Here is a 57,671-nt window from a genome sequence, read left to right as displayed (position 1 = left end):
TTCCTTTTGGACAAGATGGAGATTTTTCTCAAAAAGCTTTAATAGACCGTATCAACTCAGACCTTGGAAACGAGTTTGGAAATCTTTTAAATAGAATTATCGGTATGAGTGGAAAATATAGTCAATCTGCTGTCACTTCTAAAGATGTAAAAGCTTTACATGTAAAAGAATTAAGTGATGTAGAAGAGATTTTAGATGGCGTTGAGAAAAAACTTAATGAGCTTCAAACAAATAGATATTTAGAAGATTTATGGAAAGTTTTAACAATTGCAAATGGAGCAATAACAGCACATGAACCTTGGGTTAAAATCAAAAATGGCGATACAGATGGTGCATTAGCAGTCGTAGGTCTTGTAGCAAATATATTAGCACGTGTTACAGTTTTAGTAAGTCCTGTTATGCCCAAAACATCTTCAAAAATTGCAGCTGCCCTTGGATTTGAGATAAATACTGAAAGTTATACAAAACTAATTCAAAACAGAGAACTGTTAAATGACTTTGTTATAGAAAAAATTCCACCACTTTTTCCTAGAATCGAAGAAGAAGCGATTGAGACTCCAGAACCTTCAACTAAGCCAGAAGTAAAAAAGAAAAAAGAAACAAAGACAAAAGAGGAATCAATCATAACAATTGATCAGTTTTTTGAAACATCTTTAAAAATTGGAACAATTTTAGAAGCAGAAGAAGTTCCTAAAAGTGATAGACTTTTAAAATTAAAAGTTGATGTAGGTGAAGAAAACCCTCGTCAAGTAATAGCAGGAATTAAAGAGTACTATGCACCAGCAGATTTAATCAATACACAAGTGTGTATAGTAGCAAATCTAAAACCTGCAAAAATCATGGGTATGTTAAGCCAAGGTATGCTTTTAGCAGCAAAAGATAAAGATGGTTTAGCACTTATGAGACCAGAAACTCCTAAAAAAAGTGGCTCATCTGTTGGATGAAAATTGAAAGCCTAGTAAGAATAACTGGTGGGGTTTTACTTAATACTCCATCAGTTAACTCCATTGATAATATCAAAATAAACTCAAAAAAAATAGAAAGAGGCGATCTTTTTATTGATGTCAATAACTCAAATGAAGATATTTATGAAGCTATAGATAATGGAGCATACTGTATTTTAACAGCAACTATTCCAAAAATTGAAGATGAAGAGATAGCTTGGGTAAGTGTACAAGACTTAACGACAACGTTAATAAAGCTTTCTCGTTTTTATGCGACCAATAAAAATTTTAAGTTTGTTACTCTTTCTTTTTTACAATATGAATTAGCAAAATGTCTTCAAATAGATAAAAATGCAAAGGTTCTCTCACAAGAGCCTCAACATGCACTTTTAGAAATTTTAAAAGCAAAAGAGAATGAACTATTTTTTGTTGTAGATAACGCATTTATAAATAAAGTAGATCCAACCATACTTATACCTGAAGAGACAAGTGAAGCACAACATGTTTTTGAACATAGTATATTTTACTCATCTTTTGTATTGCATGAGAAGTTCATAAACAATATAAAACTCTCTTCATTATTTATTCCTCATTTATGTGCTCTAGTAAAGTATTTAGAAAAATTGAATATAAATTTTACAATAGATAATTTTAACCATTTTGGGCATTTTTATCCTCAATTTGTTAATAATAAACTGGAAAAAAAAGATTTTGGATCTACTAGAAAAGCACTCATCTTTGAAAAAAACTTTAAACTTTTTAAAAAAGAAATAGAGTATTTAGAAGAAAAAGTTGATAATAATGCCCTTATTATATTTGTGCCAAAAGAAAAAGTCAATAACCTTACATGTAAAGCTGTAAAAATGGTATATAATAACTTTAGTGATATACAAAATTTACAAAATATTGATTTTAGATATGTATTGATATATGGTAAAATTGACAATTTTGAAGAGTTTTTAGAATCTCATAGCAATAAACAAATGACACTCTTTTAGGAACAATATGATAACTTTAGATAATCAATCTGATATAAAAATAGATACAACTTTTTTAGAAAAAATAAGCGATTCTCTTACACAAAAAGAGATAGAATTAATTCTAATAGATTCTGATACAATGCAAGAGATTAACCATGATCAAAGAGGATTTGATAAAACAACTGATGTACTTAGTTTCCCTTTAGAAGATGTTCCATATTTTCCATTAGGTTCAATCCTCATCAATAGTGAATTAGCTCAAATAAAAGCAGACGAATTTAATCACTCTGTTCAAGATGAAATCACACTGTTATTTATTCATGGATTATTACATCTTTTGGGATTTGATCATGAGGTAGATAATGGTGAAATGAGAGAAAAAGAGGAAACAGTGATTAAAGAGTTTTCACTGCCAAAAAGTTTAATTGTAAGGACAGTTTAGTGGAATATATAATATTTTTAATTTCGATGATTTCTCTTATTGGAGGTGCTAATTATGTGATAGTAGAATCAGAAAGAATTGCACTTCATTTTAATATTTCTTCATTTGTAATTGGAGCAACGCTCATAGCAGTTGGAACAAGTTTACCTGAAATGGCTGCAAGTATGGCTGCAAGTAGTATGAATAAGCCTGAAATGGCCGTTGCAAATGTTTTAGGAAGTGTTACTTTTAATATTGCTCTTGTTTTGGGAGTAATTTTTCTTTTTGTAAAAGAAATTAAACCAAAAAGAGATTTGTTTAAAAGTGATAGTGCTTGGTCTTTATTTCCCCTTATGATCTTTTTTATTATGGCCTACGATGGAGTTATTGGAAAATTTGAAGGTTTTACATTTTTAATTCTTATGGCTGCCTATCTTCTATTTTTAAGCAAAGATGCAAAAATGATTGAAGATGAAGTTGATACTGATTTAGTAAAAGAAAAATTTGCCTGGGGAAAAACTACTCTTTTTCTTCTTCTTGGATTTGTTCTTGTTATAGCAGGTGCAAACTACACTATAGAAAGTGCTTCAATAATAGCAAGAAGTTTAGGTGTAACCGAATGGGTAATATCTTTAATTCTCATTGCTTTGGGAACTAGTTTACCAGAACTTGTCGTAAGTATTGTAGCTGCAAAGAAAGGAAATGCTGATATGATTATTGGTAACATTATAGGCAGTAATGTTGCTAACTTTACTATTGTTTTGGGAAGTGCTGCTATTGTCAATCCACTCACTGTAGATTTTTCAAAATATGGTTTTGATATTTTATGTATGTCATCTGCTTCATTTATGCTTATTTTTATCACGGCAAATAAACTATACAATAAATCAGCAGGTATTGCTTTGTTACTTCTTATAAGTCTTATGCTACATAATAGTTTAAAGGTACTGTTTTAATTATTTATTGATGTAACCCATTTTTAAAAGTTTATCATAAACTTTAGAGATTATTTCCCCACTTGCAGCTCCACCATGACCGCCATGTTCAATCATAGCTGTTATAACATACTCAGGATCTTTATAAGGTCCATAGGTTGTAAACCAAGCATGAGAACGGTGATAATACTCAAGTTCATTCTCCTTCATACGTTTTTTTTCACTTTGAGGAATACCAACAACTTGTGCTGTTCCTGTTTTTCCTGCTATGTCAACTTTAGATTTTATATATCTATGCCCTGTACCTCTAGGATGTGAGATAACTTCTCTCATTGCTTTTCTTATAAGAGGTAAATTTCTTTTTTCTATATAAGTCAATACATCTTCTTTACCATAATCAACTTTTAAACCATCAACACTTTTTATAAAATGAGGTGTTATTGAATAACCTGTTGCTAAAAGTGCTGTATACTTTGCAACTTGAAGTGGTGTTGTTAAAAAATATCCCTGCCCAATAGAAGTAATTAATGTTTCACCTTGATACCATGGTTTTTGATACTTTTGCATTTTCCACATTCTACCAGGGACTGAACCAATAAATTCAAAAGGTAAATCTACACCTGTTTTCCTAGCAAAGCCTAAGTTTTTTAACACAGGAGCAATTCTATCAATACCTATTTTTAAACTACCTTTATAAAAGTAATCATCACAACTTTCTCTAATAGCCATTTTAAGACTTGTTTTACCATGTCCTTGAGTTTTCCAACACCTAAACTTTCTCCCACCTAATTCAAAAGAACCACTACAATAATAACTTGTATATGGAGTTACTAATCCTGATTCTAGTAAAGCTAAACCAACTCCCATTTTTACAACCGAGCCTGGAGGGTACAAACCATTAATTAATTTGTTAGTAAAAGGATGATTAAAATCATTTGCTAATTCTTGCCACTCTTTTTGACTTATTCCACTAACAAATTGATTTAAATTGTACTCTGGGAAACTCCCAGCTGCTAGTATTTGTCCGTTGCGAGCATTCATTACAATAATTGCTCCACTTTTTTTCTCAAACAATTTTGCAATATACTGTTGTAATTCCAAATCTAAACTCAATTTTATATTACTACTTGAAGGAAGTGTTTTATCAATCTCTTCTAATTCTTCATTAAAAGCTGTAACTTTAGTACGTTTTTGTCCTTTTTCACCTTCTAATAATGAATTATAGTATTTTTCAATCCCTGTTCTTCCAATAAAACCAGTAAGCTTTGCAACTCTATTTTCTTGCTCATCTTTTATATTTGCTTTTGCAACATACCCAATGACATGTGAAGCTAATTCATTATAAGGGTAATAACGTTTTGAAGCAATATTAATTTTTAAATTATCTCTTAATGAAAGCTTAGAAAACTTATTGATAACATCATCGTACGAAATAAAATCTATAACTTTAACATATTCATGAGAGTATGGGGAATCTCTTTTTAAATAAATTTTTTTTATTTTTTTACTATCTAAGTCTTTTAGATTATTCACCAAAAAATTTATTTCTTTATCAAGAGTTTCTCTTTTTCTGCGTGAGCTTAATTGCGGTTTTATCCCTATACTAAAGCCTAGTTTATTGACAGAGAGTGGTTTACCGTTAGTATCTAAGATTGACCCTCTTGAAGGTGCTAAATCTTCTACTTTAATAGCATTTTGTTTGGCTATTTCTTCATAGTAAGTATTTGACTTAATACTTATATAATATATTCTTACAAGTAAAACTAACCAAAAAGCAGTAAAACCTATCAGTAAGAGTTTAATTCTCATACTTTCCCTTTAAGCAAAATTATTGCAAATATAATATCTATAAGAATATAATAAAAATAATCTTTTGAAAAAACAACTCTATCTTGATTTAGAATATAAGCTATAAAAGAATTTAACAAAAAATGTCCTATATAAGCCACTGTCACATACACTGCTAATATACAATTATTACATGAAAAGAAATTTCTAATTTTTTCTACAAAAAGATTATAAAATATTATAAATAAAAGAAGTGAGGAAAAAAGATAAAAACCTTTATTTAAATCATATATACTTAAATATATAAAAGAAAGATATATATAAAACCTACTTTTTTCATCTTCAAAACTTACTACAATATAAGCAAAAAAAACACCAATAAAAAGGGGCAAAAAAGTGTACAATGAAGTCATTATTTGGTAAAATACCAAAGATAATGAAAAGAGAAATATTCTCAAATTGTTTTTATCAGTGCTACTTCGTCGCATACCGGAAAGTGCTTACATTTTACGCAATCAGCCCATATTTTATGTGCTGGCAATGACTCTTTTGGAATTTCAGTAAAACCGATTGATTCAAAAAAACTTTTTTGATAGGTTAAAGTAAATATTTCTTTTACATTCATACTTTTACCCTCTTGTACTAAGGTATTAACCATACCCTTTCCTATACCCATACCTCTACAATCTTGAGATACTATAAGACTTCTAATTTCTCCTAAATTATATGCATGAAAATGAAGTGCACCAAATCCTACAATTTTATTTTCATTTTTAGCTAGTATGTATGAACGAATATTTGTTGCCATTTCATCTGAACTTCTAAATAAAATAACACCTTTTTTAACTTCATCAACAACAAGATTTTGCATCTCTTGTATGTCAGAAAGTTTTGCTTTAGTGTACTGAATCAAGTTTCATTCCAAATAATGCACTAAAAATTTCGTCAGTTACTTTTTGAATACCTTTACCATTCGAACTTGACACAGTAAGACAGTTTGGATATATCTTTTTAAGGGCACTCACATCTTTTTGTTTTAATTTATCTGCTTTTGTAAAAATTATTAGTATTTCTTGATCAGCTCTACAAATTTCGTGTAAATACTCTGATACTTCTCTATCAATATCTAAATTAGGATGACGAGAATCAACAAGATGCACAAAAAGTTTGATAGACTCTCTCTCTTTAATAAACTTTGTTAAAGTTTTTTGCCACTCATGCTTCATAGATTTTGAAACTCGAGCGTATCCAAAACCAGGTAAATCTACAAGTCTTGCTAAAAATTCTTCTTCCTCATTGGAAAATTTTATATCAAAAAAATTAATTAATCTCGTTTTACCAGGTGTTGATGAACTTTTTGCTAAACCTTTTCTTTTTGTCAATGCATTTATAATGGAACTCTTACCTACATTACTACGGCCTATAAAAGCCACTTCACATACATCTTCTTCTAAGGTTTGATCTATCTTCTCAGCAGATTTTACAAAACTTGCATCTTTTATAGTTATCATTTTTTATTCTTTTCTTGTACTTTAAAGATAAATTTCACTGGTTTTTTTCCATCACTATCAACTTCATAACGTCCTGTTTTTTGATCTACAAAAATTTTATTACCATAAACTTTTTTATTTGTTATTTTCTCATATAAATAAGCATTTTTTATAAATGTATATTGATCTTTTATTGGATCATAAATCATTTTTTCTGCTGAACCAAAATAGACCTTATCGTTCATAATCATATCTAACTTAACATTGCCAGTTGCTGTATATTTTAAAGGTTGTCTTTTTTTGTCAAAATTTATTACTACTTTATTAGCTACTAACTTATCACTTTGTTTTGTCACTATTACATGACCATTAAACTCTGTTACTTGTTTATTTTCATCAGCAAAGAATTTATCTGCTACTACTTCTACAGTCCCAGCATTTAAAACTGCTACCATACTTAAAAATGTTATTAATAATTTCACTTATCTGCTACCTCTATATTTGATTTTATATTATGCGCTTCTATTTTGCCATCTTTGGTCTGATATATTAATGAAGTTCCATGAGTTATTGTACTATTATCTTCTAAAATAAACTTCGCATTTGTCTTGAAAATTTTTGTCTTTAGATTATATTGTGCAACTTCTGAACTAAATTTTACATTATCACTATTTTGGTAACGGACATTACCAAACAATTCAAGATCATCTTTAACTAACTTACCACTATTTGCTCTTAAATTATCATAAAAATTTTCTTTTGACTTTCTTATTGTATCTATTTTATAAAATTCATCATGATCGTTATATCTTAAAACTTTTTTTGCATTTACTATATGAGAAATTCCATTTTGAGATATAGAATAATTCACAACATCTATCATCTCAATATTTGCTTCTTTTTTGTTATTTAGATTGTCATTTACTTGATAAGGTTTTTGATATAATAAAAATGTCATAATTGCTATAAAAGCAAACACAAAATAGTATAATAATTTTACTGCCAAAGCTTTAAAAACCTCTCTTCTAATTCTTCCTTTTTAATTATTAAGTCTATCATTTCTCTCACAGCACCTTTACCACCACAAGTATTTAATACTGTTGTAACATTCTTTTTTATTAAATCTACTCCATCATTTGGAGAAAATGACCATCCAACACTTTTTAGCATATTATAATCATTCAAATCATCCCCAATAGCCGCTACATTTTCCCAAGTAAGATTCTCTTTTTTTAAAATTTCTTCTAACATAGCTTTTTTATCTTTAATACCTTGATGAAGATGTGTAATATGTAACTCTTTTGCACGTCTCTCTACTACTTTCGAGTTTCTTCCTGTGATAATAGCACTTTTAAACCCAAGTCTCGACCAAGAGGCGATTGCTAAACCATCTTTGACATTAAATGCTTTGTACTCATCGTTAGTACCACCATAAATGATACTTCCATCAGTTAAACATCCATCGACATCAAATATTAAAAGTTTTATCATAAAATACCTTTAGTACTAGGAATACCTACTCTATCATTTTTAACAATTGAACGGCGAAGAGCTACAGCAAAAGATTTAAAAGCAGCCTCTAATATATGATGTTTATTTTTTCCTCTTTTGCACTCTACATGTAAAGTAAGTCCTGCACTAGTAACTACTGCTCTAAAAAATTCTTCAGCAAGCTCAACATCAAATTCTCCAACTTTTCCATTCAAACTTACATCATATACCAAGTAAGCACGATTGCTTAAGTCCAAACAACTTTCTACTGCCGCTTCATCCATAACTACAACAGCATTAGAATACCTCTCTACATTTTGTATAGGATAAATTGCTTTTTTTAAAGCTTGCCCTAAAACAATACCCACATCTTCAACACTATGGTGAAAATCTATATGAGTATCACCTTTACATGTAATATCTAAATCAATTAAAGAGTGTTTAGAAAATGCCTCTAGCATATGATCAAAAAAACCAATACCTGTTGATATATTTGAAATACCTGTTCCATATAAATTTAACTCTACACTAATATCAGTCTCTTTTGTTGTTCTTGTTATCATTTTATTTCTCCATTCTAAAGCATATTTACTTTCTTAAAATATATGCCCCACTAAAGTCACCTTTTGCAATAAAGTCTCTAGCTTCGCTTTCACTTTTAAACCCTTTTAAATAAACTCTATATAGAGCTATTCCATTTTTAAGACCTTTTGTAACATCAGAAGTATATAGATTATTTACTTTTTTATACCTACTTGCATATCTATATGCTCCATTTTTATTTCTAAAAGCACCAATTTGAACATAATAATTTTCTAAAACTACACTTTTAGTAGCATTTTGTCCACCTACTACACCATCAAAACCTACAACTTCAATGCGAACAGGAGCTGTACCCTTTTTGACCATATCTATTCTATGGGCTGCTTCATTTGATAAATCAATAATTCTACTTTTTACAAATGGTCCTCTATCATTGATTCGAACAATAATCTGTTTTGAATTATCTAAATTTGTAACTCTTAGCATTGTATTCATAGGTAAAGTTTTATGAGCAGCTGTCATATCATACATGTTATAATATTCACCATTCGAAGTCTTTTTATTGTGAAAATTTGGTCCATACCAACTTGCTATTCCACTAAAAGAATCATTGACACTTACTTTTGTAGGATAATACGTTTTTCCCATAACTGTATAAGGTCGCATCGTCGCTCTATGCATGTTTGCAGAGTTTTTTATCTTCGTTGTTGTACTTTTGGGTTTGTACTTATAACTTCCTGATGAACTAGGAACATATTGACGACTTGAACATCCTAAAAAAATAAAAACAACTAATAGAAAAATACCTTTTTTAATAAACATACGGAATAACAAGTCTTTCTCCAACTTTTATTGTAGAACTTTTTTTATTATTCACTTTCATAATTGTTCCAATTGCTACATCAAACTTTCTAGAAATTCTTTTCATTGTATCACCATTTCTTATTGTATAGTTTCGTGTTTTAGGCTTAAGTACAGGGATAATTAATTTTTTATTTAAACTTAACATATTTGATTTGAGTCTATTAAAATCTTTTATAACTTTATAGGAAACCCCATATTTTTTACCAATGTAGTAAAGAGAATCACCTTTTTTAATTTGATGTACATAAAATCTTCCAGTATCTTTTTTTGGATCATAATTTTGTTCAAAAAGAGTCTGTTTTCCATAAGGAAGGTATATATGATATTTACCTTTTCTAGGAGGAACAAAACCATATCTTAAATGCGGGTTATAAGATTTTAATTCTTTATAAGACATACCAATACTATCTGCAACATTATCTAATGTTGTTCCACCTTTAACATTCACTTTAGCAAAAGTATGTGTTGTACCTCTATTCATAAGATACCCTGCATTGTGTCCAACGATAAAATCTGTACTTGTAGAAAGGTGCTCCATCATCATAATTTTTCTAATATAAATTCTACTCTCTCGAGGAATATACTTTTTATCTTTTTCAAGTAAAACTGCTAAATCATCAGTTCCTGCTCTACGTATAGCTTTAGATACTCTACCTTCACCACAATTATATGCAATAGCAGCTAAATACCATTTACCAAACCTTTCATGTAAATATTTTAAATATTTAATTGCTGCTTCAGTTGATTTTATAGGATCACGTCTTTCATCGACATATAAATTAATATCTAAACCAAATTTTCTACCAGTATAAGGCATAAATTGCCAAATTCCTACAGCTCTCGCTCTAGAATATGCATTTGGAACAAAGTTAGATTCAGCCATAGCAAGATAAAGAAAGGCATCAGGAACTCCTGCCTCTTTTAGCATATTTTGTAAAACTGGTATAAATCTATTACCATTTTCTAATACTTTTAAAAAATGTTTTGTTCTATATTTATCTGCATCTTCTTTCATAGTTATAAACAGTAAATCTGTAAGAAAAGTAGGATCAATATCAAGACTTTTTAAAACTTTTGCTTGTTCACGATAATTCGTTTCTGTACTTAAAAAAGCATTCGCACTTTGAATCAACAATAATACCAAAAATAAAAATCTAAACATCCAACTCCCTTAAGCACTTTTTATGCAACATAATAAGCAATTATAGTACCTCAATTTCACTTTGCAAATGCTTTAAAAAGTCTTTTAGCATTACTAGTTGTTAAATTTTCTATAGTATCTACATCTTTTTTTAAAATCTCAGCCATTTTTTCTACGACAAATGTTGTATATGAAGGCTCATTTCTTTTTCCTCTATGAGGGTGTGGAGTAAGATAAGGAGCATCTGTTTCAATAAGAAGTTTCTCTTGAGGAATTTTTTCCAATACTTCTACTAAATTCTTCGCATTTTTAAAAGTCAACACACCTCCAATACCAAAATAAAAACCTTCTTGGGCTAAAGATAGAAGATGCTCACTTGCATTATAACAATGAAGAACACCTCCTATCTCTTTAGCATTATTCTCTAGTAAAATAGTCTTACTATCATCATTTGCATCACGAATATGAACAATTAAGGGTTTATTTACTTTTTTTGCTAATTCAATATGCTTTTTAAAAACCTCTTTTTGTGCTTTTTTTTCAACTTCTTTTTCACTTACCTCATCAGGAAGCCTAAAATAATCAAGCCCACATTCACCAACAGCAATACATTTTTCATCTTTTAAAAAATTTATTAAAATTGTTTCATCATATTGTTCATGATGGTAAGGATGGACACCTGCAGCAAAATATATATTTTCATTTTCATGTGATATTTTTTGAGCTTTTTTCAAATCATTTATATCTGCACCAGGAATCAATATACCTTCAATACCATTTTTTTTGGCATTTTTTAAAACTTCATCTAAATCATCAAAATATTTTTCATCATCTAAATGGGCATGAGTATCTATTATCACTTTTTTTATCCTTATTCCGAAATTTCTACTCTGTTTTTTCCATTTTGTTTAGCATTGTATAAGGCCATATCCGCTTGACTCATTAACTCTTTAAAATCATCTTCACCATTAAATGTAACGCCTATTGAAACAGTATATTTTAAATCAATATTTTCAAAACTAATTAAATTATTTGCTATTTTTAATCGTAATCTAACAAAAAATTCAACTGCTTTATTTTTATCAATATTTTTTAATAAAACACAAAATTCTTCACCACCAAGCCTTGCAATAATATCTGAACCTTTTATATTGTCTTGAACCAATTCAACTAATTCTTTTATAGCTATATCACCAGTATCATGTCCATATTTTTCATTAATATTTTTAAAATCATCGATATCTAAAATACCTACAGCAAACCTTTCACCATTTTGCCTACAATTATCCATATAAGAATTCATCTCTTTAAAAAAACTTCTTCTATTTCTTGCACCTGTTAGTAAGTCAGTATTTGCCATATCGCTGATTGTCTCTATATACTCTAAAGATTCTACTGCATTGTTTACTCTACAAATTAATTCTTCTTTGATAAAAGGTTTATTTATAATATCATTTGCCCCTATTTTTAAAAACTTTGAAGATAACATTTGATCACTATTTTCTGTCATTCCTATAATACACATTTGCATTTTAGGATAATCTTCTCGCAAAGTTTTAATTAATTCAAAACCATCAATAACTGGCATATTATAATCAGTCAAAACTAATTTTATATCGGGATTATCTTTTATATATACCAAGGCTTCTTCACCATGTGCAGCGCAAAACACTTTATACATCTGTGCTTCTAATATTTGCTTCATTTCACTTCTCATAGGTATTGAATCATCAACAATCATTACTTTATTATTTCTATTTTTTGAAAGTCTTTCTATAAGATGAAATATATAGTTTACATCATCCATATTCCCTTTATACACATAATCAATAACATTTTTACTTAGTATATTTTTTCTTGTTTCTTTATCTACATTTGCAGTTAAAACAATAGAAGGAATATTTTTAGAAAGTACATAATCTACAACTTCTCCATTAGGAGCATCTGGTAAATTTAAATCTAACAGAGTAATAAAATATTTATTTTTACTTATAAAAAGTTGTGCTTCTTTTAAGCTGTGCGCTACATCTACCTCAAAATCAATATTTTGAGAAATCTTTTTTGCTATTAGCTTTGATAATGCTTTATTGTCTTCAACAACAAGTATTTTTTCCATTTTTAAGATACTCCATAAATTGTCATTCAAATTTTTATGTAAATATATATTTTATCATAAAGACTCTGTTGAAGTAAAACTATGTTAGGTAAGTGGAAAAGTTATATAAAAAATTGCTCCTTCATTCTCTTTGCTTTCACATCTTATTTTTCCATGTAATTCATCAGTTATAATTTTATAGATAATGTTTAAACCAAGACCACTGCCACCATTACCTTTTTTAGTTGTGAAAAAGGGATTAAATATCTTATCTAAATTTGAAGCTGGGATTCCAACACCATCATCCTTATATGTTATATTCACATTATTATCAACTTTTTTTACAGTAATTATAACTTCTCCTTTTTGTGTATTTATAAAACCATGTACTATAGAGTTTATAACAAGATTGGTTATTATATGAGATAAAGCCCCTGGATATGTATTGATTGTCAATGAATTATCACACTCTATTTTAAAATCAATATTACTTTTTTTAGTTTTATTTCTCAAACTAAGTAAAACTTCTTCAAAATACTCTTTTACATTAATCTCTCTTTTATCTTGACTAGTTTGATCTATAGCAACTGTTTTAAAGCTTTTGATAATTTCTGCAGCACGTTTTAAATTTAACGTAATAGTATCTGCCAATTCATTAGAAACTTTTACATAACCTTCAAACTCATCTTGGCTTAATGAATCACTTTCATAAAGTTGTTTTAAATTTTTTGTAATACTACTAAAATGAGTAATACCTGTTAAACTCAATCCTACAGGAGTATTTATTTCATGTGTTACTCCAGCCACTAACTCTCCTAATGCAGCCATTTTTTCATTTTCTAACATTGATACTTCTGTTACATGTAACTTACTAAGTGTTTTTTCTAAAGTTTTATTGGTATGTTTTAGTTCTTGAGTTCTTTGAGCTACTTTAGCTTCTAAATTTTGATTTAAATCTTTAATTTTATTTACTAATTCATTTGTATGTTTAGCTAACACTTCAAACTCTACAAACTCCATGTTTTTCACATCTAAACTTACATTATTTTCTGCTGTTTTCGCAAAGAAAATTTCAAATTCATGAAAACTTTCATCTATATTTTTGCTAAATTTTTTGGCTCCAAAATAGATAATCAAGCCTATAATTGCAAATACAAAAAACAAAAAAGTAGCCACATACATAAAATCTTGATTTAATTTTTCTTCTTTTAATTTTAGTTCACTTTCTAAAGGTTCTATAAATAAACCACTCCCAACAAACCAATCCCAATTACCTACTCCTTTAGTATATGTTATTTTTTCACCAGGTTTTCCTGTTTCAGGACGATAAGGCCCTATATATCTTACATAACCGCCATCTTTATTAGATTTCGCTACTTTTATTAACTCTTGAACAAAAAGAAATCCATTTTTATCTCTTAAATTAAAACTGTCTTTGCCTTCAATAGTTTTATCAGGATGAGAAATACCAACCCCTGAATAAGTCGCTACAAAGATAAACCCATCAGTTCCAAATCTTATTTTTCCTATAATATCTAATAAATCACTTTTAAGCTCTTCTTCTATATCTTCTATATAATCTCCTGCTCCTATATACCAATTATAAGGCTTAAAATATTTTACATATGCAATCTTTTTTGATTTGATACCATCTGGAACATTTTTTCTAAACCATTTATACTGAAGAAAACCTTCATTTTGTTTTAAAAGTAAGTTTACAATTTTTGCCTGAACTTCTCTTACATTTTTTATTGGACCTGTAGATAAATTAGTGTTTTCTAAGCTTTTCATTTTTCCATGCATTATGGATAATCCATCCATATTTGATATATAATAATAGCCTCGACCATTTAAAAATCGAATTTTTCTTAAAGCACTTGTTATTAGCTCTTTTAAATCTTTTTCCGGCATAGTTTTATGATACTTTTCATATGTATTTTCCATGAAAGTATAAGCATTTTGTATATTATCTTTTAGATTTTGTTTAACTCTCTTTAAACGAATCTCTCTACTTGTATTTATATACTGAATAGATATATCAACGTGATCTTTTACAATTCTTTTTTGTTCTTCTATGTAGTTTTCTCTAAGTTCATTTATATCTGCTTGAGTATTAAATTTTAGGCTAGAAAACCAGCCAAAACATATAAGTAATAAAAGGGAAAATATTACAAAAAGAACTTTTGAAAATATCATTTGAGTAATAGTTTTTTTCAAAACACTCCCTCCTTATTATTACAATGGATTAATTATATCATATTCAAATAACATTTAAGAGTTTTTGTGCAAATACTGTTGCTTCACTACTTACCTCTTCACCACTCACCATACGAGCTAACTCTACTATTCTTTGTTCTTTATTTAACAAGCTAACTTGACTCTGATTTTGATCTTTTGTAACCAAAAAATGACAATCTGCTTGAGACGAAAGCTGTGGTTGATGTGAGATGGCAAATATTTGGTATTTTTGCGAAAGTTGCTTTAAAACTTTTGCAACACTCATTGACTCTTTCCCACTAAGATTTGCATCTATCTCATCCAAAATGAGAACACCACCAGAATCAAGTAAATACTCACTTGTAGTGGCAATAAAGGCTAAACGAAGTCTATTATACTCACCCGAACTAATTTTTTTAATATTAACTCGTCCTAATTCTACATGTAAAAAGTCTTTTCCCCACTCATTTAATTCAATTTCACTTTTTAAAAGATTTACTTCTGGCATATATAACATATCTAAATACGAGTTTATTTTAGTATTTAAAATAGATATTGATTTATCTCTTCTTTGAGAAATAGTCTCTGCTTTTTGTACTAAAATATCTAATTGTTCTTTACAAGATTGTATAAGTTTTTCTTTTTCAAAACTTATATTGGCATATTCTTCTAACTCTTGTTTCTTTTTATCTCTATATTCTAATATTTCTTCAATAGAGCCATATCTAGACTTTAAAGATGAAATTTTTTCGATTCGCTCCAATAAAGATTCGACATCTTGATCTTCTAAATCGCTTAATCTCTCTCTTTCATCTTCTATAATTGCTCTAAGCTCGTTCATGCTCTCATCAAAAAAAGTACTATCTTTTTCTATTAAATTTAAAAACTCACTCACACTACTTTCACTATCAAAGATACTATTTGCACTATTAAGACTCTCTTCAATTTTCTCTTTTTTTGATAGTGAGCGTTTAAAACTCATCAACTCTTCATCTTCACCAATTTTAGGAGAAACTTCATCTATTTTTGCAATTTCAAAAGAGGCAAACTCTTTTAACTCTTCAATCTTTCTCTCTTTTTCTTCAATAATTTCAAGTTTTTCCTTTACTTTTTTATACTCTAAAAAAAGCTCTTTAAACTCTTCTACTTCTTTTACATGTAAAGGAGTTTTCTTTCCAATAAGTGCATCTAAAAGTGTAATTAATCTCTCATTTTCAAACTCTTCACTATCTCTCACTGAAAGATAATTAATAAAACCTTTTGATATCTCAGACATTATTTTTTTTGAAACACTTCCTGCATTTACAAAATATCTTGTGCTTTTTGTTTTAACATACTTAAAAATATTTATTTCATCATTTTCAAGACCAAATGTCTCTAAATCAATATTGTCTGTTATGGTTGCTTCAACTACACTTGCATTAGCTTCACCATGCCCAAACAAAGATAAAATTGCTTGCATAAAAACTGACTTTCCAGCACCACTAGGTCCAGTAAAAGCCATAAGCCCATTTTCAAATTTTAAATCACACTCTTTAAATGAAAGTTGATTTTTAATATACAACCTTTCTATCATTCTTGTCCCCAATGTAATTTTTCTTTTAACACTTCAAAATAATTTCTATCAACTCTATGGATAAGCTTTGCTCCATTATCTGCTATTTTAATAGTTACTGAGTCAAAATCTCCCATATTATAAGTATCTTGTCCATCTACAATTATCACCGTATCTTTTGTGCTACTTTTAAATTCAACCTCAAAATTTACAGGTAAAACTAATGGACGTTGCGTAAAAGAGTGAGGGCAAACAGGAGTAAGAATAAGAGCTTTTGTTAAAGGATATACAACTGGACCGCCCGCTGAAACATTGTAAGCTGTTGAACCAGTTGGTGTAGAAACTATTAAACCATCTCCATAGTAAGTATTAATAAGAACTTTATCTATATAAGCTTCTACCTTAGCCATCCCAGAGAGCTTTGTACGAGAAAAAACAATATCATTAAAAGCTACAAGTTTTTTCTCTTCCCCTTTTACATGTAAAGATACTTCAAGCATCATTCTTGTATCAATTCTATAATCTTTATTAAAAATCTTATCTATAAAAATTGCTATCTCATCGGATTTAATATCAGTCAAAAATCCAAGTTGTCCAGCATAAACACCTAAAATTGGTTTTCCATAATGAAAGCTTCTTCTACTAAGTGAAATCAATGTTCCATCACCACCTAAGGCTATAAGAAAATCACTTTGTTCACACATCTCTTCAAAACTAACTCCATCACAATTAAGTAACTTTGCACTTTTTGCTTCAACTACCAATTTTACATCATACTTTAGTAGTGCATTTTTTATAACTTTATAATGGTGTGTTAATCCTGTATCATTTGGTTTAGTCACTAAACCAACACATTTAATCTGTTTTAGTCGTTCATTTGTATCTGTTATTTTCATGGTAATAGATTTTATCGTTTATTTAATTATTTAATCCTGATATGCTCAAACTCATAGTAATTTTTTAGTTTAATCCTAAAACTTTACAGTATAAACAAAATACAAGTAAGATTTTGCTATAGTAATAGCTTTTAAAAAACAAGTTAGGGATATACCTTTGAGAAGTCATTATTGTACAGATTTAAGTGAAAAAAATATTGGTGAAGAAGTTGAAGTTTGTGGTTGGAGTAATAACAACCGTGATCACGGTGGAATAATTTTCATCGACCTTCGTGATAAAAGTGGATTAGTGCAACTTGTATGTGATCCAAGTGATAGCAAAAGTGCACATGAAACAGCAAATCTTGTAAGAGATGAGTTTGTTTTAAGAGCAAAAGGAAAAGTAAGAGCAAGAGGTGAAGGATTAGAAAATCCAAACCTAAAAACTGGTAAAATCGAAATAGTTGTAGATGAGCTAATCATAGAAAATGCTAGTGAACCTGTTCCTTTTGTTATTGGTGATAACAATGTGGGAGAAGAAACAAGACTAAAATATAGATATTTAGATTTAAGAAATGCAAAGTCATATGAAACTTTTAAATTAAGAAGTAAAGCAACAATTGCTGCAAGAAATGTACTTGATGCTCAAGGATTTTTAGAAGTAGAAACTCCAATTTTAACAAAATCTACTCCTGAAGGAGCAAGAGATTATCTAGTACCTAGTCGTGTTCACAATGGTGAGTTTTTTGCACTCCCTCAATCTCCACAACTTTTTAAACAACTTTTAATGTGTTCAGGATTTGATAGATATTTTCAAATTGCAAAATGTTTTAGAGATGAAGATTTAAGAGCAGATCGTCAACCAGAATTTACTCAAATAGATTTAGAGATGAGTTTTTGTGACCAAGAAGACGTTATAAAAGTAACTGAAGATTTACTAGTAAATGTATTTAAAGCTGCTGGACATGAAATCCAAACTCCATTTAATAGAATTCGTTATAAAGATGCTATGGAAAAATATGGTTCAGACAAACCAGATCTTCGTTATGACCTTAGCATGGTAGATATGATTGATATCTTTGCTAATTGTGAAAATGAGATATTCTCAAACATTGCAAAAGATAAAAAGAAAAATAGAATCAAAGCTCTAAAAGTTCCAAATGGAGACAATATCTTTTCAAAACGCCAAATGAAAGGTTTTGAGGATTATGTAAGAAAGTTTGGTGCAAGTGGACTTGGATATTTTCAAATGAAAGAAGATGGACTAAAAGGTCCTCTTACAAAATTCTTTAAAGAAGAAGATTTAGAAGAGATGATAAAAGTAAGCAATCTTCAAGTTGGAGATGCTATATTCTTTGGTGCTGGTGAAAAATCTTTAGTACTTGATTATATGGGAAGATTTAGAATTTATCTTGCTGAACTTATGGATATTATCCCTGCTGATACTTTTGAATTTGTCTGGGTTGTAGATTTTGATATGTTTGAAATCGTAGATGGAAGAGTTAAAGCTCTACATCATCCATTTACTCAACCAAAAGATATAAATGCACCACTTGATGAGATGGAATCTATCGCTTACGATATTGTTCTTAATGGTATGGAACTTGGTGGTGGTAGTATGAGAATTCATAAAAAAGAGATGCAAGAAAAAGTATTTGAACTTCTTGGAATCAGTGAAGAAGAAGCAAATGAAAAATTTGAATTTTTACTAGATGCTCTAAAATTTGGTGCACCTCCTCATGGTGGACTTGCAATGGGATTAGATCGTCTTATCATGCTTCTTACAAATAGTGATAGCATCCGTGATGTTATTGCTTTTCCTAAAACACAACGTGCACAGTGTCTTCTTACACAAGCTCCAAGTGGTGTAGATAATGAACAACTTAAAGACTTAGGTATAAGATTAAGAGAGAAACCAAAAGCATAATGAAATCTCTTTTTTTAATTATAGGAGCTCCTGGTAGTGGAAAAACTACTGATGCTGAAATTATTGCAAAAAACAACGAAAATATAGCTCACTATTCAACTGGTGAGCTATTACGTGCTGAAGTTGCTAGTGGTAGTGAACTAGGACTTATCATAGGTAAACGTATGAGTGCTGGAGAATTAGTTCCTGTTGAGGTTGCACTTAATACTATCGTTAATGCTATTAATAAAAGTCAAAATGATATTATATTGATAGACGGTTATCCTCGTTCTAGTGAACAAATGCTCGGTCTTGATACTATCCTACAAAAAGAAAAAAACATAATTTTAAAATCTGTTATAGAAGTAGAAGTTAGTGAAGAGACTGCTATGAATAGAGTTCTTGGAAGAAACCGTGGAGCTGACGATAATATAGAAATTTTTAAAAACCGTATGGATGTATATAATAAACCTTTAAAAGGTATACAAAAATTTTATATTTCAAAAAAAATATTGCATAAAATTAGTGGTGAAAATGAAATTGAAGCTGTTGTCAAAGAAATGCAAAAACATATAGAACTGACTTAAGGGATTTCCCACGATTTCAAGAATAGAGCAAAGGAAAATTACTAATATTATTGTTCGTATAGCTACAATGCTTCTCGATTATGGAGCAGAAAGCCATTTGATTGAACAAATTTCAACTCGTTTTGGTAAAGCATTAGGGTGTTCTTCGACAGAGATATCACTCATCCCCTCTGCTATCGTTTTAACAACACTAATAAATGGACGTTCTGTTACAACAACTAGACGAGCACACAATCAACCTATAAATATGTCTATAATCCATCAAATCGTATCTATCTGCATTCTTGCAGAAAAAAATCCTGGAAATTTAAATATGGTTGAAACAAGACTTAATGCAATTCATGCTAATTATTATCCTAAATGGTTACTTATTCTTATGATTGGACTTGCGTGTGCTTCTTTTAGCCATCTTCATGGGGCTGATTGGCCTGGATTTATTGTTACATTTTTTGCTTCAGCAACTGGTATGGCTGTTCGTATTTTTCTCTCACGCCGTAATTACTCTTTACTTATAGTATTTGCATTTACTGCTTTTGTATGTACACTTATTGCCAGTGTAGCTTCATACCATGAATTTAGTGCAACTGCAAGTGTTGTTCTCTCTTCTAGTGTATTACTTTTAGTTCCTGGGTTTCCTTATATAAATGCCATTTTAGATGCCTTTAAAGGATATATGAGTATGGGTTGGGGTCGTTGGACAGAAGCAACTTTATTAACATTCATGACAACTATTGGAATAATACTCGCAATGAGTATTCTTGATATAAAAGGATGGTAATGATACAGTGGTCAAATATTTTATTTGATGCTCTTTGGGCTGCTCTTCCTGCAGCTGGATTTGCCATGATTTTTAATGTTCCTCGTTCTGCCTTACCTTTTTGCGCCATTGGGGGTACATTAACTTATGGGATAAGAGAATTATTACTCAATTTTTACTCTATTGAACTTTCAACATTTATTGCATCTACTACTATTGGTATTATAGGCGTATTTTGGTCGCGTAAATATATTATGCCTCGTCCAGTATATACAGTTGCATCGATTATTCCTATGATTCCTGGAACATATGCCTACGAAATGATGATTAGTTTAATTGCTATGAATAATAATGGTGTTACGGATATGCTCTTACAAAATTTTATTCAAAATGGCTTACATGCTATAAGTATTCTTTTTGCTATTGCCTTTGGTCTAGTTCTTCCTTCTTTATATTACACAAAACGACAACAACCCATTTTATAATCAGCTTTACATGTAAACTTTTTTAATATTCATTTTTTACAAAATAACTATCAATACCGTCTGCAATTCCATTTGCCATTAATGTCTGATAGTGAGAATTAAAAATCCTTTTTCTCTCATATTTATTTGATATGTATCCTGTTTCTACAAGGATAGACGGCATCTGAGCACCTACTAAAACCCAAAAAGGAGCTTCTCTTACTCCACCATCTCTTACTCCACTGTATTTCTTTTTGATTCTATTTAACATACCTTGTTGCACATCTAATGCTAATTTATTTGCTGCTATTATTTTTTCCCTATTAAAAACATTTAAAAAAGTTTGTTTTGAGAAATAATCCATCTCTTGCATATCTGACTTATTTTCTAATGCTGCTACATTTTTACTTCTTTTACTTCTTGCTGGTGAAAGAAAAAATGTTTCGATTCCATGAAGCGATTTTTTTCTTGAAGCATTTGCATGAATCGATAAAAAGATATCTGCACCTTTTTTATTTGCATATCTTGTTCTATTTCGTAAACGTATAAATTTATCATTAGTTCTTGTATAATAAACTCTGTAACCTCTTTTTTGAAGTATTCTTCCTGTTTTTAAAGCAATCTGTAAAACTACTCTTTTTTCATACTGTGTTTTACTCCCAACCGCTCCAGCATCTTTACCTCCATGCCCAGCATCTATAACAATAATCTTACGAGAAGATAGAGGTTTAATATATTTTGTATAATCTTTTTTCTCTGTCGTAACCTTTGTTTTAGGGCTATTTTTTGAATTATATAAAATATCTATTTTACGTCCATGCACTTTTATTGTTGATTTAAGAATAGAATTTCTTTGAAAAACTATCCTTAAAGTTTTATTATTATATTGAGCTATTCTTAAGCTTTTTAATGCTTTTGGAGTTTTCATACTAGGAACAAAAGAGAGTATAGCCTTTATATCAAAAACTTCTCTGTAAGTATTTTTTGCTTTTAATTGAAAGGATTTAATATCCTTACTTGTTAACTTTTGATCAAAACTCAGTTCTAACATATCCCCTTTATTAGAAATCCCTTTTAATCTTGCTAAATGAGTCTTATGCTTATTTATCTTTTTAGGAGGAGCTATTGTTTTTTTAGGAACTACTTTCCTTTTACTTTTAAAAGTTTTTTTCTTTCCACTTATTTTTTGTAAAGTCGCAAGTTCTTTTGCATACCCACTTGAATCAAATTTCAGAATATTAGATGTTTTAACAAGCCTTTGAAGTGTTTGTTCTTTTAGTGTATTATCGTTTTTTATAATAGATTGTATGTAAATACTCTTAATAGCATGATGAACTCTTAAGAGTTCATCATCATCAGCAGTTTTAATCTTTTTATCATATGAGATTAACTCATTGATATAGTTACTAGCACTAAATACTGCACTATAAGATATGAATAATAAAAATAGTAATTTAACTATTTTCGCCATTTATCAACTTATTAATAAGCTCTTTTACGCTTATTATTTCATTTAATTTATAACCATTTGCACCAGTAAAAAACAGACCTGATTCTTTTTTACCTAAAAATGCATCTGAAAGACGATCAGCTATACAATAACCTACTGCTTTTGCTTCAACACCACGATGACAAGGAGCAACACAGTTACTAATGCATTTTACAGCAGGTCCTTCTCTTTTTTCGACAAGTTCTATTAAATTTGTTCTAATCCCACGAGCAGGATAACCTACTGGTGATTTTAAAAGTTTTATTGTATCTTCAGTAGAAGCTAAAATAACCTCTTTAAAACTATCATGTGCATCACACTCATGAGTCCCAATAAATCTAGTACCCATTTGTACACCATCAGCTCCTAATTCTATCATTTTGACTATATCATCATGATCCCAAATACCACCAGCTGCGATAAGAGGAAAATCACCCCAATTTTTCATCTCTTCCTTAATTGGTTTGATTAAATTTTCTAACTGATACTCATCTTGGAAACATTGCTCATAAGTAAAACCTTGATGTCCACCACTTTTTGGTCCTTCAACAACAATTGCATCTGGAAGTCTGTTATATCTTTTTGTCCATCTTTTACAAATAATCTTTAAAGCTTTTGCAGATGAAACGATAGGAACTAAAGCAACATCTGGATAATTTTCAGTAAACTCTGGCATATTTGTTGGAAGTCCAGCACCTGTTATGATAATATCAATACCAGCAGCACAAGCATCTCTTGCAATTCTTTCATAATCATTACTAGCATAAAGTATATTAACAGCTAAAGGATTATCTCCAGAAATTTTTCTTGCATTATCAATAACTGCTTTTAAACCTTTAGCTGAATAAAAGTTTTCAGAATTAAGTGGTCTTGTATTGATATCTTTTGCACTATATCTATTATCTTCATAATACCCAGTACCAACTGAGCTTATAACTCCAAGTCCACCCTCAAGACTCACATTTCCAGCTAAACCATCCCAACTAATTCCTAGGCCCATTCCGCCTTGTACGATTGGATGTTTTATTGTATATTTACCTATTTTCAATGGTTTAAATGACATTATATAACCTTTAATTTAGCAAATTTTCTCTTTCCAACCTGAAGTATATATTCACCTTGTTCTAATTGTAGCTGTTCATCGCTTACTTTTTCTTGATTAATTTTAACTGCACCTTGTTTTATATCTCTACGAGATTGTGAAGTTGATGGAGAAATTTTACAATCTACTAATGCTTTTGCTATCCAAATAGGGCCATCACAACTAAACTCTTTAATATCAGTTGGAAGCTCATTTTTTTTATGTACATTATTAAACTCTTCTTTTGCCGCATTAGCTAAATCAACATTATGATATCTAGTAACTAACTCCAATGCCAAATTTTCTTTTGCAACTTTTGGATGTACTTTACCAGTAGCCACATCATCTTTACATGTAGCAATAGCTTCAAGGCTAAGAGCACTTAAAAGTTCGTAATATCTCCACATTAAATCATCACTAATACTTAGTACTTTTCCAAACATATCACTAGGTTCATCAGTAACCCCAATATAGTTACCTAAAGATTTACTCATCTTGTTAACGCCATCAAGTCCTTCAAGTAAAGGCATCATCACGACAGCTTGTTCTTTACCTACATTATATGTACGTTGGAGTTGTCTTCCCATAAGCAAATTAAATTTTTGGTCCGTTCCACCCATCTCTATATCACATTTCATGGCTACACTATCATAACCTTGAAGAAGTGGATATAAAAATTCACTTATAGAAATAGGAGCTTGAGACTTATATCTTTTTTCAAAATCTTCACGCTCTAACATTCTTGCTACATTAAATGTTGTAGTAAGCTCTATTATTCCACTAGCACCAAGTTCTTCAAGCCAAAGTGAGTTAAACATAACTTCTGTTTTTGTAGGGTCTAGTACTTTAAATACTTGTTCTTTATAACTCTCTGCATTTTTTAATACAGTCTCTTTGTCTAATTTTTTTCTTGTTTCATTTTTACCTGTTGGATCACCGATCATACCAGTAAAATCACCTATAAGAAACTGAACTATAGCACCACATTTTTGTAAAACTGCCATTTTTTGAAGAAGTACAGTATGTCCAAAATGTAAATCAGGTGCCGTTGGATCAAATCCAGCTTTAACATAATAATTTTTACCATTTTCAAAATAATCTTTTAGTAACTTTTCTATACGTTCCACATCTATGATTTCAGCAACACCGCGCTTTATCTCATTCATTGCTTCTTGAATCATTATTCTCACTTTCTATATTAATTATTTATAAACATCATTTGTAGATACAAACTCTATAACTTTGTATCTCGCTTTTAATTTTTCTCTTGCCATATCCACATTTTTATCAGGAAGTTCAAGTATCATTTCAAAATAATCTGCATGTCCTTCTTCCGATTTGCCTAATTCTATCGTAACTAAATTGATTTGCATTTTAACTAAATATTGTAAAAATGCAGCTAAAGAACCTTTTTTGTTTTCTATACTAACTATCAACCTATAACGTTCAGGGGCTTCTCTTGTCCACTTGACAAAAACCATTTGTTCTTTTTCACTCATCAAATTTGAAGCACGTTCACAAAATTTATGATGAACCTGCACATCATGCCCACGTTTAAAACCTATAATTTCATCTCCACGTTTTGGATGGCAACAATAATCAAAAAGTACATGTGAAACATTTTGATTTGAATAAATAACTATATTGTCAAATTTTTGTTTTTTTATATTGTATCTATCAATCTTCAATAATGGGAAAAGAAGTTTATCACTCCTTGGATATTTTTTAAGGGCATTTACTACATTTTTAAAATATACAGAATCAGTTGCAATTTTAAAAATTTTATTTGTTAAATTCTCTTTTTCTAACCATCTCTTTAGTTTTCGCTCTCGTACATTAAAAACTGCTACTAAAATATCTACTGCAACTCTGTTATTTATCTCTTTAATCTTTTGTCGACAATTAACAGCAATAGAATTTCTTGCTTTTCCTGTTTTTACACTATTAACCCAACTACATCTAAAATGAGGTTCATGTGAAGTGATAATTCTTATAATATCCCCATTTTTGAGCTCTGTTAAAAATGGTGTTTTTTGCTTATTTACATAAGCTTCTTTTGCATGTGTTCCTACTTCTGTATGAACTTCAAAAGCAAAATCAAGTACAGTAGCTCCACGGGGCAGTGTAAAGATATCCCCTTTAGGTGAAAAAACTGCTATATCTTCACTATACAAATTATCTTTGGCTATTTCATAAAACTCTTCAATATTATCAGTACTATCGTCTTGACTTTTAAAATCATTTAACCACTCTAACTTAGGATTAAGACCACCAGATTTATATTTCCAATGAGCTGCAACTCCAAATTCTGCAGTTTTATGCATATCTTTTGTTCTTATTTGTGATTCAATAATAGATTTATTGTCAAAAACTGTTGTATGAATAGTTTGATAACCATTTTCTTTTGGAATTGCAACATAGTCTTTAAATCTTGAAATAAGGGGATTAAAGTTTTGGTGAATAACCCCTAAAGCTCTGTAACAATCTATAGGTTCATTTACTATAACTCTAATAGCAAGCATATCAAGAACTTCTTCTATAGAAATACCTTTTCTCTGTATCTTTAAATATATAGAGTAATAGTGTTTTACACGTCTTTCTATTGTAAAATCACCTTCACTAAAGCCACTTTTCAGCATCAATGCTTTTGTTTCTGTAGTAAAATGATTAAGTCTTAATTGAAGTTGTTGTCTATGTTCATCGATAAAATCATCAATTTTTTTATATTCACCTGGAAGAACATAACGAAAACTTAAATCTTCTAAAAGATTTTTAATTGATGAAATACCAAGTCTATGAGCAATAGGACCATAAACTACTATTGTTTCTTCACTAATTCTTTTTTGTTTTACACTACTTAGTGAATCAAGGGTAAGCATATTGTGAAGTCTATCGCAAAGTTTTATCACTAAAACTCTTACATCACTAATAGAGGCTAAAAGCATCTTTCTAAATGTTAAAGCTGAAGATATTATTTTCTCATCAGAAGTAGAAGGAACCAACTCAAGATCACGGATTTCCATGATTTTTGTTAATCCCTCAACTAAATGGGCCACTTCTTTATTAAACTCTTGTGAAACTTCTTCTTTAGAACAACATGTATCTTCTATAACATCATGTAAAAGGCCAGCTGTAATCATGTCTTCATCGCCACCTAAGTAGGCAACAAATACAGCTACAAGTATAGGGTGGATTGCATACTCTTCACCACTTTTACGAAACTGTCCTTCGTGTTTTTCTTGTGTAAATAAGAGTGCTTTTTCTAATGAATTACTTTTAGGAATAAATTCATATAAAAGCTCTATTGCATCATTTATATTTTTACAAGACTGTACACGTTCAACTAAACGCTCCATACCTTACTATACTACTCTTCGTCGTCTAAAAAAGATTTAATTGATACTTTACCTTCTGCTACTTCTAAAAGAGCAATATCAGTAACTTTACTATTTTTATCTTCCAATTTAACTAATGGTTCAGCACCATTTGATAATTGTTCTGCACGCTTTGATATAAGTAATGATAGTTTATATCTATCGTTATCTACGTATTTTAAAGCTTTTGCTGTTATTTGTTCTGTTCTCATTTAATATTCCTTTAATTTTTTTTAAACTTGAATAAACTAGAGAAAATAATTTCCTAAAAGGAAAAATTTCACTGAAAATCTAAGTTTGATTTATATTATTTAAAGTACAACCTTTTGGTCGTCTTCTACCTAAAACTCATACTTATATTAGTTAATTATTTTGTTTTTGTACAATTGAGCACTTAGAATAATCACCATTTATTATTTCTAATAAATTATTTTTTACAAACATATTACATACAACTATTGGTAAATTATTATCTTTTGCTAGTGCTACAGAAGTATCATCCATAACTTTGATACTATCATCCATTGCTCTTTCATATGAAAGTTCATTTAATTTTGTTGCATCTAAAAATTTCTTAGGGTCTTTATCATAAACACCATCAACTTTTGTCGCTTTAATAATCATATCTGAATTAATCTCTATCGCCCTTAAAGTTGCTGCTGTATCTGTTGTAAAATACGGATTTCCTGTCCCTGCTGCAAAAATAACAATTCTTCCTTTTTGTAGGTGACGTTGTGCACGACGCACTATAAAAGTTTCACTTATAGCTTCCATTTTAATTGCACTTTGTACTCTTACTTCCATACCTACATGTTCTAATGCTTCTTGCATTGCAATACTATTGATTACCGTTGAAAGCATACCCATATAATCGCCACTTGTTCTTTTTATAATGCCATCTTTTGCAGCACTCACACCACGAATTATATTTCCACCACCAATAACAATACCTACTTCAATACCACTATTTACAAGTGTTTTAATTTCATCTGCTATAAACTTCAATATAGAAGTATCTATACCAAAACCATTTTCACCTGCTAATGCTTCCCCTGAAAACTTAACTAATACTCTTTTGTTTTTCATTATTACCCTTCATACTCGCATACGACAAAAAATTTGCGTATTCTACAATAAAAGACCTTAGTATCTTATCAACTCTAAAGGATTGATATGATAACTCTTTTGAGTTACTTCAAAAGAGAGGTCATCTTCAACTCTGCCTATTACATACCCTTTTTTAATTTTCTTTCCTACTTCTATTGTCGGTGCAATTTTTGAAAGATGTGCGTATATAGTGTGTATCCCATAACTGTTCTCAACAATAACAACTTTATCTAAAACTGCAGTATCTTTTGCATAAATCACTTTTCCATTAAGTACATTTTTTACTTTTGCATTTTTTTCATTTGCTGTTAAAATAACTGATTCATTAAATATTTTTATCTTATAAATTGGATCTACATATGCACCAAATTTTCTTTTTACACTAAAACTATCTAATGGTGCTATTGTTTTGGAACCACGATATTTTTTTACTCTACTATTTTGATACGATGAACCTATCTGTCTTACTGTCATTTTGCCATTGATATTTCCATCTTTTTGAGCTTTCTTTAAAGCAGCAAGTCTTGCTCGTTTTTCTGCAGCATCTTCTTTAGCTTTAATAATTTTTAGTTTTTTCAGAGTTGCTCTAATTTCATTTCTTTCATTCGTGATATCTAATAATCTTTTTCTATAAGAAGCTCTTTGTGAATCAAGCTTTTTTATACTTTTTACTTTTGATTTTTCCAAACCAGAAAGTTCAACTTTCTGATTTTTTAAAGATTTTATTGAAGCTTTTATATCTTTAATTTGACTATTTTGTACATCAATTTTTTTATTTATTCTGTCATAATCATGTGAAAGTTTTGCAAACTCTTTTTGTATAATAATCCCTATTTTATCTACTGTTTCATCTACTAAAATACTCTCTACAGAGTCTAAATATCCTTTATCTGAAATTAAATAAAAAGAAAAATCTTCAGCAATCACTTTGACTATTTTTTCTTCTAAATCTTTTTTCTTTGCTAATAAAGTAAGATTTTGTTTTGTTAAATCCTTTAAATTTATCTCTTTATCTTTAACAACATTTTGATTTTTAGCAATATTTTTTCCAAGACCTTCTATCTTTGATTTTATATTGTTTAAATTCTTTTCTTCTTTTAAAATATCTTGTGCAACATCATTTAATTTTCTAGCAATACTTCTTTCTACTTTACTTTTTAATTTCAAATCTTTTTGATTTTTACTAATCTTTTTTTCTACAGAAATAGCACTAAAAAGTACTACATGTAAAGCTACTATAACAAATAATATTCTCATTCTCTATTCATCTTACTAATTACAATTGAAACGATAAATAATGAAAATACAAGAGAAATACCTAACAATGTTCCACCATCTTTGAGTATGTCAAATGTTGGAATTGTTATGTTCATACTTTTAGAAAATGTATTTACTTCTTTCATAAAAGGAAGTACACTATATAAAATACTAACAAAAATCGTACTTATAAAAGAATCAACAATAGCTAGTCTATACAACATAGCACTTTTCATCCAAAAAGGTGCACCAAAAAGTGTCATAACAGCCATTCTTTCTTTGTGTTCAAGTAACCAAATTCGCATCTGTTTGAACATTAAAAGAACTGAAACAATTAAAATAAATGCTGCAAATAGAAAAGAAATACTCTTAAGCAACATAAACATTCTATATATTTTTGTATGTGTTTTAGAAAATGTTTCTACTTTTGAAACAAGTCCACTTTTTAACAGCCTATCTTTAATTTTTTCTATTCTAGATATATCAGGAAAAGACTCCAACTTTAAAGAGTAAAATTTAGGTAATGCTATTTTTAAAAGAGAAATATTTTTTGAAGAGATGTTATCTTTTAGTCTATCTAAAATCTTTTTTGAGCTTATCTCTTGTATTGATTTTATACCTTTTACCCTACTTTTTAAAACTGCTTTATCGATTGTTTTACTAGCAACTATAACAATAGAGTAATCTCTAGTTAATTTTCTTGAATAATCCTCTACTATCTTATTTGTTAAAAAAGAAAACTGTATTGAAAAAAGAAGTACAAATAATGGAAAAATTACTGAAAGATGGTTTTTAAGAGACTTCATACACAACCCCACTTTCTAAAAAATAGTGTTTATAATCAATCCCCAACGTAGAAGGAATATGATGCGTAACTACTACAACAGTTGTTCCTAAATGCTCTTTAGCATTCTTCAGTAAATCCCAAATCACTTCAGATGAATACTCATCTAAATTACCAGTTGGCTCATCTGCTAATATCATAACAGGATTATGCGCTAAAGCTCTAGCCATCGCAACACGTTGTTGCTCTCCACCACTAAGCTCAAGCGGATACTTATCTGCTTTATGAAGTAGTTTTACATGTTTCAAAAGTTTATGTGCTTGTTTCGCACAAACTCCTTTTGAAAAGCCTCCTATCATAAGAGGTAACATGACATTTTTTTCAACTGTCCATTCATTAATAAGTCTATAATCTTGAAAAACAATACCAAGATAACGTCTAAGAAGATTGAGTTTTGAAGTACTTATATTTTTAATACCCACTCCACAAACATCTAAAACTCCTTTTTGAGGAGATAATTCACCATACATTGACTTTAAAATCGTAGATTTACCACTTCCACTTTTACCTGTTATAAAAACAAATTCATTGGGATTTATTTTCATGCTAGCTTCTGTAATAATTGGTTCATCTTTACCATAAGCTAAAGTCATATTCTCAGCGTTAATTACATGTTCCATATATGCTCTTTTATAAGTTTATGTGCTTTTTCATTATCTTTTGTTGCTAAAACATTGTCAGGGAGATAAGTTACACTATCTTTTTTTATATAAAGATAACTATGTTCATTTCTTTGACTAGCACCAAAAGAGACTCTTACAAGACCTTCATCTTTATTGATCTTAAAAATTTCTTCTATATGAGCAAAAAAATCATCTCCTCGTAGAGTAACCTCTTGAAACTTTTCTTTTACTTTTTTAAACTCTATGGTCTCATCAAATTTTAATGTACCAATACGCGGTATATCTTCTGAAATTTCTTTGTTTATCATCGTAATATCATATATATCTTTTTCTTGTCTTTTCCATCTATCTTCGTATTTACTGCTTATTTCTAAATCTTGATTTTTGTTTACATGTAACTCTACTTTTGCTTGCTTAATAAACTCTCCAAAAGAGTATTCAAAATAGTTATCACTATCTGTTCTAAGCTCTAGTGTTCCTTTTTGCATCAAAACTCTTCTTGATTCGTTAATAAAAGCTGTACTTATAACCCTACGATGTGGTTTTTTATCCCATGGTACTGGAAAGTGCACAAAAATCTGTTTAACACTATTGGAATTTAAAAATTCTAAAAATGTTCTTGCATCATAATCTACCACCAAAATATTTTCTATATTTTGTAGTTCACACTGTTTTAAAACTTGCTCAATCGAAGGTTTATGTATCTCTAAACCTATAACAATTTTATCTGGATTTTTTTTGGCTTGATGCAAAAGATGTCTTCCACTTCCAAAGCCAACTTCAACCAAAATATCTTTTGACGTTTCAAAACTATTTGCAAAATATTCCATCGTTTTTAAAAATGGAGATACTTTTAAAGTCTTCTCTTTTTTTGAGTCTATATTTGAATTTGTAGTATTCGTTTTTGTTAAATCTCTATAATCTTTTAAAACCTGCTGTAAAATAGCTACTTGTGAAGGTCTTGTTATCTTATCTCCCTTGATAAGATAACCTTTTTTTGATTTGTTGATTTTTAAAAGTAAGTCATTATCTTCTAAATGACTCATTACAAGCTTTTCACCTCTTGTAGATTGTGCAACAAATTCAAAATTAGTTTTTCCATAATCGGATGGATAGCTTGGTTCAACAAACTCTTTAGCATGAAAATTTGGCATATATTAATTTTCCTTTGGTATTTCTATAATAACTTTTTCAGAATCTTTTGATGCCAAACCATACTTATCTATAGCTATAACTTTATAGGTATATTCTATACCTTTTGTTACATCACTATCATTGAAACTGTCTCCATGTATTCCTGTAAAAATTTTCTTTTTATCTTTATACTCTTTAATAACATTAAATTTCATAGCTCTTAAATCTGTACTTTTCCACGTTATATTGATACTTCGTCCATCATGATTTGATGAAGTTATATATACAGATTCTGGTATATCTAAAGAACTTCCTGCGACTGAACTTTGTTGTCTATGAGATTCTAACCCGTCTTTATCGACCGCCGTTACAAAATAGTAATATGCTTTTCCATTATCATTAATCAAATCTTCATAACTCGTATCTCTTGTTTTTGCAAGATAACTATAAAAAAGAAGAGGATTGATAGCTCTGTAAACTTTATAGTATGAAAAGTCTTTTTCACTCGATGCACCCCAGTTTAAAACAATCTTTTTTGGTACATCTATTGAAGCAGTTAAGTTTTGTATTGGTACTGGAAGAGGTTTAGTCCCTGCTTCTACAATTTGGCTTGGTTTAGAAACTAAACCATCATAAGTTTGTACTTTTACTCTGTATCTATATACACGATTATCTTCTAAACCAGCATCAATGTACTCAGCACTTAATCTACCTTTCACTTTTGCTATATTTTTCCATTTAGTTGTGCTAAATTCACTTCTTTGTATAATATAAGCAGCAACTTTTGCAGATGTATGTGGTCTCCAAATCAATTTTATTCTATGTGGTAAGCCAGTAATTGCTTTTAGAAAAGCTATTGATTCAATCAAAGGTTGAGTTGTTACTAAAAGTGTATCACTTGGAATCGATTCTCTTTTATCATGAGAATAAGTTGAAAATCTATAATAATACTGTGTATTAGGTTTTAATTTTGTATCAACATAATGAGAAGCGTATTTGTCTTTGACTGTAGCTATTCGTTCTAATTTACCATTTTGTTTTTTAGGATTTGAGCGATAAATATAATATCCCGATACTCTTTCATCCAAACTTGGTTTCCACTCAAAACCAACATCTGTTAATTCTGTTAAAAACTTGATATCTGCTAACTTTGGTAGTGTTTGGTCAATAACTGGTTTTTTTGGTGGTTGTGGTGTATCTTGGCATCCACTAACAAAAAGTATTAAAACGCTTAATGATATAAGAGCTATCAATTTTCTCATCTATTTCATCCTTATTAAAGTGTTTTTTTAGTACATTTTCAAAATCTTCAAACGGTGGAGCAATCACTTGCATAAACTCACCAGTTTTTGGATGTTGTAAGTATAGTATATATGCGTGTAACATAACTCTTGCTATTTTACTCTTTTGGCTCTTAAAACCGTATAAACTATCTCCTAAAATATGACGAGACAGTGCACTTAGATGAACTCTTATCTGATGTGTTCGTCCTGTAAAAAGCTTAGCACCTATAAGTTCTATTTTTTCACTTTTTGAAAGTGCTAGTTTACAAAATGCACTTTTTGCTTCTCTTCCATCTTGAACTACATCCATCTTTAATCTATTTTTTCTATTTCTGCCTATTGGTTTATCAACAATCGTATTTTCTTTTAAAGGAATATCTGTTATTGCAAGATAATATCTTCCCATGCTTTTATCTTCAAGTTGTCTTGAGAGATACATATGTGCTTCATTGTTTTTTGCGATGACTAAAGCTCCACTTGTCTCTTTATCTATTCGGTGAACTATCCCATGTCTCTCATCTCCACTGATAGTTGAGAGTGAAATACCCCTTTTAATTAACCAATCAACAACCGTTGCTTCTTTTACACTTGGAGCAGGATGAACCGTTAAAAATGGAGGTTTGTTGATAACTAAGATATCTTCATCTTCATACAAAACATCTATATCAAAATTGACTTCATAATGTTCTTTTTCTTTTTTAGCTTCTACAAAATCATACTCAATAACTTCATCACCCTTAAGTTTCAATCCACTCTTTTTTACTTCTTTATTATCTACTTTAACCCCAACTTGTTTGATAAGTTGTTCTATTTGATTTCTTGGAAGTGAGAGTTCTTTACTCATTATTGCATCTAATCTTCCACTTTGTTTACATGTAAAAGTCATTTAACCTCTTTTCTAGTATAATCACCTATTAAAATAATTAGGGTTTTCTTTGCTACAAATTGATAGACGAATATTAACACATTTTGATTTTTTACTGCCTATTTTGGTTATACCTATTGTAGGACTCTCATTTTATCTAATTAATGAGGCAAATACTATACTAGCCAATAAACAAATTGTATATTTTACTGTGGGTTTCTTTGCCTTTTTAACTTTTTTTCTCATTCCTCTTAGAAAAATAGCTTGGTTAATTCCCCTACTTTTTTGGCTCACTATAGGTTTACTTGTAAGTGTTGATTTTTTTGGTATTTCTAAACTTGGAGCTAGAAGATGGTTAGAAATCCCTTTTGTTCACTTTACTATCCAACCCTCTGAGATAATCAAACCTGCTTTTGTACTCATGCTAGCCTATCTTATATCTCATAATCCTCCTGAAGAAGAAGGGTATGGATGGAAGTCTTTTTTTAAACTGAGTTTTTATATACTGTTACCTTTTATTCTCATAGCAAAAGAGCCTGACCTAGGAACTGCAATGGTTCTTCTTATCGTTGGGTATGGAACTCTTTTTGTAATCGGAGTCAATAAAAAAATATGGATTACCCTTTTTATAGCACTCAGTATTAGTGGTCCTTTTTTATATGCTTCTTTACATGATTATCAAAAAAAACGTATTATTGATTTTGTATCTGAAAAACCTAGTTACCATGTAAGACAATCTATCATCGCTATTGGAAGTGGTGGACTCAATGGAAAAGAAAAAGATGAAGCAACACAAACACATTTTAAATTTTTGCCGATTTCTACAAGTGATTTTATTTTTGCGTATCATGTCGAAAGATTTGGTTTTTGGGGGGCTTTAGGCTTGATTTGGCTTTATGGTCTTCTTATAGTTCATCTTATCACACTTAATTATAAATTTCATAAAGATTACTTTGGTAAAGTAATGACCACAGGGATAGCTCTGCTCATTTTTGTCTATATGGGTGTTAATATCTCTATGACTATAGGTTTTGCACCTGTAGTAGGAGTACCTTTGCCCTTTTTTAGTTATGGAGGAAGTAGCTTTATAACCTTTATGGTTTTCTTTGGAATTTTGGAAAATTTACTGACATTTAGATTCGATAGAACCTATAAATCTGTAAAATATACAGTCTAACACTCGTTTTATTTTACTTTAAAGCTTTTATGGATAGAATGTCACTCTTAAAAACAGATGGGTTCTTAGCTCAGTTGGTTAGAGCCCTCCGCTCATAACGGAGTGGTCACTGGTTCGAATCCAGTAGAACCCACCATCTTTTTTTACTTTCAATATAATTTCATACTATTAAATTTTCTAAACATACAAATACCAGTTATTAAACTTAGTTGTTTTTTAAGATTTTAGCTATAATGACGAATTTTTAATAGAGGAACAATTATTCTTAAAAAAACGACTGAATACTTTAAAGATAAACATATGTTTACATTGAAATACTTCGATAAAAATAAAGAAAATCTATTTTCTTTATCTATCAAAGAAGTCAGACAAAAGCAAATGATGTATTTATCAAATATAACAGCATTTTTCTATATTTTATATATTGGTATTGACTTTTTAATACTACCAACCACTCAATTATACTATGCAATTACACTACATTCTCTCATTACATTTTTTCTAATTTTATCAAGCTTATCATTTCTTTCAAATAAATTAAATCATTTAGCAAAATATATAATTATCTTACCTGTTTTAACAGCAGCTACCGGATCTTTTATGCTCACAAAAATAGGAATTTTTTATTATATTGATGAAATATATGTCATTGTGGTCTGGGTATTTACACTTATTGGATTTAAATTCCTAGAATCGCTAATAATCAATAATGTAATTGTAATTTCACATATATCATTAATTTTATTTTTTAAAACACTTACATACGAAGCAACAGTGGTTCACATGTTTATACTCTGCGCATCATTCACTATGAGCTTAGTTGGTGGTTATATCATGGAGTTTTATGCTCGTTCTAATTTTGAAAATCAATTAAATATTCTAGATATGCAAGAAGAGCTAAAAAAACAAGCCAATCATGATTATCTTACTAATCTTTATAACCGAAGATATTTCAATGAAATAGCACAAAATTTAATCAAAATAGAAAATAGAGAAAACAAGCCTCTTAGCATTATTATGATTGATATTGATAATTTCAAGTACATCAATGATACCTATGGACACACTATAGGTGATGATGTTATTAAATTATTGGCTTTTTTACTGAAAAAACATACGAGAGATAGTGATATAACTGCAAGATATGGAGGTGAAGAGTTTGTAATACTCTTACCATCCACTAATCAAAATGGTGCTATTAAAATAGCAGAACATATAAGAACTACAGTTGAAAATCAAAATATAAGTATTAATACAGATAAATATATAAACTTTACAATAAGCTTAGGAGTGAGTTCTTTAAATCACAAAAATGAGCTTATCTCAGAAATATTAAATAGAGCGGATAAAGCATTATATAGTGCGAAAGAAAATGGTAAAAATAAAACAGAAGTGAGTTACTAACTTAAAAACAACATTCTGACTTATTTAACGTTCTAAAGAAACTTTATCCTTCACAAACTCTTTTGTTAACTACCCCAGCAGGATTATATTATTGGTGGTTCAATCCCATACCAAGATACTTAAAATACTTTTCTTTCTCTACATATCCAATAATAGGGCTGTAGCTTTCTTCACCATTATTATTAACAAAAAAAGTAGTGGGTGTTCCATAAACTTGAAATGTACTAGACGGGTATGTTCCATCATTTTGTTTCACAAGCACAGGGACAAAGTTTTTATTGATGAAATTGGCAACAGAAGAAGAAGAGAGAACATCCTCTTTTAATAAACTACAATAAGGGCAATTTGGACTTTCCACAACCATTAAAACTTGTTTATTATCACTTTTAGCTTGATTCAAAGCACTTTTATAATCTTTAGCCCAATTTATCTGTGTACCAAAAGCTAGACTTACAGCTAAGATACAAAAACACAAAATCTTTTTCATTTTTTTCCTTTATTAGTTTTCTTTACTTGATATATATTTCATAACATTTTTAATCTCTTTACTAGAAATAGTAACCTTTTGGTTTTTATAAAGATTATCTTCCAATTTTTGTATTAACGCATCAACACCATCATCTGTACCTTTATAAGCAAAAAGTTTTTGTAGCAATGTTTTATGATTGGTTGGTTTAAATATTTTGATTGAACTCTTTTTTTTCACTATGAACTGTACTAAAAGAATAGATACAACCCCTAATAAAAACCCTATGATTATGTTTAAACTATACAAGTGAAATCCTTTTTCCTTTTGTAATTTTATCTCTTCTTTACCACCCCTTTTTGATACTTCTACAATGGGGTTATTCACATGAATTTTTATAGGTTCAGTTTGAATGGTTTTTTTGATTTTTGTTTGTAGGTTATATGCTGTATGTTTAAATGGTGGGATAACTAAATCTTTTTTTGCATTACCAATAAAAAATTCTTGCATAAATGTACCACGAATTGTCTCTTTATCTGGAAATGAGTCTATTTTAGGATCTTTAGTGGTGACTGTAGCATTTTTTAAATCAAGTACAAAAGGTTCAATATCATTGAAATTTCCCGCTCCTTTGATTTTAACCATTAGATGAGCCATTTCATTGCCATTAATCACTTTTTTATCAATAAAAGTTTCTATAGTAAAATCACCTACAATATTTGTTTTTACAGGTAATGGCTTTATTGTTACAAAGAGTGGTTGTGAAGTAAAACTTCTTTCATGATTACGCCTTGTTAAAAGCGTCTCACTACCATCTTGTTCTGCTTCAACTGTTCCTTGACCTATCATCAACTTACCTACAGTTTTTGGTGTTAGAAAATAGTTGATTTGATGGATAATAAAATCACCTTTTATTTCAGGAGGTGAGTAACTAACACCTTCTAGCCAAAATCCAGGAAAATCTGGCTGGATGAATTTAATATCTTGAAATTTTATTTTATCCTTGTATTTAAACTGTAAACTAAATCTTATAATTTCATTTTCATAAGAGGTATCTTTGTTAAGAAAAGCTTGAAAATAAATAGATGGATTTGGATTTTTTTTGAGCCTTAGTTCCACGGGTTTTGTTTTTTCGATTTTGCCATTTACTTTAAACTCTAAAGAAGGAATACTCAAAGATTTTTTAGGATAAAACATAACTTCATAATAAATATCTTTAATCTTTTCACCATTTATATATTTACTACTAGCCTTTCCTCCATGTTCCATAATAGGCATTCCTGCTACTTCTTCCAATCTTTTTAGTTTTATATCTTTTCCTGTTAGGTGTATAACAAGTACAGCTATATCTCCTTCATATATTATGTTATTTTTCAAGTAAGCATCAGCACTAAAAAGTCGTATACTCAGTAAAAAAACCACCAAAAGACTACCAAAAAATTTCATTTTTTTGCTCCATTTTTTGACTTTTGATTAACATTTTTGGTTTTGTTTTTGGTTTAATACTTCTCAATATCTTTTTCCATTTTTTTTCTTCTTTCGCATCCATTGCTTTGGAAGCTTTTGATTGAGAACCTTGCGTATCTTTACTTGATTTTTTTTGATCTTTTTGTTTACTATTTCCTGATGATTTTTTCTTTTTTTTCTTACTTTTTTTCTCATCTTTTTTATTTTTTCTAGCAGCTATTTTAGATCTATTTTTTTTCAAATACTCTAAATTAAACCGAGTAGCTTTTTCATCTTTTATTTTTAAAGCCTTTTCATAAGCATCAATAGCTTCGTCAACTTCACCTGTTTTGGCATAGGTATTGCCTAAATTGTGCAAGCGTTCATAATTTATTGATTGATTTGTAGTATTTATATCCAAATAGAGTTTTATAGCTTGAGTAAAATCATTGTTACGATAATAACTATTGGCAAGGTTATATTGAGTTGCTGCACTATTTTTTGAGTTATGCACTTTTTTAAAATATTGTAGTGCATATTTATGCTTCCCTCTTGTATAATTCTCTTGTGATTTTATAATATCCCAAAAATCAAAAACACCTGAGTGAAGTTCTTGTGGGTTGGTAAAACAGAGTAATAATAAGGGTAAAAAACGTATAAAACGTTTTACATGTAAAGAATTTACAATAAAAAACAGAAGAAGTGCAGCTAGACATAGAGGAAGGATAAAAAGTTCTTTAGAATGACTCTTTTGAAGACGATTTACATCTTCTTTTTGGGCTTTTATACGTATTTGTTCACAAAGCCAATCTAAATCAGATAAACTACCATTTGTTATGACAAATACTCCTTGTGTAGCGATGGAGAGTTCTTTGAGTTCATCAGCACGTTTTGTTAGAACATTTTTTTCATTTTTATCTTTTATGAGATTTCCATCTTGATCAATTATAGTACTCCCTTTTTTTGTTCCTACCAATAAAAGATGTACTCTTAGATTATACTTTTTAGCTTTTTCTATAGATTTTTGAATACCTAAACCATCAGCTCCATCAGTAACGATAAGAATATCTTTTGTCTCTCTTTTAAATGGTAAATATGTTTTTTGAGCACCCATCATAACAGCTTCGATAGAACTACCTTCACTTGTCATAGAGTTTTGGTCTAAGTTTTCCAACAAAAAGCTTAGGGTCTCTTTGTCTTCAGTAAAAGGAGCAACCATAAAAATATCTCTTGAAAAAGCACTCAATGAAAGCCTAAAATAAGGCAATTTATGAAAAATTTTCATAATTGCATTTTTTGAAAACTCTAAACGATTAGGTACCACATCCGCAGCTAACATAGACTTAGAGATATCAAGATTTATAGCCAAAAATCCCATAGGCATTTTTTGTGTTTCATTTTTTACTTCTTCAAGTAATAATGGTCTTGCTAAAGCAAGTGTCAATAATCCAAAGAGTAAAAGCCATAAAAAAGAGTTTGATGTGTACGGGGATTCATTCCTAGAAGTACTAAGTCGTCGCTTAACTGCTTCAGAAAAGAGAGACCTTTTTTTTGAGTACAAAAGATATAAAAAAAAGAAAAAAGGAATACTAAAAAGCAATAAAAGATAAGGATAAAGAAATATCATCTGTTCTCCTTTAGTGTATAGCCCATATATCCTAAGAGTGAAAAAAAGGCAATCAATAAAGGATATATAAAAAGATAATCCGTAGAAGACTCAGCCGTAGAGCGCTGCAAACTTCTCTCCAATGCATCAATCTCTTCATAAACAGATTTAAGAGCATCTTGATTATTAGCTTCAAAGAATTGACCACCACTTTCTAAGGCTATTTTAGTTAATACTGCCGCATCATAATCACCTTTTTCACCAACACCAATTGTGTAAACTTTTATTTTTTCGCCACTTAATGCTCGAAGAGCTGTATCGAGATTGATACGTCCTGCTGTGTTATATCCATCAGTTAAAAGAATAGCAACTTTATTTTTTGCACTATTTTTTTTAAGAAGACTTGTGCTGAGGAAAAGTGCATCATACATAGCTGTCATTGATCCCGCGATGCCTTCTTCTAGTCCTTCTAAAATTGACGATACAGTTTTTTTATCATATGTTAATGGTGTTGCAACATAGGCAAAATCACCAAAGACAATTACACCTATATTACTATTTGCTTGTTTTTGTGCAAATTGAGAAGCAACTTGTTTTGCAATTTCAAATTTACTATTATTTGATTTAGAAGTGTTAGTATCCTTTACAGAGACATTGCTACGTAAACCCCCTCCATTCATAGAGTTACTTACATCAATCAACATCATAATTGTATGAGACAGATGTAAAGGTTCTTTTCGTTTAGCTATAAATGGTGAAGTAAGTGCCAAAACTAGCATACAAATTCCTATCCATTTGAGTAATGGTGAGAGCCAATTTCTCTTTACATGTATAGGCATTAAAAGTACATGAGGGATATAAAATGCATTTTGATTGGACTTAAAGATAAATGCTCCAATAATATATACGATAAGTAATAAACCCATCCATGGATATTCAAATCCTAACTTATCCATGAGTACTCTCCAAAAAAGATTGTAATGCTTTTTGTTCACTAGAAGTTAATGGTTGAGTCTGTTTTTTATATTTGTATTTAAAAAGATTACATTCAATCTCTTCATAGATTGTTTTATTTTCAGGGGTGACTAGATGAGATGCCCATTGGGTAAATTCATATGCGCATGTTTTGGCATCTTCTAAATTTAAAGTAGTTAAATGTTTTTTGGCGATTATATGAATACGATTTGACCTTTTATATTGAATATATTTTACTAACTTATATATAGCCCAACATAAAAAAACACAGAAAATTACTAATCCAAAAAGAAAAGGAAGTAGTGTTGCATCTTCTACAGGCATCAAGTTTCTAATATCTTGAAAATCGCCTTCAGGATTATAGTATATATACTCTCTTTGGCTAGGTTCTAATCCAAATAAGCCTTTCATATACGATATAAATGCTCTATACATTAATAGGCCTTAAATATAGAAGATAATTTTTTAAAAGGGTCTTCATTGGTATAAATTTTAACCCATCGAACAGCATATTTTTTTAAATAATCCTCTAATTTGCTGTCATAAAGTTTTTGTTTTTTTGTATACTCTTTTACAAATGATTCGTCTAAAACAACTCTCTCTTCTTTTAAAGATATAGGGTCTCTTACTAAAACAGAGCCAACTTTAGTAGGTTTTTCTTCAAAATGATCTCTAATCATAATGAGGATAACAGTATGTTTTTTACTAATCAGATTTAATTTTGGTATATCAAAGAAATCCCCAATAATAAAGACTAAAGAAGGTTTTTTAAAATGTGAAAACATATGTTTTTCAATAGTATCCCAATTCAGTTTTTTTCCTATTAAAGGAAATTCAAAAGCTTTTTTAGTTGCCCCTCTAATAGAAGATTCTTTTTTACCAATAGCTGTTTTTAAAATAAGCTTTTCATCAAATAATGAGATAGAAAACAGATCACCATTGCGTACAGAACTAAATCCTAAAAGAGCAATTACTTCGGCTAAGACTGTTTGTTTCATTTGAGCAATACCAAAATGCATTGAGCCATTGAGTAGTCCAATCACATGGGTAAGAACTTCTTTCTCTTCAAAAAATACCCGTTGTTGTAACTCATTGGTTTTTGAGCTTTTTTTCCAATCAATACGTTTTACATTATCACCATAAGTATGTGCACGGATTTGTGCAAAATCATAACCATCTCCCTCTTTTTTAGAGATATTTGATCCTGTCATATCACCAAAAATATGGTTTTTAGCACGGGCTATGATACGGTCATATGAAAGTGTTCGCATGTTATGGTAAAGGTAATGTCTCTAATATTTTGTTTATAATATACTCTACCGTTATATCGTCGGCTTCTGCTTCATAACTCAAAATAATACGATGACCTAAAACTTCTTTACAAACAGAAGCAACATCAACTGGTGTTACATAATCTCTTTCATGTATAAGAGCATATGCTCTACTAGCTTTATGTAAATCTATACTTGAGCGAGGGCTTGCTCCAAAACTTATATAAGGAGCTAATTCTTCTAAGCCATAATCTTTTGGTTCTCTTGTTGCAAAAATAATATCTGTCATATACCTTCTAACAGGAAGGTCAACATGAACAGTTTTTATTTTTTGTTGAAGAGTTTTAAGTGTCTCTTCATCTAGTACAGTTTCCACTGCTTCACAAGTTTCTAATGAAATACGCTCAGCAATTTCCATCTCTTCTTCTTTAGTATTGTACTTAATAAAAATTTTCATCATAAACCGGTCTAGTTGTGCTTCTGGAAGAGCATAAGTTCCACCAGACTCTATAGAGTTTTGAGTAGCTAAAACAAAAAATGGTCTAGGGAGTAAAAAGCTCTCTTCTGCGATAGTCACTTGTCTCTCTTGCATCGCTTCTAAAAGTGCTGATTGTACTTTTGCAGGTGCTCTATTTATCTCATCTGCTAATAAAAGATTAGTAAAAATAGGACCTTTTTTTACAATAAATTCACTACTTTTTGGGTTAAATACTTCTGCACCAATAATATCACTTGGTAAAAGATCTGGTGTAAACTGTACTCTTCCAAATTGAAGACCTAAAGCTTTAGCTAGTGTATTAATAGTAGTTGTTTTAGCAACGCCAGGTACTCCTTCCATCAAAATATGTCCTTCACATAAGATTCCTACGATGAGAGAATCTAGAACAGAGGAGTATCCTACAATCACTTTTGAAACTTCTTTTTTTAACTCTTTGACAACGTCTATCATAAGACTTCCTTATATTTATAACTACTTATGCAAAAATATTACTTCTTTTTTATAATATATTTTTAATCTAGATTAAAATATCGTCAGTATACAAAAATATTGTCAAAAATTTATCATGTGAAATAAAGACAAACTTACACAAGTAAGTTTTATTGAAAAGTAAAATTGTATCTTTACATGTAAAGGACATATCTAGAGTTTTTTCCACAGCTCTAGTCTTATATCTTTATTTTCTACGCCATTGTACTATTTTAGTAATATTAGATTATTACTATTTAATACAATACCTTTATATTGCTTTTATACTTAAAAAAACACTTAATTCCTAATAAGTGTCATAAATATGACTCTTATCATTTTATAGTTCTGCTAAAATTTTACTAAAGTTTTTTAGTAATTTTTTATTTTAATAAATATTTAATTATTTTGATAAAAACAACAATATCGCAGGAGGTGTATTTTTATAGATAAAATTGATTTATCTAATGAAAAAACTTAAATTTATGTTTTAGAATCTAAAAAGATTTTTTTAATAAAGAATATAACGAACTACATGTTATTCATAGGAAATAACCAATATTTCAGGAAGGAATTAATATGAAAGAAACGAGAGTTATCTGTCCATATTGTGGGACAGGATGTAATGTTGATTTATCAATTGAAGATAATAGAATTGTAAAAGCAAAAGGAAGTTGTGGCAACTATGTCAATGATGGAGAACTTTGTCTAAAAGGTCTTTATGGTTGGGATTATGTTGGTGCAAATGATAGGTTAAAAAAACCTTTAATAAGAAAAAAAGATGGTGTTTTTTCAAAAGAGGGAACATTTGAAGAAGTATCTTGGGATGAAGCACTTGAATTAATAGCATCAAAAATGAAAGAAGTAAAAGCACAACATGGTAGTGATGCCATAGCTGGAAACTTTTCCTCAAGATCTACTCTAGAAGAAAACTACGTCGCACAAAAATTCATGAGATCTGTTGTAGGAACTAACAATATAGATCACTGTGCTCGTGTTTGTCATGGACCAACTGTAGCTGGTTTAGCTCAGACGATTGGCTGTGGGTCATCAACAAATAGTTTTACTGAGATTGGAGAACACAGTAACTGTATTATGATGATAGGATCTAACCCTGAAAATGCTCACCCAATAGCAGCTATGTATATTCAAAGAGCATTAAGTCGTGGTGCTAAACTAATCGTTATAGATCCGATTAAAACAGAATTAGCTAAAAAAGCAGATGTTCATTTACAACTAAAACCAGAACATAATATTCCAATTTTAAATGCTATATTACATCATATAATCACAAATAATTTGCAAGATACTAACTTTATTAGTAACCATACAAATGGATTTGAATATGTAAAAGAAGTAATCAAAGACTATTCTCCAGAAGCAATTGAAAAGACATCGGGTGTACCTGCTGAATTGATTAAAAAAGCAGCTCAAATGTACGCTACAATAAAACCAGCAATTATCACACATGGTATGGGAATTACTCACTTTAACCATGGTGTAGGTAATGTATTTAATATATCAAATCTTATTTTATCAACAGGCAATATTGGTTCTCTAGGTTCAGGAGATTTGGCAATCCGTGGGCAACAAAATGTTCAAGGTGCCTGTGATATGGGTATGTTACCAGATATTTTTCCAAATGGTAAAAAAGTATTTGATAAAGAAGCTATAAAATTTTACGAAGAACTATGGAACTGTAAACTTGACAATAAAGTTGGGGTAAGAAGAACGGATATACCAGATGTTATCTTAGAAGATAAAGTCAAAATATTTTGGACAGTAGGTGAAAATCCTGTTATCTCTGACCCTAATACTAATCGTTTATTAAAAGCATTGGCACATGTTGATCTTTATATTGTTCAAGATCTTTTCTTAACAGAAACAGCATTAAAAGCAGATATCGTTTTACCTGCCGTTTCAAATTCTGAAAAAACAGGCTGTTATACAAATGCGGAAAGAAGAGTTCAATTAAATCATCAAGCTATTTCACCAGTAGGTGATATTAAAAATGACTGGCAAATTATCTGTGCATTGGCTAAAAAAATGGATGCTCAAGGTTTTGACTTTTCAAGCTCTGAAGAAATTTGGCAAGAAATAAGAGTTGCTGATCCAAATCGTTATGGTGGTATGAGTTATGCAAGAATAGATAAAGAAAAAGGACTTCACTGGCCGTGTCCTAGCGAAGACCATCCTGGTTCACCAATCTTGTATATGAACAAAGAGTTTTTAACTCCTGATAAAAAAGGAAATTTTGCTCCAGTTATTTTTGTTGATAACAAAAAAGATATTGAAAAAGCAGAGCAAGATTTGGCAAAAAGACTTAAGCTTCCTAGTACTTATCCTCACATGGCAGGTTCTGTTGATGAACCAGCTGATGAAGAATATCCAATCGAACTTTTAACAACAAGAAAAGTATACCACTACACAGTAGGAACAATGACAAGAAGATCACCAGCTCTTGAAAATGGTGCTGATATTCATGGTCCATGTGGAGAAATTAATCAAAGTACTGCTGCAGCTTATGGTGTTCAAGACGGAGATTATATCGCTGTTGAAAGCAGATATGGTCGCATAGCAGTAAAAGTTGAAGTAACTCCTGTTGTTCCAGATAAAGTAATGCAAATGTCATTTCATTATTGGGAAGGTCATGCAAATGAACTTACAAGTGAAGGTGCTGATGCGATTACAAGGACTCCAACATATAAAGCAGCAGTGAAGTTCCATAAAATTTCAAATCAAGAGTATGCGCAAGTACTTATAGAGAAAAAAGAAAAATTCTATTCTCAAAAAATTACTTTTGACGAATATGAAGAAGTGGAGATATGAGATGTTAAATTTAGATGAAAGAACAAATAAATATATTGCTAGTGACCCACATAAATGCATAGGATGTCATACTTGTATGTCAGCTTGTTACGAATCATCAAAAGCTAGAGGTAAAGTTTCAAAAGCTAGACTTATCGTATACAATACTGAGCATGGAACATTACCAAACCAATGTCATCAATGTGATGATGCCCCTTGTGCTAATATATGTCCTGTTGGTGCATTGAGTATTGGCCTTGATTGTATTGAGTTAGCAGAGGAAAAATGTATAGGTTGTAAAATGTGTACTTTAGCCTGTCCTTTTGGTTGTATTGAAGTTGACTGTGCACCTGCAAGTGTAGATTACTATGATCAAATTTCTCTATTAAGAATGCCAAGATTGGATAAATCCGTAGCTATAAAATGTGACTTATGTCAAGGCTTAGAAGGTGGAGGCCATGCTTGTGTTGATATATGTCCAACCGAAGCTCTTATTTTTGTAACTCCAACTATGGAAAGAAATAATATAAAAGAAAAAGCGATTAAAACGCTAAATATCTAAAGAAAAAGAGGAGAATTTCTCCTCTTTTTTTAAATATAGATTGATATCTCTCTTCCATAAACTCAAGATTCATATACAACTTCCAACAAAGTAGAAATTGTCCTTGTATAGGGTGCATCTAAACCTTGTAATTCACAGTTTTTTATGACTACTCCACAAATCTCATCAAGTTCTAATTCTCTAGAATTTTCTCTATCTACTAGCATAGATGTTTTGATTGAATCAAACTTACTTATAAGCTCAAACATATCTTGAACATCTTTTTGACTTACTTCTACACCTGCAACTTTGGCAGCCTTTGCAGTTTCATGCATAAGGCCTAGTACGATAAGTGATAATTTTTTATGGTGCATAATCTCACCAGTTTTTTTCTCAAGCAAAGCACAAATAGCATTGACTCCATTGTTGATTATGAGTTTTTTCCACAGCTCTAGTCTTATATCTTCTGATATATTTGCTGGAATGTTACTTTTGCTTAAAATAGCTACAAAATCATGTAAAAAAGTTTTTCCCTCTTCACTCTCTTGCCATAAACCAAGAGGTGTTTGTGCTTCACCTATAGCATGAACAATCCCTGGTTTGATTATATGTGCACCAATTTTTACACTAAGTCCCCCAATAATCTTTTTTGGGTCTATATATGAAGCCAATATATCTTCATTTTCTACGCCATTTTGCAATGAGATAATATAAGGAGTATGCTTTGCACACCATTTTGCAAGTGTTATTGCTATCTCTTTTGTAAGTATAGCCTTAGTCAGTACGATAAGAGCATCAAACTCTCTTGGATCTTTTAAAAGAAGTGCTTGTAGATCATAAGCATCCACAAAATCTTCAAATTCAAAATCTTCAAATTCAAAATCTTTATGGTTTACATGTAAACCATTTTTTTTAATTGCTTCTAAATGTTTTCCTCTAGCAACAAAAGTTGTTTTCATACCACTACTAACTAATCTAGCCCCATAATAAGACCCTACTCCACCAGCACCAATAATCGCTATATGCATATACCACCTTCACCATTAACTTAAAAAATATTATACTTTAAAGCGTCCAAGCTCACCATCTAACTTATTTGTCATAGAAGAGAGATGCTCACTTGCCCCAGCCACTTCTTCAATACTTCTTACATTAGCACTTACGAGAGTCTCCATCTCTTCTATTTTTCCAATCATCGTTTTAATTGACTCATTAACATGAACAAAATCTTGGACACTTTGATGATTGGATGAGATATTTTCTTGCAAAATTATTGCATTATCTTGTACAACATGTTCAAGATTTGAAGATAATTCTGAGAGTTTAAGTATCTCTTTTGAGTTATAATCCATCTCACCACTAGCATCTGAGATTGCTTGAACAACGATATTTATTGTAGTATTGATTTCGCCAAGACTTCTTTGTGTTCTCTCTGCTAGCTGCCTTACTTCATCTGCCACAACAGCAAAACCTCGCCCATGTTCCCCTGCCCTCGCAGCTTCAATAGCAGCATTAAGCGCTAAAAGATTGGTTTGATCGGCAATATCTGAAATAACAGTCAAAACATTTTTAATCTCTTCTGTATTTTGGCTTGTTGTTTGCAACTTAGTAGCTAGTTCTAACTCTTTTTGTGAACCATTTTGTAGCTGAGAGTTTAGACTATTCATCTCTTCTTTCATAGCTATAAAACTACTATTTGCTACATCCAATTGCTCGCTATTATTTTTTATCGTACTTACAGAACTTTCCAATTCTTCTAAAACTTTATTACCTTCTTTTACCGAATCAGCAACAATCAAACTCTCCTCTTCCGAGCGTTTACCGACTGCTAAAGAAGTAGTAGAAAGCTCATGAGATATAGAAGCATTTTCACTACTTGTTTCTTTTGAATTAATTAGCAATGTTTGAATTTTTTCAATAAAAAGATTTATTGAGTTTGCTATCTCGCCTAGTTCATCACGACTCTTTACATGTAAACGTTGTGTCAAGTCACCTTCACCAGAACTCAAATCTTTCACCATGATTTGCAAAGCAACCAATGGCTTAAATTGCCATACAAGAAGAACAAAAATACCTAAAGCTCCAAATCCTAAAAAAGATAAACTAATATAAAGTAGGTTTTGCGTTTGATTGTTTAGATTACTAAAAGCAACCTCTTTTTTTAAAGTCGCCACAATCTTCCAGCCGGTTGCTTTGATGGTATCAAAGACCAATAAATACTCTTCCCCACCCATAGAAAACTCTAGTAATCCTGACTTTTGAGCATAGATTTTATCTTCCATCCATTTAAGATCAGGTAAATTTTCTGAGAGTGTTTTTCCTATAAATTTTGGATTTGGGTCTACTAAAATCTTTCTATCTTTAGCAAATAAAGCAGTAAAACCACCTTTGAGTTTTGTTGCACTCACTTCTTGCTCTACACTTTTGATTTGCACAACAATCGTAGCAAAACTTTCACCTTCTATAGGTGCAGAAATATCAATAATATTACTTTTTTTATCGACATAACTTTTAAAAACAGAAGTGATGTTGGGTTTAAAATTGTTAGCTTTTACTGTTTGATAAAGAAACTCTGATTCAAATTTTTCTGCAGGAACTTTTACCTTAGGATTTATATGTATAAGTGGTTCTCCTTTAAAATATACCAAAGAACTTTTCATCTTTGCAGCATCAGAAGCAAAACTCAAATACTTTCTTACATTATCAGGAGATTTATCCTCAAGTGTACGTATACGCTTTGCCAAAGACGCTACTATATCTTCTTTAGATTGCAACCAACCATCAATAATATGCCGTAAATCTGTTACTTTAGCTTGAAGTTTTTGATTGATTTCATTAGAAGTTGTTTTTTGCATCATCGAGTGATTAATGCCAAGAAAAACAATAAAACCAACCGCTATAGCGCCCACTATAGATAGAGTAATCTTTTGTTGCAGTTTCATCTAACCCTCCTTTTTTAACAGTAGTAATACATTTTTAAATTATATCACAATCAATAAATGAGTGCTTAAAATAAAACAAAGTTTTACTCCAATATAAATATGTTGTTACACATAAAAACATATTTAGGTAAAAAAAAAGATATACTGTTTACATGTAGATAGTTTGGCAATCAATAATTATGTAAACTGTCCCCGGAACTTCCGAAGTAAATGCCATTCGCAACTGTCCCCTTTAATATTAATTCTTCAATGAATCTAATGCAATACAAGCCATATTCAATCCTCCATTACATGCTTTAGAATAATATTTCTTCGCTTTTTCAATGTTATCGTTTGAGTATATATTACCTAACACAAAGCAAATCCCATAATTTCCATTAGCACATTCGGATTCATATATTTTTTTTATATTGGGTTCATTTTTTTTATTAGTTATATCAAGTGCTTCAATATGTAGTTTTTTAAAAAACTCTTTTTCACTATTGTTTTTTTTGGAGTACTTGGGCAAAATAATAAAATCTTCCTCTGTATAAGTTTTTATGTTAGTAATTACTAAAATACTTATTATAATAAATATTGTTAACAGTATAAATCCTAATTTATACTTCATTAAATTATTCCTCTCATTATTATTTAATTTTTATAGTATAACCAATTTTTGTCCACGGATTTATTGTTATAAAAAAAAGGGGACAGGCTACTTTTATTCATCATCTATTACCTTTTTAGGTCTTCCTCTAGGGTTTATAGTTGATACTATATCATACTTTTGTGCTGTATCATTTACCCAATCATCTTGACCATAAGGGCTTTGTCTTTGGATTGAGTTATCTATTTTTTCTTTATCTTTTTTGTTTATTTTCTCTTTTTTTAACTTTTCCCAGTTTTCTGGCACTTCTATTGGAAGTTCATCTACGATATCATTTATTTTAGTATTGGATGATACATATTCCCATTGTTTTAGTTTTGCTCTTTTTGGGTTTTGTTCTACATAGTTTAGTAAAGTTAAAAGATAATTATCTCTTTGGACTATAAAGCTTTTATATCTTCCTTGCCAGAGATGTCCTGATGTTTTATAGGTTTTATTATAGTATCTTACATAACTTGTAAGTAACCATTGCATATACTTACTTAAATCTTCTGCTTCATTTGGTTCTATTATAAAGTGAAAATGATTTGGCATCAATACGAAGCTATAGAGTTTTACATTTGTCATTTTTTTAGCTTCACCCATAAGTTCCATGAACTTTTCATAATCTTCTTTATTATGAAATACTTCTGCCCTTCTATTTCCTCTATTGATTATATGATATATCTCACCACCTGCTAATCCTCTTGCTATTCTTGGCATTATACACCTCTTTTTATTTACATGTAGATAATATTATAGAAATTTAACTTAAAAGTAGCCTGTCCCCTTTAATTTTATAATTTTAGGATTATCAAAGGTTATTTGTATTTTTACATTTTCTGGTATATCTTTTGCATCTTTAGGTGGCGAGAATGTTGTTATATGTGTGTTTGCGTATGCACTCAAGGAGAGAACACACAACAAAATAAATTTTATTACTAAATTTGACATTATTTACCCTTAATTATTAATTAAAACAATATTAGCTTTTTAAATATTAAATATTAGTAAAATTAAAGTTATACTTTAAGGATTGCATACCTAATTATCAATCATATTATATTTATTTTTCTCTTAGGTCCAGTTTTTTTCTTTTTATAATCAACTCCTGTTAGTAATTGTATTTTGTCATAAAACTCTTCATTACCACATGGTTTACCTGTTCGTGTTTTCTCTTGTATAAATTTAGTTTGTATATTTTGTTGTAAAAATTCTTTATAGTTAGTAATATTGTCAATCGCTTCATAATCTGACAACAACTCATTCTCTTTTTTCAAATCTAGCCTATGTCTAGCACTAGAGTATTTATAATCCCAAGCATACTTGACCATATATGCTTTTACAGGGTTTTGTTCCACATATCTTAAAGCGTGTAAAAGATGTTCTGCATCCAAAGGAGTAGAATAAAATCTTTCTTGAAAAAGATGCCCTTTTACTTTTTGCTCAAAGTTTATTTTTCTTGTATATAATCTATGTGTTTCTCCTATAGCTTTTGAGAGTGATTCTCTACTTTTTGGTATGACTATTAGGTGAATATGGTTGGTCATAAGACAATAAGATATTACCTCTAAATCATACAATTGGCATTGAGATAATAGAAGTTGTTTATAGTAGGTGTAGTCTTCATCTTTAAAAAAAATATTCATGGAGCGAACACCTCTTTGTGTAACATGGTGTGGTATATTTGGAATTACAATTCTTTTAATTCTTGCCATTTCCCTCTCCTATATTTTAGATAGAAAAAGTATATATTAATAAAATATAGTTAGTAAAAAATATTTCAATTTGAAATTTTGTAGCATATTAATAAGATAAAAATATATTGCTACATGTAAGAAATATATAATCCCTTACATGTAGATAGTTTGGTAATCAATAATTATGTAAACTGTCCCCGGAATTTTGCTTTTATTCCCCTTTAATGCTTTAATTCAATAACTTTGCTAAAAATAACACTATCATACTTAATAAAATCAAACCTATATACACGAATTCTTTTACTCTAATTTTTGATAACATAGGACCAAAAGCTTTATGTAAAGCATTTTTTTCTTTTTGAGAAAAAGTAAATCTAAAGTTTTTACTATAAACTTTAGCAAGAAGATCAATAATTAGTATGCTTAATGCAAATCCTATTAACATAGAATTTCCATAAACAATAGAAATAGCACCAAACTTGGTACTCAAAAAGAACCCAAAAGATGCTCTTATACTAGTGTCGACATCTACTTTTGTATAAAAATCAATAGGTATTATTAATAATAAAGCTATAAAAATTAACAAAAAAAATGGTGCTGAACTTCCTTGATTTTTTATAAAAATATTATTGATATTAAAATAAGTATTTTTTATCAATTTAAGATTAAATAAATATATATTTGCTTGAATATAAAAGTTAATCAAAAACATACAAGGGGCTGATATAAATAAATATGAATAAATAAATTTAATTGTATAGTATTCTTGCCCTATGCTTTTTCCAGCCAAAGCGAAACTATCTATACCTACAAAATAACTTGCCATTAAATCAGCAAACTCTTTAAGAAAATGAATATTTAAAATAATATCACTATTGATAAATAATAATGGCATATGTAAAAAAATTGAAAAATATAGTAATATTTTTGATATTTTTTTTTCTTTTTTAGTATCTATTTCGATGATAATTCCTTTTATACTATTTAAAACGGTGAGAAAAATATTCATTAAATATATTTTCTCCAACCTCTGAACCCATATCTCCACCATATGCACCAGCTGTAACTGTAGCAGCTGGAATAAATGGTCCAACAGGAGGAGCAACAACAGATACGGCTGTCATTCCTACAAAAGTTGCACCAGCTGTATAAACACATCCAATTGTTCCTCCTGCTATTTTAAATCCATTTCTAAAAAAACTTTCTAGGTTTTTAGAGAATACTAAGTCAGTAAAATCTGCATACCTACCCATTACTTTTCCTCCTACACCTAAAAAGTCACCTAATTTTGAATTTTTAATATACTCACCTACTGTTGTTAAAGCATCTGACACAGCACCCATAGTTTCTCCCATCTTCCCTATTACTCCACCTTCCCCATTAAACATATGAACAAAAGCCCCAGAAACAGCTCCATTTGCAAATTTACCACCTGCAAGCTCACTAGTTGTACCACCTACTAATGCCATTATAAGAGTTCGTGATGAAAATCCACCATAACCTTCGTTACCTACAGAAAAGCCACTAGTTACAAATCCACTCCAAAAACCTGCGCTAAATTTCCCACCTTGTGCTTTTGTTATCACTGCTCTTGATAAACCGTGTAATACTGCTTTAGAAAATGCTGAGCCCCAGTTTTGAGTTCTAATTGCTTCAAGAAAGGAACTACTATGTCCAAGTAAACTTCCTATACCTGCTGATACGGCTCCACCAATAGCACCAAATAATGCACCTTTTAATCCACCACTTAGACTTCCTGTTGTCATGACTCCTGAGACAAATCCACTTGCAGCCCCGGCAATTGCTCCAACTGTCATAGCCCCCAATACAGATAATCCTCCTGTTGATGCTACAAAAGCACCTCCCCAACCTATAACCATAGGAGCAGCAAGTCCCCAAGTAACCACAGAAACGACAACTGCAACAACCACCATAACTATTACCTTAATATACTTCTTAATAGCCTTAAATGCTTTCTTTATAGCTTTAAAAATCTTTTTAAAAAAGAACCCACTAGGGTCTGTATACTTAAGAGGGTTATTTTTTACATAGGTATAGCGGTTATAGCTACCTGTATCGTATGGGGATTGTATGTTTGGGTCAGCACTTAAAAACCTACCGATAATCGGGTCATATACTCTTCCGTTCATATGTATGAGGTTAAACTCTTCTATATGTTCATGCCCTGTGTAGCCTCTTTTTGTTATGAACTCTTGAGGGGACGATGCGTTTATCCAGTTTTGTTTTATACGCTCACCAAAAGGTTTATAGGCTATGCGTTGTACTACTCTTCCTGATTCATCTGTTATGGTGTCGACTGAACCAAGAGCATCTTTATGCATATAGTGATTTTGAGGAAGAACCATATTTCCATCGTCTTCTTTTATGTGCATCGCTATGAGTTGATTTCCTGCGTAGATAAAGTTTTTGTATCTTATAGTTGAGTTTGTATTTTCTTGTTCGTAGAGTTTCCCTACATAGTATGTATTGTTTCCATTGAGTATCTTTTTGTAGCGTGAGCGATTTGGTCCATAAAAGAACTCTGTTTTGTTATTGGCATCTTCTATGCGTACTGGTTTGTTGTATGAGCTATACTCTAAAGTGATATTGTTTTTCTTTATAACGTTACCGTTTGCATCATAGATATATTTATGTGCACCTGCGGTATCTACTTGATGAGCGTTGAAGTAAAGATACTCCCCTACATCACTTTTAGATACTATATTGCCTATATTGTCATACTCGTAAAGTATCTCACTGAGTGAATCTGCTTTTATGGTTGTTGCAGATTTGATTCTATCAAGAGAGTCATACGTATAGTTTTGTGTTATCTCTTGTTTAAAATCTTCTTTAGAAGTGACATTGTCTAGTTCATCGTAAGTATATTTTATGTCTCTTACGTCATTGTTACTATCGTATCCTGTTTGGATTGTATTTAAGTGTCCATTTGCTTTGTTGTAGTCTCTTGAAGTTATCAGTCCATTTCCTACTACATCTTTTGTGATTCTTCCAAAGACATCTGTAGCTAAGATTTTGTAGTAGTATTTAAAGTCCTCATTATCAAACATCCCTAAGTACGCTTTGTCTACTCCTGAAGAGAGAAGTGCATACTTGTCTTTGTAATTTTTACTTAACTCAATAGTAGCTTTTGCTTCAAAGATGATAGTTTTTGCTTCTTGTATATAGTATAGGGTTACATCTTTATACATATCAAGTATGACTTTAGAGTCAATACTTGCTAGAGTGCTTTCTGCTTCGTTGAGTTTTTCTATAGCTTGGTTTATCAGCGTTGTTGATTGGAGGGAAAAAGTCTCCATGAGCCATTTGTATAGGTATTCGTCATTGTAGTTTGTTAGTATTACAAGATAAGAGTTTAACTCTTTTGTCTGTTTTTTATAGTTTGTTTCATATGCTTCAGACTCTTGTGTCAAATCTTTTATAGTTTTTAACAAAAAGCTAGAAGTATCGATGAGCTGTTGTTCTATCTTGGCATCTACTCCTTTGTATTTTGAAGCTAGATTTAGACATGCTATAGCTTTTGTTCTATATAACTCTATTTGAGTTTTTAAACTTATGAGGTTATTAAAAGAGTCTGTTTTATCTTGTAGAGTTTGCTCTATGCGAGATTTTAGCTCATCATGACTCAGATTTTTATCTGCTTGTATAGGGCTTTTTATAGCTGAGAGATAGCCTTGGGTATTGTACTCATTTATAAGCTCAAAACCATCAGGTCTTATAGTCTTGTCTAGTTTTCCATCGGCTGTATATGTTAACTTGGTCGTAAAAGTTTTGTTGTCTATGTACTCTTTTGTTTGGATGACTCTTGTATAGTCATCGTAAAAATACTCTTTTTTATAATTGTCAGTTTTTTCAAAAGCGAGTTTTCCTATGCCGTTGGCTGCTACGTCATACGCCCAAAAAGTCTCACCCTCTTTTTCTACTCTTTTAACCATACGTCCAAGTACATCATACTCTATAGTTGTAGTTTGTCCTTTGGCATCGCTCTGGCTAGTGAGTTCTCCTAGTGCATTGTAAGTGTAGTGCCACTCTCCCATGTCTGGGTCATTCATATATACTTTGTTACCAAAAAGATCATATGTTATGAGGATTTTGTTGCCCCCAGCATCTTTGGTTTGTGTTAGATTACCAAAAGCATCATACGTGTACTCTATAAAAGTATCTTCTTCTATGACTTTTGTTTTTTTACCTATGATATTGTTTTTAACTGTTTTTTTGTGCCCTTTTGGTCCAATAGTTATAGTATCTAGTCCATCATACTCATAGTAGTAATTTAGCTCTTCCCCATTTGCACCTTTTCGGCTTAAACGGATTTGTCTTCCTAAATCATCATAATAGTTATATACAAAATCTGGAAAATCATAAGCATAATACGGTGTAGAAGACTTTTGTACTTTTCCAAGAGCGTTGTAGTAAGTATCTTTATATATAGTCGTACCATCAAAACCTATATTTATAGTTCTTATCTTTCTGTTTTGAGTATCAAAGATAGTCTCAGTAGCTGGTATACCTGTTGATTTTTCTACTACTTTATACATAGCATCTGGTAAACTCTCATCCCAATAATGCATCCAAACAGTAGTTGAGCCATCTGCTCTAGTCTCTTTGATTTTTTTACCCATGGCATCATAGTCCCAAGTTGTAGTAAGGTTATTTGGGCTAGTTACTTTTATGAGCTGGTTGTTTATGTTATAGACTCTTGAGACTCTATGGTTTAAGTCATTTATAACTTCAATGTTATTTTTACCTAAGCTATCATAAACAAACCTTGTTGAGCGTGGGGTATCGTTATTGGTTTGGATAGTTTCTATGATTTTGTTACCATACTTATCATATGTATAGCTTTTAGAGAGAGTTTTAGGACTATTTGGTTCAATAGTCTCTTTTATGAGTGTTCCTTTGTCTAAGTCATACTCAAAAGATGAGCTTTTTACTATGCTTGAGCCATCTTCATGGATATGAGTTACAGAAGCGTCTGTCAATCTTGATAATATCCAGTTTTCATCATCATTTGTATACGTACTTTGTGTGATTTTTTTGTACTCTTGGATATCATTTTTAGTGATAGATTCTATTTTTCCTATGTTTCCATACATATCAAAGTTACTATTTGTAGTGATAGCTGTTAAAAGATATGTTCCATCTATGTCGTATTTATTTTGAGTATTTACTGTGTTTTCTAAGTTTATGATATCTTGATTTTGATAATAATTTTGAGTGATTATCTCATTTGTGCTATCTGAAATCTTTATATCATTTAAAAAACTCTCGCTTGATTTTGCAACTCCTATAAAAGGAAACTCTTGCATGAAGTTTGTGACTGATTTTGTTTTTGAGACATCATTAAAAACTTCTGTTTTTGAAAAACCTAGTGAACCTCTCTCTTGATGTGCTTTAAGCCCTTCATATTTAAAAGAAGTTGTGTTAATCCCGCCTGCACCATCAGCAATTTTAAAAGCTTTTACAACGCTCATAGAAGAGGCTTTTATATCTATCTCAGGGTAAGTTGCACCGCTATGTGGAGTGTATATCTCACTATCTCTTAGAGTACTGTACTCTATGCTTACATCTTGGTCTTTGCCGTTTGTGATTTGTATGATTTTAAAGTTTTT

The 57,671-nt window shown here is 30.2% G+C and carries 53 protein-coding genes and 1 tRNA gene (1 of these 54 running past the window's edge); 13 read left to right on the top strand and 41 right to left on the bottom strand.

The annotated features are described in order from the left end of the window. The 4 genes in view from metG to K354_RS0110935 are tightly spaced (at most 7 nt apart) and all read left to right on the top strand, a layout consistent with a single transcriptional unit that may run on beyond the window. Positions 1 to 944 carry the end of a methionine--tRNA ligase gene (metG, locus tag K354_RS0110950; RefSeq protein WP_024955543.1) on the top strand. 985 nt of this gene lie to the left of the window's left edge, so 944 of the gene's 1,929 nt are visible here — the last part of the coding sequence; the start codon falls outside the window, past its left edge; it ends in the stop codon at positions 942 to 944. Beyond that, the gene (locus K354_RS0110945) at positions 941 to 1,942 is read left to right on the top strand and encodes a hypothetical protein (RefSeq protein ID WP_024955542.1); all 1,002 of its coding nucleotides are present in this window, start codon (positions 941 to 943) and stop codon (positions 1,940 to 1,942) included. The genes metG and K354_RS0110945 overlap by 4 nt, the downstream gene beginning before the upstream one ends. Before the next feature lie 7 nt (positions 1,943 to 1,949). Continuing rightward, positions 1,950 to 2,366, top strand: a complete 417-nt coding sequence (gene ybeY / locus K354_RS0110940; protein ID WP_024955541.1) for an rRNA maturation RNase YbeY — start codon at positions 1,950 to 1,952, stop codon at positions 2,364 to 2,366. Continuing rightward, positions 2,366 to 3,301 carry a calcium/sodium antiporter gene (locus K354_RS0110935; protein WP_024955540.1) on the top strand — a complete coding sequence of 312 codons (936 nt, stop codon included), beginning with the start codon at positions 2,366 to 2,368 and terminating at the stop codon, positions 3,299 to 3,301. Before ybeY ends, K354_RS0110935 begins: the two co-directional genes overlap by 1 nt. On the opposite strand, the gene mrdA is transcribed toward K354_RS0110935, so the two are convergent. From mrdA to K354_RS0110860, 14 genes are all read right to left on the bottom strand, one after another. Continuing rightward, positions 3,302 to 5,089, bottom strand: coding sequence for a penicillin-binding protein 2 (gene mrdA / locus K354_RS14255; protein ID WP_037940689.1), 1,788 nt, complete (start codon positions 5,087 to 5,089; stop codon positions 3,302 to 3,304). Between the two features lie 433 nt (positions 5,090 to 5,522). Continuing rightward, positions 5,523 to 5,981: an N-acetyltransferase gene (locus tag K354_RS0110920; protein WP_024955538.1), complete on the bottom strand. Its 459-nt coding sequence runs from the start codon at positions 5,979 to 5,981 to the stop codon at positions 5,523 to 5,525. Then, the gene (gene yihA, locus K354_RS0110915) at positions 5,965 to 6,579 is read right to left on the bottom strand and encodes a ribosome biogenesis GTP-binding protein YihA/YsxC (RefSeq protein WP_024955537.1); all 615 of its coding nucleotides are present in this window, start codon (positions 6,577 to 6,579) and stop codon (positions 5,965 to 5,967) included. Before yihA ends, K354_RS0110920 begins: the two co-directional genes overlap by 17 nt. Next, positions 6,576 to 7,040 (bottom strand): lipopolysaccharide transport periplasmic protein LptA, encoded by a 465-nt coding sequence (gene lptA, locus K354_RS14250; protein WP_245600606.1) that lies wholly within the window; start codon positions 7,038 to 7,040, stop codon positions 6,576 to 6,578. The genes yihA and lptA overlap by 4 nt, the downstream gene beginning before the upstream one ends. Beyond that, positions 7,037 to 7,564 (bottom strand): LPS export ABC transporter periplasmic protein LptC, encoded by a 528-nt coding sequence (gene lptC, locus K354_RS0110905; protein WP_024955536.1) that lies wholly within the window; start codon positions 7,562 to 7,564, stop codon positions 7,037 to 7,039. Before lptC ends, lptA begins: the two co-directional genes overlap by 4 nt. Beyond that, the gene (locus K354_RS0110900) at positions 7,555 to 8,049 is read right to left on the bottom strand and encodes a KdsC family phosphatase (protein ID WP_024955535.1); all 495 of its coding nucleotides are present in this window, start codon (positions 8,047 to 8,049) and stop codon (positions 7,555 to 7,557) included. Before K354_RS0110900 ends, lptC begins: the two co-directional genes overlap by 10 nt. Next, a complete protein-coding gene (gene hisB / locus K354_RS0110895) occupies positions 8,046 to 8,612 on the bottom strand; it encodes an imidazoleglycerol-phosphate dehydratase HisB (RefSeq protein ID WP_024955534.1) in 567 nt (188 codons plus the stop codon). The genes K354_RS0110900 and hisB overlap by 4 nt, the downstream gene beginning before the upstream one ends. A gap of 25 nt (positions 8,613 to 8,637) precedes the next feature. Then, complete coding sequence (locus K354_RS0110890) at positions 8,638 to 9,414, bottom strand: septal ring lytic transglycosylase RlpA family protein (RefSeq protein WP_084607370.1); 777 nt, start codon at positions 9,412 to 9,414, stop codon at positions 8,638 to 8,640. Beyond that, complete coding sequence (locus K354_RS0110885) at positions 9,404 to 10,618, bottom strand: lytic transglycosylase domain-containing protein (protein WP_024955532.1); 1,215 nt, start codon at positions 10,616 to 10,618, stop codon at positions 9,404 to 9,406. The genes K354_RS0110890 and K354_RS0110885 overlap by 11 nt, the downstream gene beginning before the upstream one ends. A 56-nt stretch (positions 10,619 to 10,674) precedes the next feature. Further along, positions 10,675 to 11,457 carry a TatD family hydrolase gene (locus K354_RS0110880; RefSeq protein ID WP_024955531.1) on the bottom strand — a complete coding sequence of 261 codons (783 nt, stop codon included), beginning with the start codon at positions 11,455 to 11,457 and terminating at the stop codon, positions 10,675 to 10,677. An 11-nt stretch (positions 11,458 to 11,468) separates the two neighbouring features. Then, a complete protein-coding gene (locus tag K354_RS0110875; protein WP_024955530.1) occupies positions 11,469 to 12,713 on the bottom strand; it encodes a GGDEF domain-containing response regulator in 1,245 nt (414 codons plus the stop codon). A gap of 84 nt (positions 12,714 to 12,797) precedes the next feature. Further along, complete coding sequence (locus tag K354_RS14780) at positions 12,798 to 14,909, bottom strand: sensor histidine kinase (protein ID WP_024955529.1); 2,112 nt, start codon at positions 14,907 to 14,909, stop codon at positions 12,798 to 12,800. Between the two features lie 43 nt (positions 14,910 to 14,952). After that, the gene (locus tag K354_RS0110865; RefSeq protein WP_024955528.1) at positions 14,953 to 16,485 is read right to left on the bottom strand and encodes an AAA family ATPase; all 1,533 of its coding nucleotides are present in this window, start codon (positions 16,483 to 16,485) and stop codon (positions 14,953 to 14,955) included. Beyond that, the gene (locus K354_RS0110860) at positions 16,482 to 17,360 is read right to left on the bottom strand and encodes an NAD(+)/NADH kinase (RefSeq protein ID WP_024955527.1); all 879 of its coding nucleotides are present in this window, start codon (positions 17,358 to 17,360) and stop codon (positions 16,482 to 16,484) included. Before K354_RS0110860 ends, K354_RS0110865 begins: the two co-directional genes overlap by 4 nt. A 157-nt stretch (positions 17,361 to 17,517) precedes the next feature. On the opposite strand from K354_RS0110860, the gene aspS reads away from it, so the two are divergent. The 4 genes from aspS to K354_RS0110840 are packed head-to-tail and all read left to right on the top strand — an operon-like array spanning position 17,518 to position 21,074. Next, entirely contained in the window at positions 17,518 to 19,266 is a 1,749-nt protein-coding gene (aspS, locus tag K354_RS0110855) for an aspartate--tRNA ligase (protein WP_024955526.1), read from the top strand. Further along, complete coding sequence (locus K354_RS0110850; RefSeq protein ID WP_024955525.1) at positions 19,266 to 19,832, top strand: adenylate kinase; 567 nt, start codon at positions 19,266 to 19,268, stop codon at positions 19,830 to 19,832. The genes aspS and K354_RS0110850 overlap by 1 nt, the downstream gene beginning before the upstream one ends. 13 nt (positions 19,833 to 19,845) lie before the next feature. Beyond that, a complete protein-coding gene (locus K354_RS0110845; RefSeq protein ID WP_024955524.1) occupies positions 19,846 to 20,610 on the top strand; it encodes a threonine/serine exporter family protein in 765 nt (254 codons plus the stop codon). Then, positions 20,610 to 21,074: a threonine/serine exporter family protein gene (locus K354_RS0110840; protein ID WP_037940686.1), complete on the top strand. Its 465-nt coding sequence runs from the start codon at positions 20,610 to 20,612 to the stop codon at positions 21,072 to 21,074. The genes K354_RS0110845 and K354_RS0110840 overlap by 1 nt, the downstream gene beginning before the upstream one ends. Before the next feature lie 22 nt (positions 21,075 to 21,096). On the opposite strand, the gene K354_RS0110835 is transcribed toward K354_RS0110840, so the two are convergent. The 12 genes from K354_RS0110835 to K354_RS0110780 all read right to left on the bottom strand — a co-directional run bounded on the left by K354_RS0110835 (position 21,097) and on the right by K354_RS0110780 (position 34,131). Next, complete coding sequence (locus K354_RS0110835; RefSeq protein ID WP_051505429.1) at positions 21,097 to 22,524, bottom strand: N-acetylmuramoyl-L-alanine amidase family protein; 1,428 nt, start codon at positions 22,522 to 22,524, stop codon at positions 21,097 to 21,099. After that, positions 22,508 to 23,605 (bottom strand): nitronate monooxygenase, encoded by a 1,098-nt coding sequence (locus K354_RS0110830; protein WP_024955521.1) that lies wholly within the window; start codon positions 23,603 to 23,605, stop codon positions 22,508 to 22,510. The genes K354_RS0110835 and K354_RS0110830 overlap by 17 nt, the downstream gene beginning before the upstream one ends. Further along, positions 23,605 to 24,804 carry a tyrosine--tRNA ligase gene (gene tyrS / locus K354_RS0110825; RefSeq protein ID WP_037940684.1) on the bottom strand — a complete coding sequence of 400 codons (1,200 nt, stop codon included), beginning with the start codon at positions 24,802 to 24,804 and terminating at the stop codon, positions 23,605 to 23,607. The genes K354_RS0110830 and tyrS overlap by 1 nt, the downstream gene beginning before the upstream one ends. Before the next feature lie 21 nt (positions 24,805 to 24,825). Continuing rightward, the gene (locus K354_RS0110820; protein WP_024955519.1) at positions 24,826 to 26,979 is read right to left on the bottom strand and encodes a RelA/SpoT family protein; all 2,154 of its coding nucleotides are present in this window, start codon (positions 26,977 to 26,979) and stop codon (positions 24,826 to 24,828) included. A gap of 11 nt (positions 26,980 to 26,990) precedes the next feature. Continuing rightward, on the bottom strand, positions 26,991 to 27,209 hold the full coding sequence (locus K354_RS0110815) for a DNA-directed RNA polymerase subunit omega (RefSeq protein WP_024955518.1): 219 nt from the start codon (positions 27,207 to 27,209) through the stop codon (positions 26,991 to 26,993). A 151-nt stretch (positions 27,210 to 27,360) separates the two neighbouring features. Continuing rightward, complete coding sequence (gene pyrH / locus K354_RS0110810) at positions 27,361 to 28,086, bottom strand: UMP kinase (RefSeq protein ID WP_024955517.1); 726 nt, start codon at positions 28,084 to 28,086, stop codon at positions 27,361 to 27,363. A 54-nt stretch (positions 28,087 to 28,140) separates the two neighbouring features. Continuing rightward, positions 28,141 to 29,361 carry a murein hydrolase activator EnvC family protein gene (locus K354_RS0110805; protein WP_024955516.1) on the bottom strand — a complete coding sequence of 407 codons (1,221 nt, stop codon included), beginning with the start codon at positions 29,359 to 29,361 and terminating at the stop codon, positions 28,141 to 28,143. Beyond that, the gene (locus tag K354_RS0110800) at positions 29,358 to 30,167 is read right to left on the bottom strand and encodes an FtsX-like permease family protein (RefSeq protein WP_024955515.1); all 810 of its coding nucleotides are present in this window, start codon (positions 30,165 to 30,167) and stop codon (positions 29,358 to 29,360) included. Before K354_RS0110800 ends, K354_RS0110805 begins: the two co-directional genes overlap by 4 nt. Then, entirely contained in the window at positions 30,154 to 30,825 is a 672-nt protein-coding gene (locus K354_RS0110795) for a cell division ATP-binding protein FtsE (RefSeq protein WP_024955514.1), read from the bottom strand. The genes K354_RS0110800 and K354_RS0110795 overlap by 14 nt, the downstream gene beginning before the upstream one ends. Then, on the bottom strand, positions 30,813 to 31,982 hold the full coding sequence (trmB, locus tag K354_RS0110790) for a tRNA (guanosine(46)-N7)-methyltransferase TrmB (protein WP_024955513.1): 1,170 nt from the start codon (positions 31,980 to 31,982) through the stop codon (positions 30,813 to 30,815). The genes K354_RS0110795 and trmB overlap by 13 nt, the downstream gene beginning before the upstream one ends. A 3-nt stretch (positions 31,983 to 31,985) precedes the next feature. Beyond that, positions 31,986 to 33,224, bottom strand: coding sequence for a fibronectin type III domain-containing protein (locus K354_RS0110785; protein WP_024955512.1), 1,239 nt, complete (start codon positions 33,222 to 33,224; stop codon positions 31,986 to 31,988). Continuing rightward, positions 33,172 to 34,131, bottom strand: coding sequence for an RluA family pseudouridine synthase (locus K354_RS0110780; protein WP_024955511.1), 960 nt, complete (start codon positions 34,129 to 34,131; stop codon positions 33,172 to 33,174). The genes K354_RS0110785 and K354_RS0110780 overlap by 53 nt, the downstream gene beginning before the upstream one ends. A 49-nt stretch (positions 34,132 to 34,180) precedes the next feature. Here K354_RS0110780 and K354_RS0110775 point away from each other — a divergent pair, with 49 nt between their 5' ends. From K354_RS0110775 to K354_RS14775, 3 genes are all read left to right on the top strand, one after another. Further along, positions 34,181 to 35,287, top strand: a complete 1,107-nt coding sequence (locus K354_RS0110775) for an FtsW/RodA/SpoVE family cell cycle protein (RefSeq protein WP_024955510.1) — start codon at positions 34,181 to 34,183, stop codon at positions 35,285 to 35,287. 59 nt (positions 35,288 to 35,346) lie between these two features. Beyond that, positions 35,347 to 35,423 (top strand) — tRNA-Ile (locus K354_RS0110770). 164 nt (positions 35,424 to 35,587) lie between these two features. Further along, positions 35,588 to 36,691 carry a GGDEF domain-containing protein gene (locus K354_RS14775; RefSeq protein ID WP_024955509.1) on the top strand — a complete coding sequence of 368 codons (1,104 nt, stop codon included), beginning with the start codon at positions 35,588 to 35,590 and terminating at the stop codon, positions 36,689 to 36,691. 88 nt (positions 36,692 to 36,779) lie between these two features. On the opposite strand, the gene K354_RS0110760 is transcribed toward K354_RS14775, so the two are convergent. The 7 genes from K354_RS0110760 to K354_RS0110730 are packed head-to-tail and all read right to left on the bottom strand — an operon-like array spanning position 36,780 to position 43,404. Further along, positions 36,780 to 37,178, bottom strand: coding sequence for a thioredoxin family protein (locus K354_RS0110760; RefSeq protein ID WP_024955508.1), 399 nt, complete (start codon positions 37,176 to 37,178; stop codon positions 36,780 to 36,782). A gap of 12 nt (positions 37,179 to 37,190) precedes the next feature. Continuing rightward, positions 37,191 to 38,603 (bottom strand): BatD family protein, encoded by a 1,413-nt coding sequence (locus K354_RS0110755; RefSeq protein ID WP_024955507.1) that lies wholly within the window; start codon positions 38,601 to 38,603, stop codon positions 37,191 to 37,193. Next, positions 38,587 to 40,230, bottom strand: coding sequence for a VWA domain-containing protein (locus K354_RS0110750; RefSeq protein WP_024955506.1), 1,644 nt, complete (start codon positions 40,228 to 40,230; stop codon positions 38,587 to 38,589). Before K354_RS0110750 ends, K354_RS0110755 begins: the two co-directional genes overlap by 17 nt. Beyond that, positions 40,227 to 41,165: a vWA domain-containing protein gene (locus K354_RS0110745; RefSeq protein ID WP_024955505.1), complete on the bottom strand. Its 939-nt coding sequence runs from the start codon at positions 41,163 to 41,165 to the stop codon at positions 40,227 to 40,229. The genes K354_RS0110750 and K354_RS0110745 overlap by 4 nt, the downstream gene beginning before the upstream one ends. After that, positions 41,158 to 41,619: a hypothetical protein gene (locus K354_RS0110740; protein ID WP_024955504.1), complete on the bottom strand. Its 462-nt coding sequence runs from the start codon at positions 41,617 to 41,619 to the stop codon at positions 41,158 to 41,160. Before K354_RS0110740 ends, K354_RS0110745 begins: the two co-directional genes overlap by 8 nt. Then, positions 41,619 to 42,455 (bottom strand): DUF58 domain-containing protein, encoded by an 837-nt coding sequence (locus K354_RS0110735; protein WP_024955503.1) that lies wholly within the window; start codon positions 42,453 to 42,455, stop codon positions 41,619 to 41,621. The genes K354_RS0110740 and K354_RS0110735 overlap by 1 nt, the downstream gene beginning before the upstream one ends. A 1-nt stretch (position 42,456) precedes the next feature. Next, entirely contained in the window at positions 42,457 to 43,404 is a 948-nt protein-coding gene (locus K354_RS0110730; protein WP_024955502.1) for an AAA family ATPase, read from the bottom strand. Positions 43,405 to 44,001: 597 nt separating this feature from the next. On the opposite strand from K354_RS0110730, the gene K354_RS0110725 reads away from it, so the two are divergent. Both K354_RS0110725 and K354_RS0110720 read left to right on the top strand, forming a co-directional pair. Then, a complete protein-coding gene (locus K354_RS0110725) occupies positions 44,002 to 46,251 on the top strand; it encodes a molybdopterin oxidoreductase family protein (RefSeq protein ID WP_084607369.1) in 2,250 nt (749 codons plus the stop codon). Between the two features lies 1 nt (position 46,252). Beyond that, positions 46,253 to 46,792 carry a 4Fe-4S dicluster domain-containing protein gene (locus K354_RS0110720; RefSeq protein WP_024955500.1) on the top strand — a complete coding sequence of 180 codons (540 nt, stop codon included), beginning with the start codon at positions 46,253 to 46,255 and terminating at the stop codon, positions 46,790 to 46,792. A gap of 62 nt (positions 46,793 to 46,854) precedes the next feature. Here K354_RS0110720 and K354_RS0110715 read toward each other — a convergent pair whose 3' ends face one another. From K354_RS0110715 to K354_RS0110680, 8 genes are all read right to left on the bottom strand, one after another. After that, a complete protein-coding gene (locus tag K354_RS0110715) occupies positions 46,855 to 47,799 on the bottom strand; it encodes a ketopantoate reductase family protein (protein ID WP_024955499.1) in 945 nt (314 codons plus the stop codon). A 30-nt stretch (positions 47,800 to 47,829) separates the two neighbouring features. Further along, on the bottom strand, positions 47,830 to 49,713 hold the full coding sequence (locus K354_RS14235) for a methyl-accepting chemotaxis protein (RefSeq protein WP_024955498.1): 1,884 nt from the start codon (positions 49,711 to 49,713) through the stop codon (positions 47,830 to 47,832). A 238-nt stretch (positions 49,714 to 49,951) separates the two neighbouring features. Continuing rightward, positions 49,952 to 50,323, bottom strand: a complete 372-nt coding sequence (locus K354_RS0110705; RefSeq protein WP_024955497.1) for a sel1 repeat family protein — start codon at positions 50,321 to 50,323, stop codon at positions 49,952 to 49,954. 93 nt (positions 50,324 to 50,416) lie between these two features. Beyond that, complete coding sequence (locus tag K354_RS0110700; RefSeq protein ID WP_024955496.1) at positions 50,417 to 51,064, bottom strand: transposase; 648 nt, start codon at positions 51,062 to 51,064, stop codon at positions 50,417 to 50,419. Between the two features lie 48 nt (positions 51,065 to 51,112). After that, complete coding sequence (locus tag K354_RS0110695) at positions 51,113 to 51,295, bottom strand: hypothetical protein (RefSeq protein ID WP_024955495.1); 183 nt, start codon at positions 51,293 to 51,295, stop codon at positions 51,113 to 51,115. 101 nt (positions 51,296 to 51,396) lie between these two features. Beyond that, entirely contained in the window at positions 51,397 to 52,059 is a 663-nt protein-coding gene (locus K354_RS0110690) for a transposase (protein WP_024955494.1), read from the bottom strand. 211 nt (positions 52,060 to 52,270) lie between these two features. Then, a complete protein-coding gene (locus tag K354_RS0110685) occupies positions 52,271 to 53,050 on the bottom strand; it encodes a hypothetical protein (protein ID WP_024955493.1) in 780 nt (259 codons plus the stop codon). Then, positions 53,022 to 57,671 (bottom strand): RHS repeat-associated core domain-containing protein (locus tag K354_RS0110680; RefSeq protein WP_024955492.1); only part of this gene is annotated, 4,650 nt, incomplete at its 5' end. The genes K354_RS0110680 and K354_RS0110685, both read right to left, overlap by 29 nt.

Source organism: Sulfurospirillum arcachonense DSM 9755, from assembly GCF_000597725.1.
Taxonomy (GTDB): domain Bacteria; phylum Campylobacterota; class Campylobacteria; order Campylobacterales; family Sulfurospirillaceae; genus Sulfurospirillum_A; species Sulfurospirillum_A arcachonense.
This window is presented reverse-complemented; position numbering and strand designations above follow the sequence as displayed.

What these genes read in the sequence shown, in the direction of transcription:
- K354_RS0110945 (WP_024955542.1), top strand. Translation starts at nt 941, where the DNA reads ATGAAAATTGAAAGCCTAGTAAGAATAACTGGTGGGGTTTTACTTAAT.
- ybeY (WP_024955541.1), top strand. Translation starts at nt 1,950, where the DNA reads ATGATAACTTTAGATAATCAATCTGATATAAAAATAGATACAACTTTT.
- mrdA (WP_037940689.1), bottom strand. Translation starts at nt 5,089, where the DNA reads ATGAGAATTAAACTCTTACTGATAGGTTTTACTGCTTTTTGGTTAGTT.
- yihA (WP_024955537.1), bottom strand. Translation starts at nt 6,579, where the DNA reads ATGATAACTATAAAAGATGCAAGTTTTGTAAAATCTGCTGAGAAGATA.
- K354_RS0110900 (WP_024955535.1), bottom strand. Translation starts at nt 8,049, where the DNA reads ATGATAAAACTTTTAATATTTGATGTCGATGGATGTTTAACTGATGGA.
- hisB (WP_024955534.1), bottom strand. Translation starts at nt 8,612, where the DNA reads ATGATAACAAGAACAACAAAAGAGACTGATATTAGTGTAGAGTTAAAT.
- K354_RS0110890 (WP_084607370.1), bottom strand. Translation starts at nt 9,414, where the DNA reads ATGTTTATTAAAAAAGGTATTTTTCTATTAGTTGTTTTTATTTTTTTA.
- K354_RS0110885 (WP_024955532.1), bottom strand. Translation starts at nt 10,618, where the DNA reads ATGTTTAGATTTTTATTTTTGGTATTATTGTTGATTCAAAGTGCGAAT.
- K354_RS0110875 (WP_024955530.1), bottom strand. Translation starts at nt 12,713, where the DNA reads ATGGAAAAAATACTTGTTGTTGAAGACAATAAAGCATTATCAAAGCTA.
- K354_RS0110865 (WP_024955528.1), bottom strand. Translation starts at nt 16,485, where the DNA reads ATGATAGAAAGGTTGTATATTAAAAATCAACTTTCATTTAAAGAGTGT.
- K354_RS0110860 (WP_024955527.1), bottom strand. Translation starts at nt 17,360, where the DNA reads ATGAAAATAACAGATACAAATGAACGACTAAAACAGATTAAATGTGTT.
- K354_RS0110850 (WP_024955525.1), top strand. Translation starts at nt 19,266, where the DNA reads ATGAAATCTCTTTTTTTAATTATAGGAGCTCCTGGTAGTGGAAAAACT.
- K354_RS0110840 (WP_037940686.1), top strand. Translation starts at nt 20,610, where the DNA reads ATGATACAGTGGTCAAATATTTTATTTGATGCTCTTTGGGCTGCTCTT.
- K354_RS0110835 (WP_051505429.1), bottom strand. Translation starts at nt 22,524, where the DNA reads ATGGCGAAAATAGTTAAATTACTATTTTTATTATTCATATCTTATAGT.
- K354_RS0110830 (WP_024955521.1), bottom strand. Translation starts at nt 23,605, where the DNA reads ATGTCATTTAAACCATTGAAAATAGGTAAATATACAATAAAACATCCA.
- tyrS (WP_037940684.1), bottom strand. Translation starts at nt 24,804, where the DNA reads ATGATTCAAGAAGCAATGAATGAGATAAAGCGCGGTGTTGCTGAAATC.
- K354_RS0110820 (WP_024955519.1), bottom strand. Translation starts at nt 26,979, where the DNA reads ATGGAGCGTTTAGTTGAACGTGTACAGTCTTGTAAAAATATAAATGAT.
- K354_RS0110815 (WP_024955518.1), bottom strand. Translation starts at nt 27,209, where the DNA reads ATGAGAACAGAACAAATAACAGCAAAAGCTTTAAAATACGTAGATAAC.
- K354_RS0110805 (WP_024955516.1), bottom strand. Translation starts at nt 29,361, where the DNA reads ATGAGAATATTATTTGTTATAGTAGCTTTACATGTAGTACTTTTTAGT.
- K354_RS0110800 (WP_024955515.1), bottom strand. Translation starts at nt 30,167, where the DNA reads ATGAAGTCTCTTAAAAACCATCTTTCAGTAATTTTTCCATTATTTGTA.
- K354_RS0110795 (WP_024955514.1), bottom strand. Translation starts at nt 30,825, where the DNA reads ATGGAACATGTAATTAACGCTGAGAATATGACTTTAGCTTATGGTAAA.
- trmB (WP_024955513.1), bottom strand. Translation starts at nt 31,982, where the DNA reads ATGCCAAATTTTCATGCTAAAGAGTTTGTTGAACCAAGCTATCCATCC.
- K354_RS0110785 (WP_024955512.1), bottom strand. Translation starts at nt 33,224, where the DNA reads ATGAGAAAATTGATAGCTCTTATATCATTAAGCGTTTTAATACTTTTT.
- K354_RS0110780 (WP_024955511.1), bottom strand. Translation starts at nt 34,131, where the DNA reads ATGACTTTTACATGTAAACAAAGTGGAAGATTAGATGCAATAATGAGT.
- K354_RS14775 (WP_024955509.1), top strand. Translation starts at nt 35,588, where the DNA reads ATGTTTACATTGAAATACTTCGATAAAAATAAAGAAAATCTATTTTCT.
- K354_RS0110760 (WP_024955508.1), bottom strand. Translation starts at nt 37,178, where the DNA reads ATGAAAAAGATTTTGTGTTTTTGTATCTTAGCTGTAAGTCTAGCTTTT.
- K354_RS0110755 (WP_024955507.1), bottom strand. Translation starts at nt 38,603, where the DNA reads ATGAAATTTTTTGGTAGTCTTTTGGTGGTTTTTTTACTGAGTATACGA.
- K354_RS0110750 (WP_024955506.1), bottom strand. Translation starts at nt 40,230, where the DNA reads ATGATATTTCTTTATCCTTATCTTTTATTGCTTTTTAGTATTCCTTTT.
- K354_RS0110745 (WP_024955505.1), bottom strand. Translation starts at nt 41,165, where the DNA reads ATGGATAAGTTAGGATTTGAATATCCATGGATGGGTTTATTACTTATC.
- K354_RS0110740 (WP_024955504.1), bottom strand. Translation starts at nt 41,619, where the DNA reads ATGTATAGAGCATTTATATCGTATATGAAAGGCTTATTTGGATTAGAA.
- K354_RS0110735 (WP_024955503.1), bottom strand. Translation starts at nt 42,455, where the DNA reads ATGCGAACACTTTCATATGACCGTATCATAGCCCGTGCTAAAAACCAT.
- K354_RS0110730 (WP_024955502.1), bottom strand. Translation starts at nt 43,404, where the DNA reads ATGATAGACGTTGTCAAAGAGTTAAAAAAAGAAGTTTCAAAAGTGATT.
- K354_RS0110725 (WP_084607369.1), top strand. Translation starts at nt 44,002, where the DNA reads ATGAAAGAAACGAGAGTTATCTGTCCATATTGTGGGACAGGATGTAAT.
- K354_RS0110720 (WP_024955500.1), top strand. Translation starts at nt 46,253, where the DNA reads ATGTTAAATTTAGATGAAAGAACAAATAAATATATTGCTAGTGACCCA.
- K354_RS0110715 (WP_024955499.1), bottom strand. Translation starts at nt 47,799, where the DNA reads ATGCATATAGCGATTATTGGTGCTGGTGGAGTAGGGTCTTATTATGGG.
- K354_RS14235 (WP_024955498.1), bottom strand. Translation starts at nt 49,713, where the DNA reads ATGAAACTGCAACAAAAGATTACTCTATCTATAGTGGGCGCTATAGCG.
- K354_RS0110705 (WP_024955497.1), bottom strand. Translation starts at nt 50,323, where the DNA reads ATGAAGTATAAATTAGGATTTATACTGTTAACAATATTTATTATAATA.
- K354_RS0110700 (WP_024955496.1), bottom strand. Translation starts at nt 51,064, where the DNA reads ATGCCAAGAATAGCAAGAGGATTAGCAGGTGGTGAGATATATCATATA.
- K354_RS0110695 (WP_024955495.1), bottom strand. Translation starts at nt 51,295, where the DNA reads ATGTCAAATTTAGTAATAAAATTTATTTTGTTGTGTGTTCTCTCCTTG.
- K354_RS0110690 (WP_024955494.1), bottom strand. Translation starts at nt 52,059, where the DNA reads ATGGCAAGAATTAAAAGAATTGTAATTCCAAATATACCACACCATGTT.
- K354_RS0110685 (WP_024955493.1), bottom strand. Translation starts at nt 53,050, where the DNA reads ATGAATATTTTTCTCACCGTTTTAAATAGTATAAAAGGAATTATCATC.